Below are 57,671 nucleotides of genomic sequence, written 5' to 3'. Positions count from 1 at the left end.
CGATTACGTCAGGATAAATAGTTCCCTGCGCCAGCCATTTTACATCTTCTATTAAATGTGATTCATCATCAAAAACTTCGATAAATACACGTCCGATGGTTTTACGTTTGGTTTCAGGATCACTAATTCCAGCCAATTCACCTAAGAAACGGTCTCCGGCATCTACTCCTTTGACGTTCAGTCCCATTCCTTTGTACTGATCCAGTACATTTTGGAATTCGTTTTTACGAAGCAATCCGTTATTTACAAATATACAATATAGGTTTTTACCGATAGCCTGGTGTAATAAAACTGCCGCTACGGTAGAATCTACTCCGCCTGACAATCCTAAAACCACTTTATCATTCCCTAATTTCTCTTTCAATTCTCCCACCATCTCCTCTACGAAAGCATTTGGTGTAAAGTTTTGAGGAACTTCAGCAATATCTACTAAAAAGTTTTTAAGCATTTTTGATCCATCTGTAGAATGGAAAACTTCAGGATGATACTGAATGGCATAAGTCGTTTCACCTTCAATTTTATAAGCTGCGTATTCTACGTCATGCGTGCTTGCTAATTTGACAGCATTGGTTGGAAGCGCTTTGATGCTATCGCTATGGCTCATCCAGACCTGGCTGTTTTCTGAAACGTCGTTAAAGAAAACTTCGTCTTCCTTAATATACGATAAATTAGCCCTGCCGTATTCTCTGGTGTTTGAAGCCGCTACTTCTCCGCCACTAAAGTGTGCTAAATATTGTGCTCCGTAACAAACTGCCAACATAGGAAGCTTGCCCCGAATTTGAGATAAATCAGGATGTGGCGCATCTTCTGCACGAACAGAAAAAGGGCTTCCTCCTAATATTACGGCTTTATAAGGTGATAAATCACTAGGAAAGTGATTGTAAGGGAAAATTTCGCAGAATATATTTAATTCGCGAACTCTACGCGCAATAAGCTGTGTATATTGCGATCCGAAATCTAAAATAAGTACGTTGTGTTGCATGCGCAAAAATACTTTTTATATTCGAATTTGAAAAATGGAATTTTGATTTTTTTCTAAAAAAGGTTCTAAGGTACTGAGTTTCTAAGGTTCTGAGATTTTGGTTGCTGAAAAAAGAAAAAACTTAGCTCCTTAGGGCCTTAGAAACTCAGTACCTGTATAACTGCACCTTTAAAAGAAAAACAGTTTACAATAACGGCAATATTCTTTTTCGTATCATTTCTGAGTCATCCCTCCAGTCATTCCCATTGTTATCTTTCCAATTTGTCACTATTACCACTTCTCCTTTATTATTAAGCAGTATGTATTTTGAATAATCATCTACATTTTCAAATTCTTTTGGTGTAATTTCTTTGACAAATTTTTTATTTTTTTCACTTCTTTTCACGCCATACGATTCATCTTTGAGAATGACGATTTTAATATCGTCTTTTATTGCTTTAAGATAATCAATCGCTTCTTTAGTTTTTTCATTTTCTTCTGCTTCAACTAACAAGACATAAAAATTTACATTATTTTCAGTAGAAAATTGAATCGCATTTGGTAAATGTAACCGACAAGGTTTACACCAGACTCCAAAAGTAAAAAACAAGGTGTTTTTTTTATCTGAATTTTCTGCAATACATTTTATATCCTTAATATCTATTGCATAAATTTTCTCTTTTTTAGAAAAACTTAAATTACATTTTTCCTGTGCTGCAGAAAAAAAAGTGATTATTAAACAACAAATTAGAATTCCTGTTCTCATGGTTTCATTGTATTTTTTATAAAAAAATAGTTGGTGAAAATTTTAAAATGTATCCTCTTTCGAATATGATTTTAAAAAAAACACCAACTATTCCTGAATCTGTTATGCTTAATCTAAGTAAATTCTATAACCTCCAAAATCTCCTAAAGACTTGTCGTATGTATAATTTCCGCTATGGAAAACCAGATTTTTACCAGATTTTAAATTTAAGCTAAAATCCTTATCAATCTTAAAAGTGATCGCGCTGCCGGGAATGTCTGACGGAACACTTTCAGCTAAAAGAATATCTATATAATGTTTATTCGTTTTTGCATCAAACTCTAATATAGTAGAACCTCCATTTTGAGGTACTGAATATTGTTTTGAAGATTTTCCTTCTAATTCCGGAACTTCTATAATTGGCGGATCTATTGGAGCTTCTTCAATAGGAAACCATTCTGCATTACAAAGTCCCCATCCTCCACAATTTTTACTGGCTCTGCCCCATTCGTCCCATTGAACAATGATGATATCTCCTTCTGCTTTTTTTCCTGCTAAACTGGTACTAATCCTGTCATTTGCATTTAAAAATTTTAATCGGCCTGCAATTGAATTTTCATCAATACTCGTAGCGGAATCACTGTCTTTTGAACAGGAAATAAATGCGATTGTCACGATAAAAAGGGTTACTAAACCTAATTTTATTTTGCTCATAGTGGTATTTTTTTGAGAATAAGTTTGTTTTTTAACGTTTTTACTTATTCAGATTAATAATTATTTTGTTTTTGGTTAACCGCTACAAATCTTAACATAAAAAATAAATTTATAAGAATTAACTTTAAAAGTTAACAAAAATTTAACAAGTTGTGTTTGTCAGATAAATTACTGAAAAAATGTTTTTTAGCTGTGTAGAGCATTTATAAATTTTTACAGCTCTGAAATAAAAAAAAGTGAAATCATAACACCTCAGAAACTTAGTACCTTCACCAAAAACCAAATCCCTCAAAAAATCGTATTTAGAAAAAACTATACTCATGAAATCCAAATCAACTGCTCTTTCTCTTTTCCTGTTCTTATTCTTAAATTCTTGTAATGCTGTTGATGATTTACTGACTTTTACCATTTCAAATACCGCATCCATTCAGATCAAAAGCACTGCGCCGATTAATTTGCCTTCGGAGATTTTAACTCCGGACGTGACGACAAACTCCTCCGCTGAATTTAAAAACAATAATACAAAAGCAAGTCTGGTAAAAGATGTAAAGCTGAAATCACTTCAATTAACCATTACAGATCCGGACGGAGAAAGATTTAAGTTTTTAAAATCGATTCATTTATACATCTCAACAACTAATTCTGATGAAATAGAACTGGCCTATCAGGATAACATCAATTCGACAGCCAATACGATTGATCTGATTAGTACAGATGCACGATTAGATCAGTACATTAAAGCGGATCAATATAAAATCAGGACAAAAGTTACGTTAAAAGAAACCCTTACAAAAGATGTGACACTGAAAGCAGATATGAAGTTTAGGGTCACTGCGGATCCTTTTTGATTTTTTTCTAAAAAAGGTTCTGAGATTTTAGTTCATTAAAAAAAGAAAAAAGCTTAGTAACTTAGGGCCTTAGAAGCTTAGCATCTCACTAAAAAAACTACTCTCTGGTCACTACAATTGAAGCTTTGAAACCGGCTGCAAGATTGTTCCAGTAATCATTTGTGATTAATACGCCTTTGTCATCATATACGCGGATTTCGGCGGTATTGCCACCTAGTGCTCCTATATTTAAGGCTTCGAAGTCCAGTTTATTAAAGCCGGGTGTCAGATTAATTTTTACTTCCTGAAACTCGGAATCTAACAATACCTGGCTTTTAACCACCTGATCATTGTTGGAAACCTTTACCAAATCGCCATCGATAGCACCAAAATCACGGAATTTCACTATAAAAAAACCGGCCTTCGTTTTGAAATCACCCAGAGAGATATTTTTCTTAACCAATTCTCCCCTGCCTTCTCTGAGCCCTTCCGCTTTCAACGCCTTATCAAGGTCTTTCTCCATTTTGGCCACATAACGATCTCCGGGATTAGCAAAATCAGTTTCGGTTGACATGGTAAATTTGCTTTTCTCCTCTCCTATCTGAAGTTTGGATTTTTGGGTTATTGTGGTATTGTCAAAGACATTGGGCGTCTTGATACTTGGAATATCTGAGTTTTCTCCCTTAGGATCTTTAACTTCCGGAAGTTTTTTTGGTTTTGCACTAAATTTCGGAGCAGGAATACTCTTGAATTTGGTACTGAATTCAGTTTGGGCTGATACTGTTATAGCAGTAAAGAATAATATGAAAAATAAAATGTGCTTCATTGAAAAAAGTATTATCGAATAAGCTTTTATGATTATTATAGAATTAAAGTATAGCTTCACAAAAATAGCATAATTTAAACAGGCGCTACAACTTTAAGAGTTTTATAACAATATATTAGGCTAATTTTTGGAAAACAAAAAACCTGCCAGAAATAAATACCAGCTTTTATTTTTTTTTTACAGTTCCTTATTTCAAAAATATAGCATTTTGATAATTAGCAACTTATTCCTAACTTCAATGTTTTAATTTTCATTTAGCAAAAACCTATCAAAATGGATTATATAGACTATTATAAAACATTAGAAATTACAAAATCTGCCACTGAAGCCGAAATAAAAAAAGCCTACCGAAAAGCTGCCAGAAAATACCATCCCGATCTGAATCCGAATGATAAGGAAGCAGAGAAAAAGTTCAAGGAAATAAACGAGGCCAATGAAGTTTTAAGCAATCCTGAAAATCGAAAAAAATACGATAAATACGGAAAAGACTGGAAACACGCCGATGAGTTCGAAAAAGCAGGATACGATCCTAACCAGCAACAATATTCCAGACAGCAACAGGGAGGCAATCAAGGGTATACTGACTTTGGCGGCGATTTTTCAGGCAGTGATTTTTCCGATTTCTTTAATTCCATGTACGGATCTTCAGAAAGAAGTTCCAGAGGGCAGGCAAAGTACAGAGGACAGGATTTCAATGCCGAATTACAACTGGATCTCGCCTCTGCTTACACTACGCACAAACAAAATCTTACCGTTAACGGTAAAAATATCCGGATTACCATTCCGGCCGGAGTCGAAAACGGACAGATTATCAAAATTCCGAATCATGGTGCACCCGGCGCCAATGGCGGACCAAATGGCGATTTGTACATTACGTTTTTAATCGATAATGATTCTGAATTCAAGCGGGAAGGAAACAATTTATATGCTAATGCCGACCTGGATTTATACACCGCTATTTTAGGCGGAGAAATCTATGTGAATACTTTTGATGGAAAAGTAAAAATAAAAGTTCCTGCCGAAACCCAGCCCGGCACCAAAGTAAAACTAAAAGGAAAAGGATTTCCGGTGTATAAAACAGACAATCAGTTTGGGGATCTGTACATTACGTATACCTTAAAAATTCCGGCGAAATTGTCTGCAAAAGAAAAAGAATTATTCGAAGAATTAGCTAAATTAAGAAATCATGAATAGTAAAGACTTAATTCAAATAAAACAGTTTTGTGTCTATCACGAGATTGAAAATACCTTTATAACCGAACTGCACAATTATGGTCTGGTAAAAATTATAATTCTGGAAGAAGATGAATATTTACATCCGGAACAACTGCCTTCTGTCGAAAAAATGATTCGCCTGCATTATGATCTTAAAATCAACTTAGAAGGTATCGATGTTATTGCCAACCTGTTAGACAAAATTGAAATATTACAGCAAAACCTGACGGCTACCCAAAATAAACTTCGACTTTACGAACAGCATCAAATCGAAGAATAAAGGAAAACCTGTGAGTCAGAATATCACAAAAAAGAATCATTTACGAAGGGATTTCAAGAGAATAACACTCTTTATCAACGGCATATTTTCTAAATTGCACCAAAATTAACTAACCCGGATTTTGACTTAAAAAAATAAGAAAATTCGATAAAACAGAAGAAATGAAAAGAGAAAACATCTTAACAGGATCTCCCTGGGAGGACAAAATGGGATATTGCCGTGCGGTACGAATTGGCAATATCATTGAAGTTTCAGGAACTGTGGCGATTGTTGACGGTGATAAGGTAAAAGCCAACGATGCTTATGCTCAAACCTTTAATATCCTGGAACGTGTTGAAAAAGTGCTGGAAGATTTGAATGTCGGAATGAAAGATGTCATCAGAACCCGAATTTTTACCACTGATATTACGACTTTTGAAGACGTAGCACGAGCACATTCTTCTTTTTTTAAAGATGTAAAACCTACAACTGGTTTTTATGAAATCAGCAAACTGGTGGCTCCTGAATATTTAGTAGAAATTGAATTTACAGCTGTTGTGCAGTAAGTTTCTTTCTTTTGCCTCTAATCACACGAATTTTCGCTAATTTTTTTTGCCACTGATTAAAGGATTAAAATGATTATTCCATTTTTTTCGTGATTATTAATACTCTAATTCGTGGAAATTCGTGAAATTCGTGGCTAAAACTTTTTGAAATACTTAGTATTTTTTCTTTTGCCACTAATCACACGAATTTTCGCTAATTTTATTTGCCACTGATTAAAGGATTAAAATGATTATTCCATTTTTTCGTAATTATTAATACTCTAATTCGTGAAAATTTGTGCAATTCGTGGCTAAAAAAACTTTTTGAAATACTTAGTATTTTTTCTTTTGCCTCTAATCACACGAATTTTCGCTATTTTTTTTGCCACTGATTAAAAATATTATTTAATTTCTTTAATTAATAATACTTTAATTAGTGAAAATTAGTGAAATTCGTGGCTAAAAAACTTTCCGAACTGATTAATGAACTTTCAAAACTCAAAACAAATACTTTTTACAACAGTCAAATGGTTTTTCATTTGCCTTTTAATTGGTATTTTGTCCGGATCTGCCTCAGCTTTTTTTCTTGTTACGCTGGAATGGGTGACGCACTTTAGAATTCAGCATAACTGGATTATCTGGCTTTTACCTCTCGGCGGATTACTGGTTGGATTGACTTATTACTATTGGGGAGAATCGGTCGCAAAAGGCAATAATTTATTGTTGGAAGAATACGAAAGTCCCAAAAAAACAATTCCTTTTAAAATGGCTCCTTTAGTGCTGCTGGGAACTTTACTTACGCATTTATTTGGAGGCTCAGCAGGTCGTGAAGGTACCGCAGTACAAATGGGAGGCGCTATTGCCGACCAGTTCACCAAGCTTTTTAAACTCGATATTTCCGAGCGAAAAATTTTAATCATCCTCGGAATCAGCGCAGGTTTTGCCTCTGTCTTCGGAACACCTCTGGCAGGTGCCATTTTTGCTTTAGAAGTGGTCTATTTTAGTAAAATCAACTTAAAAAGTATTTTTCTGTCTTTTCTGGTGGCGTACGCGGCTTATTTCACGGTTGAATTCTGGCAGGTTAAACACACGCATTACAACATTCCTGAGGTTCCTGAAATCAGTCTGACCACTCTTTCTTATACCATCATCATTAGTATAGTATTCGGATTTGCGGCCTTATTATTTTCGAGAACGACTCATCTTTGGGGTTCTCTTTTTTCAAAATACATCAAATATCCTCCGCTGCGTCCGTTTGTGGGAGGAATCTTTTTAGCCATCGCCATAGCGGGTTTCGGCTTTACAAAATTTTCCGGATTGGGTGTTCCGGTAATTGTCGATTCTTTTTCGACTGCCAATCCGTGGTATGATTTTTTACTTAAAATTTTATTTACCGGTTTTACATTGGGCGCCGGTTTTAAAGGCGGTGAAGTGACTCCGTTATTCTTTGTCGGTGCTACTTTAGGAAGTGCCTTATCACTTGTTGTGCCCATGCCGATTGCACTTTTGGCCGGAATGGGTTTTGTAGCAGTTTTTTCGGGCGCCACCCACACTCCTATTGCCTGCACGATTATGGGATTAGAATTATTCGGACTTCAACCCGGACTTTTTATCGCTATTGCCTGTACCGTTGCTTACTTTTCTTCAGGCCCTGTAGGGATTTATAAGTCTCAAATTGTAAGGGGGGCTAAGTATAAATTGTATCGAAAATTAAATTCCAATTTTTAAAATCCAAATTCCAAACCTAAATCTATATCTCATAACCCAAAACTCATAACTCACAACTCATAACTCCTAACTTTATAAAAGTGTGTTAATCTCGAAAATGTTTTCAGCATTACATTAAAAAAATGTAAATTCGCACACTATGAAAATACAAGATATTCAGGCGATCCAATTGTTGCTCGCAACCCCAAAGAAAATCGCTATAATTCCGCATAGAGGTCCCGATGGTGATGCCATGGGTTCTACACTGGCTTTATACCACTTTTTATTGAAAAACAATCATCATCCAACGGTGATTGCTCCAAACGATTTCCCTGATTTCTTAGCCTGGTTACCGGGTTCTGAAACGGTAAAAATATTTGAAAAAGATACCGAAAACTGTACTAAAATATTAGAAGAAGCTGAAATCGTTTTTACACTTGATTTTAATGCTTTTCACCGTACAGGTGAAATGGAACATACTTTAGCAAAGCTAAAAGCGCCTTTTATAATGATCGATCATCATCAGAAACCGGATGATTATGCGACTTATATGTACTCCGACACTTCGTTTGGTTCTACCTGTGAAATGATCTATAACTTTATTTCGTTTTTAGGCAAAAAAGAAGACTTGGACAAAACCATCGCTACCTGTATTTACACCGGAATACTGACCGATTCAGGTTCTTTCCGTTTTCCGAAAACTACCGGAAATACGCATCGGATTGTGGCTGATCTAATTGATTTAGGTGCCGAAAATACCGAAATTCCGGTTTTATTATTTGATAACAGCTCGTACAGCCGCTTACAATTATTAGGTCGTGCTTTACAGAATATGAAAGTATTTGAAGAACACAAAACCACTTATACGACGCTGGCTCAGAGCGAACTGGACGCCTTTAATTACATAAAAGGCGATACAGAAGGAATTGTGAATTACGGATTAAGCATAAAAGGAATTAATTTTACGGCTATTTTTATAGAAAATAAAGACGAGAAAATCATCAAAATTTCCTTTCGTTCGCAGGGGGGATTTGATGTAAATCAGTTTGCAAGAGATCATTTCAACGGTGGAGGACATACCAATGCTGCCGGCGGAAGATCGGAAGTTTCGATGGAAGAGACCGTTAAAAAGTTTGAAGATTTAGTAACTAAACTAAAAATATAACCTACTATGAACTACTTAAAACTAAGCATTTCTGCGTTGCTTTTTGCCGTTTTATGTGTTGGCTGCAAACAGCATGAAGAAGCCAGAAGACCTATTTCAAGAGCTTCGGGCAGTTTCATGAAAAAATCGGCCGACCGGAATAAAAAATTAGTGGCCAGTGAAGAAGATGTGATTAAAAACATCATCAAAAGCAATCCAAAAGTAAAGTATTTTGCTTCCCGAAAAGGATACTGGTATTCTTATGAAGAACAAAATACCGCTGATACTTTAAAACCAAAAAGAGGAGATATCGCTTACTATAATTTAGAAGTAAAAGATATAAAAGGCAAAGTGATTTATGCCGAATCAGAATTGGGCCCGCAAACCTATTATGTTGACAAACAGGAAATCATGATGGGATTACGTGACGGCATTAAACTGATGCACAAAAACGAAACTGTCAACTTTTTATTTCCATCCCACATGGCGTATGGCTATCACGGAGACAACAAAAAAATCGGAACCAATCAATCCCTGATTTGCACAGTTACCCTTCGTAATTTTGTTCCTGAAGAAGCACCTGCGACAACCGTTCCGGGAACACAAACGCCAAAACCGGCAGCTACAAAACCTGCAGCTGCAAAGCCGGAAGTTCAAACTAAAAAAGACACTGTAAACCCATAAAACAACATTTAAAAAATGAAAAAGAGTATTTTAATATTACTATTAGCCGCTACCTCGTTTTATTCCTGTAAAGACAAACACAGTGACCTTCCGGATGGTTTGTACGCTGAAATTGAAACAAACAAAGGAAGTATTATTGTAGAACTGGATTATAAAAAAGCACCTGTTACCGTGGCCAATTTTGTAACACTGGCTGAAGGTAAAAATGAATTTGTAACGAAGGAAGATCTTAAAAACAAGCCTTTCTACAACGGACTAAAATTCCACAGAGTTATTGAAGATTTTATGATTCAGAGCGGTGATCCGTTAGGAACAGGTTCTGGTGACACCGGATATAAATTTAAAGATGAAATCAGTGATTTAAGATTTGATAAAGGCGGTGTATTAGCGATGGCCAATAACGGTCCCGGAACAAACAGCAGCCAGTTTTTCATTACTCATGTTGAAACACCCTGGTTAGACGGCAAACATACTATTTTCGGTCATGTAGTTGATAAAGGAATGGAAGTGGTCAATAAAGTGGTACAAGGTGATAACATTGTCGCAGTAACGATTATCAGAAATGGTGAAGCCGCTAAAAAGTTTGATGCTGTAAAAGTATTTCACGACTATTTTTCTGAAATCGCAAAAGAAAAAGGAAAATTTGCAGGAGTTCAAAAAGATAAAGTAGCTTACTACGCTTCCTTAAAACCAAAAGCGACCAAAACAAGTACTGGTTTAGAATATGTTATTACTGAAAAAGGTGCAGGCAAAAAACCGGCAACGGGAACTCAAATATACATTCATTATGCAGGATTCCTGGAAGACGGAACTTTATTTGATACGAGTATTGAAGATGTTGCTAAAACCTACGGGAAATTCGACCAGGCAAGAGCTGAGGCTAAAGCCTACCAGCCACTTCCTTTTCAGGCAGGTCGCAAAGACGGTATGATCCCGGGATTTATTGAAGGAATCGAAAAACTTTCTTTTGGTGACAAAGCGGTTCTTTTCATTCCATCGCATTTAGCATATGGACAAACAGGTGCCGGAGGAGTTATTCCGCCAAACGCGAATATCATTTTCGAAATCCAATTATTAGAGAAACCACAATAATTAATATAGACTTAAATTCGAAACGCAATGAAATTTAAATTTCTATTCTTATTCTGCCTTGCAGTAGTAAATATTCAGGCACAAACGACAAAGAAAACCACTGCAAAAAAAACGGCCGGAAAAACAACAACAGCCAAAGCAGTTACTAAAACTGTAAATCCGGCAGAAGGGATTTTTGCAACCATTTCTACGACTAAAGGCGATATCGTTTTATCATTGGAATATGTAAAAGCTCCTGTAACGGTGGCTAACTTTATCTCTTTGGCAGAAGGTAAAAATCCGAATGTAAAAGTGGAGAAACTGAAAGGAAAACCATTTTATGACGGACTGAAATTTCACAGAGTGATCAATGACTTTATGATACAGGGTGGTGATCCTGACGGAAACGGTTCAGGAGGTCCGGGTTATTCTTTTAAAGATGAATTCGTACCGGAATTAAAATTCGAAAAAGGCGGTGTTCTGGCCATGGCCAATTCAGGTCCGGCTACAAACGGAAGTCAGTTTTTCATCACACATAAAGATACACCGTGGTTAAACGGAAAACATACTATTTTTGGCCATGTTGTTTCAGGAATGGACGTGGTAAATAAAATAGTTCAGGATGATATCATGACAAAAATTACGATCACCCGCAAAGGTGCGGCAGCAAAGAAATTTGATGCTGTAAAAGTAATCATTGATGATGCCAAAAAAGGAGAAGCTAAAAAAGCGGAAAACCAAAAAGTAGTAACAGAGAAAGCCGCTTATTTTGCCGCTACTAAAGCCACTGCCACTACAACGGCTTCAGGCTTAAAATACACAATTACACAAAAAGGATCCGGTGTAAAATTACCGGAAGGATCTAACATTTACTTTCACTATGCCGGTTATTTCGAAGATGGAAATCTTTTTGACAGCAGCATTGCCAATGTAGCAAAAGCGTATGGTAAATACGATGCCAACAGAGATGCCCAAAAAGGATATCAGGCTTTTCCTTTTGTAGTAGGTAAAAAAGACGGAATGATTCCTGGTTTCATTGAAGCCCTTGACATGATGACCGATGGCGAAAAAGCCATATTCTTTCTTCCCGCACCTTTAGCGTACGGAGAAAAAGGTGCAGGAGGTGTAATTCCGCCAAACGCTACTTTGGTTTTCGAAATCGAAACGTATAACGCTCAGCCTGTAAAGTAATTTCTTCGGATTGCTTTTCAGTATAAACTAAACCATCAGAATTTATTTTTTGATGGTTTTTTATTGCTGTGGCTGTCGTTTTGTTTTATATTTTAATCACAAAGGAAACTCCATCCTCACAACCACAAAGCTTTGCGAACTTCTCCCCATTTGCCAATAATCATTATTAATTTACTTGCGTTCCTTGCGGTCAAAAAAAACAGCCATTTTCTGCCAAATCAATAATTTAAACCTCAAATCACACCTTCACATTATCACTACTACAAGGTTTTTACAGATTTTATACCAAATCCTAAACAAAATACCTTACCTTTGCCGGCTTGAATTTTTAAAACAAAAGAGTTAGGATGTCACAAAATAATGTATTAAAAGGAGTATTTTTTGTTGCTTTAGGAGCTACAACTTACGGAATGTTAGCCACTTTTGTAAAAATGGCGTATTCAGAAGGATATACAACTGCCGAAGTAACAACCTCTCAATTTATACTTGGAATTATTGGTATTTTGCTGATCAATACCTTTCAGAAAATAAAACACAAAGACAACGTAGTAAAGGCTACACCCAAAAATATTTTCAGCCTGATGCTGGCCGGTACTTCATTGGGAATGACGAGTTTATTCTATTATCTAGCTGTAAAATTCATTCCCGTTTCCATTGGTATTGTATTATTGATGCAGACCGTCTGGATGGGTGTTTTACTGGAAATGATTTTAGAAAAAAAATTACCGTCGAAACAAAAGGTTTTCGCGGTATGTATTGTACTGATTGGAACTGTTCTGGCTACCAACATTATTCATAACGATATCGCCCTGGACTGGAGAGGCCTTGTATGGGGCATTATGGCGGCGGCTTCTTTTACTACTACCATGTTTACCGCCAATCGTGTAGCCACCGAAATTTCATCGGCACAACGCAGCCTGTACATGCTTTTGGGCGGGGCAGTGATTGTATTTACTTTTGCTTTTTTCACTCAGGTGACTCCTTTCAATCTGGCTATTTTCCTGAAATGGGGAATTGTATTATCCCTTTTCGGAACTATCATACCACCGATGCTGATGAATATTGGTTTTCCGCTCACAGGAATTGGTTTGGGAAGCATTGTTTCAGCACTGGAACTTCCTGTTTCGGTAATGATGGCGTATGTTTTATTGGATGAAAAAGTAATTTTCCTTCAATGGGTCGGTATTCTGCTGATCATTCTGGCAATCATTATAATGAACGTAAATTTTAAGCGTAAAAAGTAACTTATATTGTATAGTTCTAAAAAGATGAACTTAATAATATAATATTTGTTAATTTTTTTATAAATTCGTGGTAAAACAATATTTACCATGAATCTACCCTGGCATTTGTACGTAATGGCTTTTCTTTATATAATTGCCGGAATCAATCATTTTAAAAATCCGGGAATGTACATCAGGATCATTCCCCCCTTTTTTCCAAATCCCAAGTTATTAAATCTTTTAAGCGGAGCTGCCGAAATTATTCTGGGCATACTGCTCACGCTTCCTGTTGCTACGCCTTATGCAGCCTGGGGAATCATAGCCCTGCTAGTGGCTGTTTTTCCTGCTAATCTGTATATGTTTCAAAAGAAAAAAGGAAGTTATTCTATCGTGAAATTTATTTTATTAATACGTTTGCCCTTACAGATTGTATTGATTTTATGGGCATACCAATACACCCTTTAACAATCAACTATTAATTAAAATTATTTTATCATGAAAAAATTATTTGCCGAGTTCTTCGGAACGTACTGGCTGGTTTTTGGAGGCTGCGGAAGCGCCATTTTTGCTGCCGGATTTCCAGAATTGGGGATTGGATTTGCAGGTGTCGCACTCGCATTTGGACTGACCGTACTGGCAATGGCGTATGCAGTCGGACATATCTCCGGAGGGCATCTTAATCCTGCCGTTTCCTTAGGCCTTTGGGCCGGAGGTAAATTCCCTGCCAAAGATCTTATTCCCTATATCATAGCACAATGTGTGGGAGCCATAGCCGCAGCAGGAACACTTTATACCATAGCATCCGGAAAAGCCGGCTTTGCCATTGACAGTACCAAAGCGGGGGCTTTTGCCTCAAACGGATTTGGCGCATTTTCTCCTGATGGATATTCTTTACAAGCTGCTTTTATAGCCGAATTTGTACTGACTTTATTTTTTATCCTTATAATCATGGGGGCGACAGACAAATTTGCCAACAGTAATTTTTGCGGAATTGTCATCGGTCTTACCTTAACTGTTATTCACTTGATTAGTATTCCGATTACCAACACTTCCGTAAATCCTGCCAGATCGCTTTCTCAGGCGCTTTTTGTGGGCGGCGGCCCCTTATCTCAGGTTTGGCTGTTTTGGGCCGCTCCTGTTTCAGGTGCCCTCCTGGGTGGTTTTATCTATAAAAACCTGTTACAAAAGCATTCTGAAGAAGCACAAATAAACAAATCAACTATTACATAACCCTTAAAACAGTAAACTATGGAGTTTTATTTCTTACTTATAGAAGCAATCTCAGGCGGCGGTTTCGGGCCTTCCTGGTAATATCGCCTTTGGTATCATTCCGAAAAGCACAAATAATCAAATCAACTATTACATAACCCTTAAAACAGTAAACTATGGAGTTTTATTTCTTACTTATAGAAGCAATCTCAGGCGGCGGTTTCGGGCCTTCCTGGTAATATCGCTGTCGGTATCATTCCGAAAAGCACAAATAATCAAATCAACTATTACATAACCCTTAAAACATAAATTATGGAGTTTTTATATTTCTTACTTATCGGAGCAATTTCAGGCTGGTTAGCCGGTCAATTATGGAAAGGCGCAGGGTTTGGCCTTCTGGGTAACATTGTTGTGGGTATTATTGGCGGAATCTTCGGAGGATGGCTGGCTGCCAGACTCGGTATTGGCGGAGGCGGATTGCTTTCGCAGATTATTATAGCCGCCGGAGGTGCATGGGTTTTGTTGTTTATTATCAGCCTGATCAAAAGGTAAATATTAATAAATCATAATTACGATGATATGATGCAGTATAAAGAGAAAAGTAAAGTCCCATTTTTACTTTTCTCTTTTTTTTTTAAACACAACAAAGCTAAGGATCTATTAAACAAACATATATCTATTAAAATCTATATTATTATTTCATTAAATTACTTAAATTTGACATTATACTCTCCACTGTTATGAATGAAATAATTGCATACTTTAGTACGATTCCTTCCTCACACAGAAGTTTAATTCTGGTGGGAGGCATCACTATTTTTTGGTTAATTGAAAATACCTTTCCGCTGTTTCAGATGCAATACAAAAAGTGGAATCATGCGGGTATCAATTTCTTTTTCACCTTTACGACCATTATTGTCAATTTCATACTGGCCTTTATTTTAATCAGAACAGCCGCATGGACCACTCAAAATCATTTTGGAATTTTAAACTGGCTGCCCGAAATCCCAATCTGGCTGTATACGATTACCGGATTGTTGCTCTTAGATCTAATTGGCGCCTATTTAGCACATCTTACCCAACATAAAGTGAAGGTGCTATGGCGTTTTCATCTTATTCACCATACCGATACCTGGATCGATACCACAACGGCCAACAGGCATCATCCGGGCGAAAGTGTGATCCGTTTTTTATTTACTGCTTTTGGAGTCCTACTAGTCGGAAGTCCGATGTGGATGGTGTTTTTGTACCAGTCCCTTTCAGTCGTGGCCTCGCAGTTCAATCACGCCAATATTTCGATGCCTGTCAGGCTGGATAAAGTTTTGAGCTATTTTATCGTTTCCCCCAATATGCATAAGGTACACCATCATTATGTCCTGCCTTATACAGACAGTAATTATGGCAATATCTTTTCGATTTGGGACCGCCTTTTCGGAACTTTTACAACCTTACCGAAAGAAGATTTAATCTATGGCGTAGACACTCATATGCTGCCGGAGGAAAATAACAAATTAAAAAAATTACTTCATATTCCCTTTCAAAAATCAAGATCTGCAAAAAACAGTTAAAATCATAAAAAAAACAGCATTGATCGAACCAACTAATTATTTTTTTTATTAATATTGATATATAAATTGAAAATCAATCTACTAATCATTAACCCTATTTTTGAATTAATTTTCACGTGATGAAAAAGAGTAACCGCAAAGAATTGAATTGGGAACAAACGGAAAAACTTGTTTCGTTAGCCTTGGAAGAAAAGAATCCATTTGAAATTATAAAAAAAGAATTTGGATTGGCAGAAAAAGAAGTACTGGAAATCCTGAAGAAGAAGATGCCTCTTGAAAAATTCGAGATGTGGAAAAAGAAGGCCTTAGCAAATAAACCGAAACCGAAACCCGTTAAAATTGATGATTTTGATGAAGATTTGGATGGAAAATATTATATAAAGAATAAACTAGACTAAAAAAAGCTCCTGGAATTCAGGAGTTTTTTTTTTATTTTTATAAGTTTTATAACAATTCTGTAACAATTTTACGTTTTGTAAGTCAAACACGAATAACTAAACTCAAGCAAATGAAAAAAATAATTTACACGTTAGCGCTCGCAGTAACATTGTGGAGTTGTAAAACCGGTTCTGCCGGAGCTGCGAAAAAAAATACTGTAGATGTTAACATTAATCTTACTGACGTAAAAGACGATAAAGTTCTGGTAACAGTTACAGCACCGGAAATCAAAACAGATGAAATAACATACAGCATTCCAAAAACAGTACCGGGAACCTACTCTACCGATAACTACGGTAAATACTCAGGCGATTTTAAAGCGTATGATGCCAAGGGAACTGAATTGGCCGTTAAAAGAATTGACGATAATTCATGGTCGATTTCAAATGCAAAAACATTACAAAAAGTAACCTACCTGGTTGGGGATACCTTTGACACTGAAAAAGGAACAGGATTTGGTAATGATGACGTTTTCTCGCCTGCAGGAACCAACATTAACGCAGGAGTTAACTTCATGGTAAACACACACGGTTTTGTAGGTTATTTTCAGGACAAACTAGATGTACCTTACAAAGTGACTATTACGCATCCTGAAACACTTTGGGGAGCGACTTCAATGACAGACGAGGATGCAAGTAAAACAAGCGATGTTTTTACAACGCCACGTTATGCTCTTTTGGTCGAAAATCCAATTATGTATTCTAAACCGGATTACACGACTTTTAATGTAAACGGAATGGATATCCTGATTGCGGTTTATTCTCCAACAGGAAAATTTACGGCAGAAAGCATCACTCCGGAAATGAAAACAATGATGACCGCTCAGAAAAACTTTTTAGGAAAGGTAAACGCCACTAAAAAATATACTGTTTTGTTGTATTTGTCAAGCATGGCCAAAGACGATGCACACGGTTTCGGAGCTTTGGAGCACCCAACAGCTACAACGGTTGTGTTACCGGAGTCTATGCCTAAAGAAAAACTGGTAGAATCTATGAAAGACGTCGTTTCTCATGAGTTTTTCCATATTGTGACACCGTTGACCGTTCACTCCAAAGAAATTCAGTATTTCGATTACAATGCGCCAAAAATGTCTGAGCATTTATGGATGTACGAAGGGGTGACAGAATATTTTGCCAATCTTTTCCAAATCAATCAGGGATTAATTACTGAAGCGGAATTCTATACGCGTATTGCAGATAAAATCCAACAGTCAAAAAGCCTGAACGATACGATGTCCTTTACAGTAATGAGTGCCAATGTTTTAGAGCAGCCTTATAAAGACCAATACTTAAACGTATACCAAAAAGGTGCTTTAATCGGAATGTGTATCGATATTATCATCAGAGAAAAAAGCAACGGAGAAAGAGGTATTCTGGACTTAATGCACAAATTGTCTAATGAATATGGTATCGAAAAACCATTCAATGACAATGAGCTTTTTGCTAAAATCACACAACTGACATATCCTGAAGTGGGAGAATTTTTGAAAACCTATGTACAGGGAACCACTCCAATTCCTTACGATGTTTATTTGGCTAAAGTGGGGGTAACAAAATCAATGGAGAAAAAAGCAGGACCTGTTTTCCTAAAAGGACAAACACCTTATATCAGTATTGATAAACAAACCAAAGAAATCATAGTTCGTCCTGATATTGAGCAAAATGAGTTTTTCAGGAATTTAAACTTAAAAGGCGGTGACATCATTGTATCTGTCAATAGCAAACCCTATTCTTTAACCAATATCTATGATTTAATCACGGAAAGTGAAAACTGGAAAGAAAACGATCCGATCACACTGGAAATCAAACGTGCCGGTGCAGCGCAGACTATAAAAGGAACCATAAAATTACCATCTGAAGAAACAGAAACTTTTAAAGGTACTGATGCTTCAAAAGACAAACTTAGAAATGCATGGTTAAAAGGATAATCTTTTAATCTCAAACATAAAAAAACCGACAAGTGATTGTCGGTTTTTTTTATGTCTTGTATTTTTTTACAATGTTTTCTTGTCGTCTGACTGAGCGAAGTCGAAGTCCCCGTAAGCCGAATCACTTTGCGCGACTTCGACTTCGCTCAGTCTGACAGTAATATTATTTCTTAACCGGGAACTTCCAGTCAAATTCATCTTTGTCATTGATTATCGCTCCGATTTCAAACTTTACCACTTCATCGAATTCCGTCTGAAGAATAAACCAGTTGTCTTCGTTGAAATAATTCTCGAACGTATCAAAAGTCTCCTGATTGTACTTTGTGATTCCTTTTGTTGCCAGATCTTTTTTTACATCCGCAATTTTTCTTCCGATCAGTTTGTATCCGAAAACTTCCAAATCATTACTGGAAGCTACCAAATACCCTAATTTCAGCTCTTCTTCCTGATAAAATGTCAGTCTGATTTTTTGGGCATTGTATACGAAAATAACATTATCGTCTTCGTCTGTATAATTTTTATCCGGTTTTCCCAAAGCAGCTGTTACATCATTTTGCTTCATTCCGAAAAGCAATTTATCAATTCCCGATTTTAGATTTATTTTCATATGGATTGTCATTTTATTTGAAGTGCAAATTTCGTGAAGTTTTTGGAAACTCTGTTATGTTTAATCTTTTTGTTTGCCACGAATTACACAAATTTTCACGAATTTTATCAGGCTGAGCGAAGTTGAAGCCCTACCCTTTTCAAAAGCCTTCGACTTCGCTCAGGGTGACATCAAACTGAGTGAAGTAAAATAATCTGTCAGGCTGAGCGGAGTCGAAGCTTCTGTATCCAGAAACCTGACAGGTTTTAAAAACCTGTCAGGTTTAGCTGGCGCAACCTAATATTTCTTTTTATTCGGTTTAGCACTCATATAAAAAGTGATTTTACCACCATTTAATACATCTGAATGTTTCAGGAAAGGTTTGTCTAGCTGTTTTCCATTTAGAAGCACTTTACTCACAAACACATTCTTATCCGATTGATTTACCGTCTCCACTTCGAAATTTTTGCCGTTCTCTAAGTTAAAGATTGCATTTTTAACCAGCGGGCTTCCCAAAGCATATTCGTCAGAGCCCGGAGCTACCGGGTAAAAACCTAAACTGCTGAAAATGTACCAGGCACTCATTTGTCCGAAATCGTCATTACCGCCTAAACCGTCGGCTCCGTTTCGGTACATTTTCTTCAGGATCATTCGGATCTTATCCTGTGCCTTCCACGGCGAATTGGTCCAGTTGTATAAATACACGACATGGTGTGAAGGCTCATTGCCATGAACGTAGTTTCCGATGATTCCGTCTCTGGTGATATCTTCGGTGTTTTCGAAATATTTATCCGGAAGATGCATGTTGAACAACGAATCGAGTCTTACATTGAATTTGTCATTTCCACCCATCATTTTAATCATTTCTGCTGGATCCTGCGGTACATACAAGCTGTAATTCCACGAATTTCCTTCAATAAAACCCTGCCCGTGCGTGTCTAACGGATCAAATTCTTTCTTAAACGTTCCGTCGTTTAATTTCGGACGCATGAAACCTGTTTTGGCATCATACACGTTTTTATAGTTTTTAGATCTTTCTATGAATTCATTGTAAATTTCAGTTTTCCCTAATTTTTTGGCAGCCTGAGCAATCGCCCAGTCATCATAAGCATATTCTAAGGTTTTGGAAACCGATGCCCCGTTTTTGTCTTCCGGAACATAACCCATTTTCATATAATAGTCCAGACCATCGTAATATCCCACTTTGGCAGTATTCACACACGCCTGTAGCGCTTTTTCCCGGTCAAAATCTCCATTTCCTTTTACAATCGCATCGGCCACTACAGAAACGGAATGATATCCGATCATACACCAGTTTTCATTGGCATAATGCGACCAGATCGGCAGCATTTTATGTACACTCTGATTCGAATGCGCCAACATCGAACTAATCATATCTGAATTTCGGCTCGGCTGAACAATATTAAATAAAGGATGCAAAGCCCTGTACGTATCCCATAACGAATAGCTGGTATAGTTTTTAAAGTTTTCGGCTTTGTGAACATTCATATCCAGCCCTTTATAGTTTCCGTCGAGGTCCATATATTCTGTCGGACCTAAAAAGGCGTGATACATGGCCGTATAAAAGTTCACCAGGTCTTCTTTCTGAAGTGTTTCGATCTGAATTTTATTCAATTCTTTATTCCAGACTTCCTGACTTTGTTTTTTAACACGTTCAAAATCCCAGTCCGGAATTTCTTTTTTCATATTTTCAAGCGCTCCGGCAGAACTTACCGGAGACAGGGCCATTTTTATTTTGATCTTCTCGCCTTCATCTGTATTGAAATCAAAGAACAATTTCAGGTTTTGACCTGCCATTTCCGGAAAGTTTTTCGTTTGATCAAATCTGCCCCAAAAGCCTCTGTAAACACTTTTTTCCAAAGCCGCCTGTCCGTAACTTTTAATGGGTTTACTGAAAGACATCGCAAAATAAACCGTTCTGGTTCTCGCCCAGCCGTTGGTCTGGCGGTATCCGGTAATTAAAGTATCGTTTTCTACACGGACAAAAGTCCAGACATTCTTTTTATCATAGTTATAAATCCCCGAAGTTAAGTCCAGGATAATATGGGCTTCGTCTGACTTCGGAAAAGTATATTGATGCATTCCAACGCGCGTTGTAGCCGTCAGTTCCGCTTTGATGTTGTGATCTTCCAGCAAAACACTATAATACGCCGGCGCTGCCTTTTCTGTTGCATGGGAAAATGCGGATCGATATCCGGATAGCGGTTTTGCTGCGGTTCCGGGATTCAGTTGTAATTTTCCGGTGGTTGGCATAATTAAAAAATCACCCAGATCCGAATGGCCCGTCCCGCTGAAATGCGTGTGACTGAAACCGACGATGGTTTTGTCTTCATATTGGTATCCTGCACAATATTTATAAACCTCACCATTGTATTTGCCGTTTAAGCCGTACGCGATGGTATCGGTTTCAGGACTTAATTGTACACTTCCAAACGGAACGGTTGCTCCAGGATAGGTATGCCCCATTTTTGCCGTACCGATCATGGGATCGACGTACTGAATTAAATCCTTAAGTGTATTGGCTTTTTTCTGCGCGTGGATTGTAGTCAGACCACCAAACATTACGATTAATGATCCGAAAAGGAAACTTTTACTGTTCACCATATTCATTATTTTTATTTTAAATTTAAATTTAGTAAGATCAATATCTTACTAAAACGATTTAATACAATCTTCAGGTTTGAAAATTACAATAAATTATGTCTTTTAAAAAATATAAATACGCTTCAATCTCCATTACTTTTAAATATCTTTGATTTGTTAAAAGACAATTTCATTCATGAAAAATTATATTTTAGTTTTATTTCTTTCGATTTCTACTTTCGCTTTCTCGCAAAAAACAGACAGTTTCATATTAAACAAAGAGCAGATCATTCAAAGAGAAGTTAATGGCTTAAGTGATTTTCCTATTTACAGGGCCTACGAGTTTCAGGACAAAAGCGGTGTTTGTGAATTGGTTCTATTCGAAAACAGAAAGATTGTTTCGAAAAAAGACACTTTAAACACTAAAATTCAGGCCATTTGCGCGATGAATGATCACGGTGGTTTTCGGGAGCGATGGACGATTAACGATTTAGTGGATAATGAAGAAGCAGAAACAAATATTTGGTTCTGGACGAAATACTGCTCTGTCAAAGACCTGGACGGAGACGGTTACATTGATCCTGTAATTGTGTATGGAACAAGGGATGAAAACGAGTACATCAAACGCGTTAAAATTATTACGGTTTATAAGGATAAAAAGTACGCCATACGTGCAGTGGAATCTGAACTTGATTTGGGCAGAAGTTTTAAGAAAGATGCCAACTGGAAATTACTGCCTCAGAAAATAAAAACCTATATAGATCAATTGGTTATAAAACTACGAAAAGAGCAGGATTTACTTTTGAAAGACGGATAGGTTTTTAAATTCCAATTTTTAAAATTGCTTCGCCTGTTCGCTGGCGCTCGGGTGCTAATTCCAAACCGGGAACGAATATTCAACGGTAATACCAATGTAACTCGCTATCAGACTGATTCGGAAATAAAGTTTTAAAGTTTTCTTTTCAGGTTTTCTTTTACTTCATCGAACCATTCGTTTCTAAGAATACTCAGTACTATCGAATTGCGACGCACATCGCTGTTTGATGTTGGCATATGACTTCTAAGAACGCCTTCGACTTTGCAGCCGATGCTTTTCATGGCGGCAATACTGCGCTCGTTGTTATTATCGGCACGGAATTCTACACGTTCCATTCCGAGTGTTTCGAAAGCAAATTGCAATAACAGGAATTTACAGTGTTTGTTAAGTCCGGTTCCCCTGAATGCAGAGCCGTACCATGTATAGCCTAATTGTACCGTTTTGTAGTCCAGCTGGATGTCGTAAAAACGGGTTGAACCGGCGTATTTTTGAGATTTTTTATCGAAAACAATGAAGGGGAATTCTTTTTTATTTTCTCGTTCTTTTACAGCAGACTTAATATAATTAATCAGATTTTCTTTTCCGTCAGCACCAACCAATGAATATTTCCAGGTTTCCGGTTCGTTGATCGAGATTTCTACTAAATTATCGACGTCTGATTCCTGCAAAGGACGCAATAAAACGAAGTCATCTTCTAAAATGACGGGGTCTGAGAAATTGAAATTTGATGTTGTGCTCATACTTTTTTTGTTCGTAGTGCAGCGCTGTGAAATCTTTGCACGCCTTTTTTTTAAAGCCATTTCGCAGAGATTCACGAAGTTTCGCAAAGTTTAATTATTCACTCATTTCATCATAGCGTTCCGGCACCTGCGGATCGTACAACGGGCATTTGAATTCTTCCATCAGGCTTACCAGCTGATTCATGGTCTTGCCTTCGGTTCCGTAGCAGTCGATTCGTACGCTTTGTGGTGTTGTTATCACCTGAAAAGCACCTTTTCCTGCCGTGTTTTTCCAGCTGTTGTCATCTACTTTTTCCCATTGCGAAAATACCGATCTGATTCGGTTCATAATTACATCCACCGGAAGTTTCTCCAGGCCTTCTACTTCCTGTTCTTCCACAAGGGCTTCGTACACTTCGTGATGGTTCAGGTAAATTTCGTCTAAATATTTCCAAAAAAGTAATTCGTACATATGCTTGATTTTTTTACCATGTTAGTGATTATAAGATAATATAAGCCATTGGCATTCTAAATGAAGGCTATGTCTTGTAAATTAAGAAGAGGGCTTCGACTTCGCTCAGCCTGACAATTTGAATTTGTTTAGCCTTCCCGTTGACTTCGCTCAGCCTGACAATTGAATTCATTTAGCCTGATTTTGCCCAATCCAAATTAAACTTCCATCATTCTACATTTACTCCACTGAGCCTAATTCTTAAATGAACTTATAGTACTTATATGGTGAAATAAATTAATATATAAATATTTGGCAATTCTCCTATAATAGTTAGAAGCACTGCTGTGCGTCTCTACAACGCGCCTCTACAGCGATAACCTGTGTACCTTTGAACCTTTGCCCCTTTGCAACTCAAAAAAACTAATATTCAAATGTTCCGTATTCGCTGGTAATAGTAAGCTTTTTAGCATCAGCTGCTTCTACCCTGCCCACGATTTGCGCTTCAACATTAAATGATTTTGAAATCGCAATAATATCCTGTGCAATATTTTCCGGTACATAAATTTCCATACGGTGGCCGCAGTTGAAAACCTGATACATTTCTTTCCAGTCTGTTTTTGATTGTTCCTGAATCAATTTGAACAAGGGCGGAACAGCAAATAAATTGTCTTTTATTATATGTAAGTTCTGAACGAAATGTAAAATCTTAGTCTGTGCCCCACCACTGCAGTGCACCATTCCATGAATTTCGTTTGGAGTATAGGTGTCTAAAATTTTCTTGATAATCGGCGCATAGGTTCTGGTTGGAGAAAGTACCAGCTGACCTGCGTTTATCGGGCTGTTTTCTACAGCATCCGTTAAATTTACCTGACCTGAATAGATTAATTCTTCCGGCACCAGCGCATCGTAACTTTCAGGGTATTTTTTAGCTAAATATTTACCGAAAACGTCATGACGGGCAGATGTTAAACCATTGCTTCCCATTCCGCCATTATAGCTTTTTTCGTAAGTCGCCTGACCAAAAGAAGCCAGACCAACAATAACGTCACCAGCTTTAATATTGGCATTATCTACTACATCGCTGCGTTTCATGCGGGCTGTTACCGTAGAGTCTACAATTATGGTACGAACCACATCACCAACATCAGCTGTTTCTCCACCTGTGGAATGAATCGTTACGCCAAAAGATTTTAATTCGTTGATTAATTCCTCTGTTCCGTTGATAATAGCCGAAATCACTTCGGCAGGAATCAGGTTTTTATTTCTTCCTATTGTAGAAGAAAGCAAAATATTATCGGTAGCACCAACACATAATAAATCATCGATATTCATGATTAAAGCGTCCTGAGCGATTCCTTTCCAAACTGAAATATCACCGGTTTCTTTCCAGTACATATAGGCCAGGGAGGATTTTGTTCCTGCTCCGTCTGCATGCATAATCAGGCAGTGTTCTGAATCCTGAGTTAAATAATCAGGGACAATTTTACAGAATGCCTGTGGAAATAAACCTTTATCGATATTTTTTATGGCGTTGTGTACGTCTTCTTTTGATGCCGAAACACCTCTTTGTGCGTACCTTTTGCTAGAATCTGAACTCATGAAAATTAGTTTGTGTTGATGTGGTGCAAAGATAATCCCTTTTTTTAATTCTTCGAATGATTCGTAAGTGGATTGTAAAAAGTTTTGGCACGAATTACACGAATTTTCACTAATTTTTTTCTTTTGAAAAACAAAAATCATCCTTAGCGGATGATTTTTGAATGTTTAAACTTTTTAGAATTGTTTAAAAAGGTAGTTTACTTTAGATCGCACTATTTACAAAACAAAAAAACAGATTCGTGAAAATTCGTGCAATTAGTGGCTAAAAAAAAACTATTTTGTAAACAACAATTCTCTGTATTTGGTTAAGGTCCAGCTTTCGTCATCGACCAATAATTCTAATTTGTCGCAGTGATTGCGGATATCTTCAAAATACGGTTTTACTTTATTGCAATAGGTCTCTGCCATTTTTTGTGCGTCGGTCAGCTGATTGGCTGTTTTTCTTTCATTTGTCATGGCCAGAACTTTAGAATTGATTCCTTCAATATGACCTGAAATTTCTTTTATCAAAACAATCTGCTCTTTTGCAATGGTCTCAAACTCTTTTCCGAAGATTTCTTTTAATCCTTTTACGTTTTCAATTAACGTATTCTGATAACGGATTGCAGTCGGAATAACATGATTTCTGGCAATGTCGCCTAAAACTCGCCCTTCAATCTGGATTTTCTTGGTGTATTCTTCCAGTTCAATTTCGTAGCGGGCTTCCGCCTCCACATGGTTTAAAATTCCCAACTCGCCAAATAAATCCAAAGCTTGTTTTGAAACTTTTGCTTTAATCGCTTCCGGTGTGGTTTTAAAATTACTTAAACCTCTTTTTGCTGCTTCTTTTTCCCAGGCGTCGCTGTAACCGTCCCCTTCGAAAAGTATTTTTTTCGACTGTTTGATGTATTCTCTTAAAACATTAAAGATGGCGTCATCTTTTTTCATGTCTTTGGAATCAATCAAATGATCTACTTCTGTTTTGAAATCTTTCAGTTGTTTGGCTACAATGGCATTCAGCGTAGTCATAGCATTCGAACAGTTGGCGTTGGAACCCACAGCCCTGAACTCAAATTTATTTCCGGTAAAGGCAAAAGGCGATGTTCTGTTTCTATCGGTATTATCCAGAAGAACGTCCGGAATTTTACCCACTACATTCAGTTTCAAATCTGTTTTTTCTTCAGGAGATAATTTTCCTGTAGTCACACTTTCTAACTCTGATAATACTTTTGTCAACTGCGCCCCGATAAAAACCGAGATAATGGCCGGCGGTGCTTCATTAGCACCTAACCTGTGATCATTACTTGCCGTTGCGATAGAAGCTCTTAGCAATGTTTCGTAGTCATTTACCGCTTTAATCGTATTGATAAAGAAAGTCAAAAACTGCAAATTGCTCATCGGTGTCTTGCTCGGACTCAATAAGTTGACTCCCGTATCGGTTGCCAGCGACCAGTTGTTGTGTTTTCCGGAACCGTTTACGCCTTTAAAGGGCTTTTCGTGAAATAACACCTTGAAATCATGACGCTCTGCCACTCTTTGCATGACATCCATTAATAAAGAATTATGATCTACGGCAAGATTGGTTTCTTCAAAAATCGGAGCCAGCTCAAACTGATTCGGTGCTACTTCGTTATGACGCGTTTTTACCGGAATTCCCAATAACATACATTCCTGCTCTAAATCTCTCATATAGGTTAAGGCACGGGTCGGAATAGAACCAAAATAATGGTCGTCCAATTGCTGTCCTTTTGCTGATGTATGTCCAAGTAAAGTTCTTCCTGTCATTACTAAATCGGGACGGGAATTGGCCAGCGCTTTGTCAATTAGAAAATATTCCTGCTCCCAGCCTAAGGTCGCAGTTACCTTTTTTACGTTTTTATCAAAATATTTACATACTTCTGTAGCCGCTTCATCCATTGCAGATAAAGCTCTCAATAACGGAATTTTATTATCTAATGCTTCTCCTGTGTAAGCAATAAATACGGTTGGTATACATAATGTGGTTCCGTAGATAAATGCCGGTGAAGTCGGATCCCAGGCCGTGTATCCTCTGGCTTCGAATGTATTTCTGATTCCCCCGTTCGGAAAACTGGACGCATCCGGCTCCTGTTGTACCAATTGTGCTCCGCCAAATTTTTCTACAGGATCACTGCCGTCATAAGAAGTTTCAAAAAAAGCATCATGTTTTTCTGCAGTGGTTCCGGTTAATGGCTGAAACCAGTGGGTGTAATGGGTAACCCCTTTGGCAAGAGCCCACTCCTTCATTCCCATGGCAATATAATCGGCCAGTTTTCTGTCTATTTTAGTTCCGTGCTGAATAGCATCCCGTACTCCTTTTAAAGCATCTGAAGTCAGGTATTGCTTCATTGCTTTTTCATTAAACACATTTAAGCCGAAAATATTTGACTTTCTGTCAATTTCTTCAAAATGTACTGGCTTTCTGGTAGAAGCTTCTTTTAAAGCTTGGAAACGTAATGTTGACATGTATATAATTTTAAATATTGGTACTAATTTTTACTAAAAAAAGAGGAACAAATATAAGCAATAAAACGCCCTGTTTTAAACATAAATCACAGATTTTTATGCGAAGATTTTTCAACAGAAGAGGCTTTTTACCAAGAATAATGAATTTGATTTGAAGAAATATAACAAATTATGTTACTATTCCTGATTAAATAAACAATTTTTCGCAATCGATTGGGCATGAAATTCAAAAAACACGCCTAATTATTACGAATTTATTTTTTATAGGTGTTAAAAATTGCTTTTTTAAAAATATACCCCTCTCAAAATTGCGCTTATGCAAAAAATTATAGTCCGCTAAACAAAATAGCCCCCTAATTTTTAGGACTAAAAAAATAAATCTATATTTGACCCAGCGAAAAAACAAAAAAAAATAAATTTATATTATTATGGCTAAAATTAAGTTAGAGTACATTTGGTTAGATGGATATGAACCAACTCAAAATCTTAGAAGTAAAACTAAAGTTGAAGAACACGAAAATTTCAAAGGAACATTAGAAGAACTTGGAAACTGGTCATTTGATGGTTCATCAACAAAACAAGCTGAAGGTGGATCTTCTGACTGTTTATTAGTCCCTGTTGCAATTTACCCGGATCCAACCCGTATTAATGGTTGGCTGGTAATGACAGAAGTAATGTATGCTGATGGTACTCCACACTCTTCTAACGGTAGAGCTACTATTGATGACGATGGTGATTTCTGGTTCGGATTTGAACAGGAATATTTCATCATGGACACTAAAACTTTATTGCCATTAGGTTTCCCTGTTGGAGGATATCCTGCTCCACAAGGTATGTACTACTGTTCTGTAGGTGGAAAAAACACACACGGAAGAAAATTAGTAGAAGAGCATGCTGATTTATGTATTGCTGCAGGAATCAACTTTGAAGGAATCAACCAGGAGGTTGCATGCGGACAATGGGAATTCCAATTATTTGCTAAAGGTGCTAAAAAAGCCGGAGATGAAATCTGGGTTGCAAGATACTTATTAGATCGTTTGACTGAAAAATATGGTTACTATATCGAATATCACCCAAAACCACTTGGAGATACAGACTGGAATGGTTCAGGTATGCACGCTAACTTCTCTAACGAGGTGTTAAGAACATGTGGAGACCAGGCTACTTACGAAAGAATCTGTGAGGCTTTCAGACCTGTTACTGCTGAGCACATCGCGGTTTACGGAGCTTACAACGACCAACGTTTAACCGGTAAACACGAAACTGCTTCTATTCACGATTTCTCTTATGGAGTTTCTGACAGAGGTTGTTCAATCAGAATTCCTTTAATGACTGTTCAAAAAGGATGGAAAGGTTGGTTGGAAGACAGAAGACCAGCTTCAAACGGTGATCCATACAAAATTGCTGCAAGAATTATCAAAACTGTTAAGTCAGCGCTATAATTCATCGCTTACATTATATCCGAAAGTGCCATCATAACTGATGGCACTTTTTTTATCCCTATATGTCACATTGAGCGAAAAGGTTCTCGACTTCACCCGAACTGACAAAACAAATGGTAAATGTTTTTAAAACCTCCCCTATTTATAGAATTTCGAAGTAAGTTTCTTAATATTTAATTTTTAAGTTAAAATTCAAAAACTATCTTTGTAAATCATTAAAAAAAAATACCATGATAGTCTGGATTCTGTTTTTGTTAGCCGTTGTTTTTATTCTTGCTTTAGACTTGGGAGTTTTCAATAAGACACCCCATATTATCAGCACTAAAGAAGCCAGCAAATGGACGCTGATCTGGGTAACACTTTCTTTTCTGTTCTCGGGCGTAATTTACTGGTTGTACACCACCGATTATATTGCAAATCCTGATAACCTGAAACCGTCGGTCGCTTCCATGAAATTTATCACGGGTTACCTGATTGAACTTTCTTTGAGCGTTGATAATATTTTTGTGATCGCCATTATTTTTGCTTCCTTCAAGATACCTCAGAAATACCAGCATCGTGTTTTGTTCTGGGGAATTCTGGGCGCTGTTATTTTCCGTGGATTAATGATTTTCTTTGGTGTAATGCTGATCAACAAATTTACCTGGACAACCTATGTATTTGGTTTATTCCTGGTTTTTACAGCTGTAAAAATGTTATTCTCGGGAGAAGAAGAGGATTTCCACCCAAAAGATTCTTTTATTTACAAAGCACTTGGAAAAATTATTCCGATCACCTCAGAAATGGATCATCAGAAATTTTTCATTTTAACCGAAAGAGGAAAAAAAGCAGCTACTCCGTTATTTGTAGCTTTGATTGTGATTGAAGTGATGGACGTACTTTTTGCTGTAGACAGTGTTCCGGCTATCCTTGCCATTACATCAGATCCGTTTTTAGTTTTCAGTTCTAATATATTTGCGATCCTAGGATTGCGTTCTATGTATTTCTTCCTGGCAAATATGCTGGCAAAATTCAGTTATTTAGAATACAGTCTTGTGGCCATACTAGCCTTTGTAGGATTAAAAATGCTCTTACATGATTTTATTCAGGTTCCGGAATGGGCTTCTTTGGCGTTTATTGCCTTGTCACTTTTGGTAGGGATTTTGGTTTCTTTAAAATTTGGAAAAGAAAAAGAACTTACGGATTTAGATATCGAATAGTTTCTTCAAACATAAATACATAAAAAAAGGAAATCGTAATGATTTCCTTTTTTGTACTTGTAAAATAAATAAAGTAATACAATTCTTATATTTTAACACTTAAAAGTAAGATTACATCTAATTAAATATTATTTTTGTGTCATTATAATTAAAAATTTTATCATGAGAAAAATTTATTTTTACTTTATGTTAACCTTTATTATCATTAGCTGTGACAATAAAGAAGATGTTAATTCGAAAACCCAAGCTCTTAATAATCCTACACAAACCTATATTATTAATGGAGACATTGAATATATCTCCGAAATAACTGATGGCTCAAAGCCAAAAAAGCCAATACTTGTATATGACATTCCAAACTATTCAGATAATAATAATACAGCATATAAATCGTCCGAACAATCAACTTTCTTAAATTTTCATTATGGCTTATACAATCCTACAAAAAGCGGCTGTACTATAACAAGATATTTGGATTCAGGTAAAAGTTTTGAAACGGATCTGGGAGTATATGGACCAAATCCTTATCCTCAAATTAATGGCTATCTTGTAAGGGGATTTGGAGTACCTCATCAAAATCCTTATTATGGAGCATTAGTTTTAATAGCAAGTAATAAAGGAAGAAAAGTTAACACCAGAAGAGGAGTCATGGAAGAAAATCAAAAGAGAGGGTCTGCAATTTCAATTGAATTCCCCTTTGCGAAAAATGTATCTTATGAAATAACGATTAGAACTAAATTTCACGACAATCGATATTTAATTGACAAAAAATACAGTGATGGATATCCAACAGTATATGTACAACTAAAAGATGATGGAATTATTACATTACCTAATCTTAGGGATCAAAATCAAGATCCTTGTGAAAGAAAAGATTTAAATGAGATTGGTAGATATGGGATTGATAATTACAAAAGATCCTATACCCCAGATAATGGCGTCGAAGCGATAAAAGATATATCTTTTAAATTTTCACCAATAATTGAAAAAAAAGCGTTACTAGTCTCACTACATCCAAAAATGAGGACTGAAGGTTATGGGGCAATACCAATAAACGGCCATACAATGATTATACTATCTATAACGATAACTGAAAAACCCTTTGACCCTTCTATCAATGTAAATATTCCTGAACCTGTTAGACGACGCTATACTATAGATTAATTAAACTTTAATAACCAAAAAACAAAAAGGAGATCCATAGATCTCCTTTTTGTTTTTTGGTCTAACAATTAGTTTAAGCTCTTAACATTACTATCATCAATATTATATTTTGCAATAACCGCATTATAATCTGAATAATCTGCTTTTACCTTTTTTGCATTTACTCCATCATCTCCTGGAATAATAACAACCCTGAATGTTTTTCCTAACCTAAAAGTAGATGGTAACTGAGATAAATCACTTAGACTTCCATCAATAAAAACCGTAACTCTGTTTTTAGAAAAGTTAAAGTTATATTGAGCAGTTTCTAAACCATCATTAAAGTAATATATCTGAGGCAACAATGCCCAGCTGTCTACTCCCGTTGTGCTAACTAGCTCATATACCAAAACATTATCTCCCGACAACATTCCTGTCGGTGTGCTAGTCACAGCATAATTGGGTCCAGCAAAGTTAACATTATTCATTTCATAAACATAAGGGAGTAAAATTCCGCCATCTTGTCCCGGAGGCCCTTCTGGTCCTTCACAGCTTGAAAACGCTATCAATCCAACAACTGCGAAAAGGGTAAGTATCTTTTTCATAATTTATATATATTTTAAGGTTTATATATAAAGGTATTCCAAAAATCAAACCAAAAAAAGCAAATGCAGTTAATTTGTTATAAATTTTATTACTTTTTACTATTTCTTATTATGTCCTTTAATGTTATTTCTTTACAACTATCTGATTTCTAAGCAGTATTTTATTAAAGAACAACAGATGATACGGAAGTGAATTTTCCCAATAGTCCCAGGTATGTGCTCCCGGACGTTCGGTGTAATCGTGATCTACCTTATTATAGACTAATCTTCGGTGTAGTTCTCTGTTGGGTTCTATCAAAAAATCATCCACACCACAATCTATAATTAAAGGCAATTTGTTTGCTTTTATTTTATCGAGCATTCCCAATACAGAATTCTGCTCGTACAATTCAGAGTTACTGCTTTTATCGCCAAAAACAGGCTGCATCAATTTAATCACCTGAGCCGACGAATCCCGGTTGAGCATCGCGCTCATGTCTACTGCCCCGCTCATGCTTCCGGCAGCACAAAACAAATCAGGATGCCTGGCCGACAAGTACAAAGCGCCATGACCGCCCATTGAAAGTCCGGTAATCACACGTCCGTTTCTGTTACTAATGGTTCTGTACGTTTTATCTACTTTCTGAATGACTTCCTGGGTGATAAAAGTCTCAAACTGACTTTCCTTGTTTACCGGACTGTCCAGATAAAAACTAAAGGTCTCTCCTTCGGGCATCACAATAATGATATTGTATTGGTCGGATAAGCCCTGGACTAATTTTTTGTTTGGCGTGTTTTTTAACCAATCGCCAAAATGCCCGTAAGCACCATGCAACAAATACAGCACCGGAAAGGTCGATTTGCTTTTCAAATAAGAACCCGGAAGTACAACTGCGGCTTTGTAGGTTTTGCCCATAGCTGTACTTGCAATTTGTAAAGTATCCACTTTTGCAGCATAACTCATTGAGGAAATGCACAACAAAAATGCAAACGCTAAAAATTTAAAGTTTTTCATATTGATATTTTTTCTGATTAGGGATTGTAAATATAACTTTTTAGAATATAGTATATGAAAAATCTGAGGCCTTTTTTAGTAAGGAATGAGTAGGTTTAATCGCAACGGTCGCAAGGCTGGATTTTAAAAAACTTTTCGAACCTTGCGGTTAAAAAAAAGCCCTGTAGTTAAACATGGCTTTACTTAATAATGATCTTATGTTCATTACGGTACTGCGAGGCGCTTTTACCGGTATACTGTTTAAAGGACTTACTAAAGTGGCTGAAATTATTAAAACCACTTTCGTAGCAAACTTCATTTATAGTAATAGGTTTCTCTGCCAGAAGTTTGGAGGCGTGCACCAGGCGATATTCGTTTACAAACTCCGTAAAGGTTTTGTTGGATATTTTTTTGAAATAGCGGCAAAAGGACGGTGTGGTCATACTTACCAGACTCGAAACTTCGTCTATGGCAATCGATTCCTGAAAATGGTCTTTTACGTAATTGAAAACCACATTGATCCGGTCACTGTCCTGTGCATTCAGCTCAAGGGAAAAACCATCGGCGTTGAGTACTGTATATTCGTCTGAAGATTCCAATTCGTCCAGAATACTCAGAAGTGTCATCAGACGTTCTAACGGAGGTTGTTTTTCCATCATTTCGATCTTCTTGCCTATTTTCTTTTTGGTTTCCCCGCCAAAAGCGATTCCGGCTTTAGACTGGCTCAGGATATTCTGAACCTTTTTCATTTCCGGTATTCCAAAAAAGTCATTCCCTAAAAATTCAGGTTTAATGTGAATTACAATTTCGTTAATATTTCCGGTTTGTTCATTGGTGAAACCACAATGTGGCAGATTAGAACCTATCAGAATCAGACTTCCGTTGGTATAATAGGAAACATGGCTTCCTATTTGTCTTTTTCCCGCGCCACCATTGATGTAAACCAATTCAATTTCGGGATGATAATGCCATAAATGGGCTTTACTATTGGTTTTTTGAGCATGCTTCGTATAAGCAAAAGAGCTTCCGTAGGTATTAGAGATGACTTCAAGAGCCGGGGCGATAGTCTTCATGATCAAATCTTTAAAAAATAATAGCAAATTTAACAAAAATACCTAAAATAATTCAAATTTTAACCTATAACGGTTTCGCAACTGAGAATAAAGCACGATATTTCAAAAATCAGCATTTGAGAATAATCGATCAAATGGCCGATTTTTTTGTGTCTCATTTTTTTTCGCGCTTATTTTTTTATTAATCTTATTTAATTGGGTGTTTTTATACATATATCTCATTTTTGTAAGAAATACGGAAAATTTAAGAACTGCTGATTTTTTAAAAAACATTGAAAAATAACAACTGAATTAACAAAAACGCCTCAAATAATTCAAATTTTAACCTATAACGGTTTCGTAAATGAGAATATAGCACATAAATTGGCAAATAGAGTTGTGATAAAAAATGTATTACTGAACTAATTTAGCATCAACAAATAAGAACAACAATTTAAAAAAATAAAGCCATGAAAAAGATTTTAAAACTTAGTATAGTATGTGCAGTGCTTTTTACAGGAATGAGTACTTACGCAATTGACGGGAATGATGATTTCAACCTTCATGTATTAAAAGGAAATGGTAAACTAATAACATTCGCTCTTAATCAGGTTAAAAAAGCAAACCTTTCTATATATGATACAACCGGAACTTTACTTTATTCTGAAAGTGCTTCAGGAAAAGATGGTATCCTTAGAACTTTCAGCTTAGAAGAATTTCCTGCAGGAACGTACTTCTTAGAAGTGGAAGACAGTGCAAAAAAAGTAAGACATGAAATTATTGTGACTGATGAAACATCTGTTTTATCTACAAAAGCAGTTTCATCTACATATAAAGCAGATTCAACTGCTAAAAATACAAGCGTAGCAACACGCTAGAAAAGTTTATACTCGCATACAGTATAAAAATGAGGTTAGATAGTTAGTAAAGTTTAAAAACATTCAATTGTTTTTTAAAACAGCTCTTTGTGGTTATTGAGCTGTTTTTTTTATGCCTTTTTTTAACCGCAAGGGCGCTAAAGTTTACGCGAAGTTCGCAAAGTTTACGAATGATAAGCTTTGCGAACTTTGCGTTTTTTATTTCATCGCGCTCCTTGCGGTTAAATTTTTCACATATGATATTTTTTGTAAGAACATAAGATTAATTTACATTCTCTTAATTCAAACGAAACATTGAAAAATAATAACCTAATTAACTAAAACGATAAATATAATTCAAATTTTAACCTACAACGGTTTCGTAAATGAGAATATAGCATCGAAATAAGCCAATAGAGTTGTGTACGATTCTGTAAGATATAAGTAATTTAGCATCAGAGAATTAGAACTATTAATTTAAAAACGAAAATCATGAAAACAAGTTTAAAATTAAGTTTAGTATGTGCAGTGCTTTTTGCAGGAACAAGCTCTTATGCAATTGACGGAAATGAAGATTTTAATCTTCATGTATTGAAAGCGAATGGAAAACTAATTACGTTTGCACTTAACCAGGTTAAAAAAGCAAGCTTAGCGATCTATGACAACGAAGGAAATCTAATTTATTCTGAGAATGCATCAGGTAAAGATGGAATTTTAAGAACTTTTAGCTTAGAAGAATTTCCGGAAGGAACATACTTCTTAGAAGTAGAAGATAATGTAAAAAAAGTGAGACACGAAATTACCATCACTGACGAAACAACTGTTTTATCAAAAAAGGCATTTTCATCTGTTTACAAAGCTGGTTTTGATAAAAACAGTAACGTAGCAGCACGTTAATTTTTTTATACCCGCATAGTATAAAAAATGAGGCTAAAAAAAGTTTAGTACAGTAAAAACTGATGGTTTAAGAACAGCTCTTTGTGGTTATCGAGCTGTTTTTTTATGCCCTATTTTTACTAAACCAGCATCATTTTTTTTTTCAATTGAAAAATTATTCTTAATAATTTTAAAAGACTGTTTTTTAAGGCATTAAAAAAAATCACTTTTAAAACATCCAGAAGCCCAGTAATTGCGTACATAGCTCAGACAAAGCTCCGAAAGAGTTTTAATTCAGCAACTTATGTCCTTAAAAAAGATCGTTTTTTGCATTAAATTCAAATTTCTATTTGTAGTTTTGCCACACCACGATTAAAACTAAAATTTTTAAAAAACATGACAAAATTTACTAAACTGGGCTTAGTTGTAGCCGTATTTTTAACAACTGTTTTCACTTACGCAATTGATGGAAAAGGGGATTATATCTTGTATATAAAAACCGGAAACGGAAAAGTAATTAGCTTTACTTTAAACTCTGTTGAAAAATCAAGCTTTTCAATCTTCGATGCAAACAATAATTTATTGTACACAGGAGCATCTGCGGATGAATTAGAAATTTCAAAAACATTAAGTTTAGAGGCGTATCCAGCCGGAACTTACACTTTGGAAGTAAATGAGAATGGCAAAATTGTAAAACATGCGATTACAGTTTCAGCTAAGAAATCAAAAACAGTTAAACTTGACGAATCTGTAAACGAAAGTCCAGCATTCCGTCGTTAATTTTTGGTTTTAATTAAAATGCGAAAGACAGCTTTTCCAGAGCTGTCTTTTTTTATGCAATAAAAAAGCTGTGGCAAAAAATTAATTTATTTTTATTTGCCACACAAATTGTTGCAAAAATTAATTCTGTTTTATTTTGCCACATAAATCGTGGCAAATTTAATTTCTTTTTTATTTTGCCACGGCCTGACTTTTTTCTTTAATTGGTTTCCGTAATCATTTTGTACAATTCCTGACAATACGCAAACTTGTCATTTTGCTGATTTCGTTTATATTCCTGTCCGGTTTCATAAACCGAAACCTGAAACCAATTTAATATCCGGACAGCCATATTTTGGGTTAATGGATTGTTATCGTCTGCCTTCATCACATTGAGATCGTTAATTTCAGATTTCCAAAACTTAAAATTAGTCACAGGTTTAGCCGATTTTAATTCCTGGTCGAAGCGATGCCAGAGTTTATCTAAAATTTCGTTTTCCAAAACCTTTATCTTCTCCGTTTTTGCTGTTTCCTCTTTGTACGGTTTGGACTTTTTGATTTCGGAAATTTTAGCTCTTATAAAATTATCATCTGTTGTATTCAAAAAAGTAATTCCTCTTTCATAGGCATTCACCGAAAGGATCATTTCATTATTCGCCTTTAGGCTATCGGCTATTCTCATATTGGAATCATAAATTCTTTTCAGAACGGTGTCGTTTTTGGGTCTTATATTTTTCCTGTAGGCCTGAAGTTCCAGCCAGTCAAAGGCGCGGAGCATTTGAGACGGTTTAGGCCAGGCATGTTCGTAATGCGCAATAAAAAGCGTGTTTACAATCTTTGCGTTGTCCAGCCACGTTTTGTTTTCTGTCATTTCCAGATAATTCATATCCCGGTCTCCCACCATGCCGACATAGGAAAAATTATTAGAAGGCGGTATAAACTTATCCATATCATTAAAAGAAGCGCCACAAGCAATTACGCCCTGAAAAACGCCCGTGGAGATCCCGAAATAACTGGCCAATCGCGCACCACCCGAAAAACCGGCTATATACAGTTGTGAAGTATCAATCGTATAGTTTTCCAATACAGCATCAAACAATCGATTGGCGATACCAATATTGTTTTGGGTGGATCCATTTTTTAATGTATTTGAGCATACCAAAATATATTGGTACGTTTCTGCAGCCGGAATAAAGGGCGCAATGCCTTCTCTGCCTCTTGCAGCCGGTTCGAAAATAAAAACCACTGCCAATGGTGTTTTTCCATCGTATTTTTTAGGGAAATAAATGGCGTAAGATTCTGTTGGGGCAGCTGCCACTTTTACCGAATCGATAATAACTCCTGTTGGTAGCAATGGCTTATCCTGAGTATACCCAAATACCGTAACCAAAAGAAATAGAAGAGAATAGACCGCGTTTTTCATAACACTAAAATAAAAAAAATACATATTCCTTCTACACTTCCCTCCCACTTGAAGAAATGCAAGATACTCTCCTACTATTTTTCTATAAGTTAAATTTAAATTCTTTTACAGGTGGTAACTTATCCTTATTCCATTCTAACTGAATGTATTTTGATGCATGTTCTTTCATATCAGGAAAATTATCAAGTAAAATCGCCGAACCCCCATTTTTTACTGCTTCTTTTACCAATTTAAATGTAAGCTCAGCTCCTTGAGCATCCAGTCCTGCTAAATCAAATATTATATCTTTTGTTTTTGAAAAAGCTACATATAAACTTAATAGCTTTCGTTGGGTTCCTCCCAGATTATTCATCTTAGTTTCCCTTGTAACATATTTATCTTCAAACAGTTTTACAAGAAAAGGATTGGTTAGATCTGCGTCTTTTTTAACGTATCTGTTAACTTTTGAAGGAAAAAAAAATCTCTGAAATTCGACTCTCTAAAATAATCAACAAACATCATTCTTTTATTTGTAGTAACATTTTCATGTTTTATATTGCCACAAAAAATATCCTTTAGAAACATCTCAGTATCATAGTAGTAGCCTCCTCCAAATAAATACAAAACAACCACTTAGCTTTCTAGCAAAACAAAAGCCGGCACATAAAAAGAATCTGTTTTTATTCCTTTATTTTCTATTACAATATTCATTATAACTTCAAGATTTGATTTTAAATATACAATAAAAAATACTACGAAAGATTTACATTAAAACAGAAAAGCACCAATCGTGGCTGATGCTTTTTTTATGAATAAACGTATTCATGTGCGAAGTCCCCGACTTCGTACCCGTCACTATATTCCGTTCCAATTATTTTTTTATTCTCTTTGTGTATTATTGGAGTGGGTACGAAGTCGGTAGACTTCGCAGAGCCGAGCTCACGAGCGGGACGCTCGCGCTAGCGAGGGAATGATTTTCTTTTTTTGCTATTTCAAAGCGGTGTAAACATAGCCCGTGGTTTCAACCATGGGAACGTAATATTGTCTTTCTCATATTGTATATCCGTGGTTGAAACCACGGGCTATATTTGATAATAGATTTTTGTAGTTTTGCTGGCGCTGATGAATTTCAATTGCGAATTTCTTTGTCATGGACGGATTAAAATCCGTCCCTACAATATGTTTTGTTCCTTCGGAACTCTTTTTAAACTTCATTAAAAATAGTCACAATATTGTCATTTCGACGAAGGAGAAATCTCCGCGTGTTGATCACGTCCTGTTGCGGAGTTTCTTACGAAGATTTCTCCTTCGTCGAAATGACAAACTGTGTGGGATTTTATTGTTTACAATCACTGCTCGACTAAGTGGTGCCCGGAATTGCCGGGCGAAATCTCCCAACTTCGTAACCTAAACTATATTCCATTCAATTATTTCTTTTCATAAAAACAAAAAAACCTCCCATTATCTGAGAGGTTTTTCCATAAATATAAAACACTAAAATTCTACATATTCCTTCTATACTGCCCGCCCACTTCAAACAAAGCCGAAGTAATCTGACCCAGTGAACAAACCTTTGTAGCTTCCATTAAATGGGCGAATAGATTTTCGTTTTTAATGGCGGCTTCCTGCAGTTTGTTTAAGTGTTCGTTTACTTTTGCTTCGTGAAACTGGTGCAGGTTATCGAGCATGGTAATCTGATATTGTTTTTCTTCTTCGGTGGCGCGAATTACTTCTGCCGGAATTACCGTTGGAGAACCTTTGGAACTCAGGAAGGTATTGACACCCACAATCGGGAAATCTCCGTTGTGTTTCAGGGTTTCGTAATACAAACTTTCTTCCTGGATTTTAGAACGCTGGTACATGGTTTCCATGGCCCCAAGAACTCCGCCACGTTCTGTGATTCGGTCGAATTCCTGAAGAACGGCTGCTTCTACCAAATCGGTTAATTCTTCGATGATAAACGATCCCTGAATCGGGTTTTCGTTTTTCGCCAGTCCTAATTCTTTATTGATAATCAACTGAATCGCCATCGCTCTGCGCACTGATTCTTCGGTTGGTGTGGTAATCGCTTCGTCGTAGGCATTGGTATGCAGGGAATTACAGTTGTCGTAAATCGCATACAAAGCCTGCAAAGTCGTTCTGATGTCATTAAAATCAATTTCCTGCGCGTGCAATGAACGTCCGGAAGTCTGAATATGGTATTTCAGCATTTGTGCTCTTTCGTTGGCATCGTATTTGTTTTTCATGGCTTTCGCCCAGATTTTACGTGCCACACGACCAATTACCGAATATTCAGGATCTACTCCGTTCGAGAAGAAGAATGATAAGTTTGGTCCGAAATCGTTGATGCTCATGCCACGGCTCAGATAATATTCCACGTAAGTGAAACCATTCGAAAGCGTGAACGCCAATTGCGTAATCGGGTTGGCTCCTGCTTCGGCAATATGGTACCCTGAAATCGAAACCGAATAAAAGTTACGAACGTTTTGGGTAATAAAATATTCCTGAACGTCACCCATCAATCGCAAAGCGAATTCGGTCGAGAAAATACAGGTATTTTGCGCCTGATCTTCTTTCAGGATATCAGCCTGGACCGTTCCACGAACTTGTGACAGGGTTCTGACTTTGATTTCGTTATATACTTCCGAAGGCAAAACCTCATCTCCGGTAACACCCAGAAGCATTAATCCTAAACCATTATTCCCTTCCGGTAAATCGCCCTGATATCTTGGGCGCTCCAGACCTTTGGCTTTGTAGATCTGGTTGATTTTAGCATCAACTTCTTTTTCTAATTCGTTCTCCTTAATATAGTACTCACATTGCTGATCGATGGCGGCATTCATAAAGAAACCTAACAGCATCGGTGCCGGCCCGTTGATGGTCATACTTACCGAAGTCATGGCATGTACCAGATCGAAACCGGAATACAGTTTCTTGGCATCGTCAAGACAACAGATGGAAACTCCGGCATTCCCGATTTTCCCGTAAATATCAGGACGGATATCGGGATCATTTCCATATAAAGTCACACTGTCAAAAGCGGTTGAAAGTCTTTTTGCCGGCAATCCCGCACTTACGTAGTGAAAACGTTTGTTGGTTCTTTCCGGTCCGCCTTCTCCAGCAAACATTCGGGACGGATCTTCGCCTTCACGCTTAAAGGGATACAATCCTGAGGCAAAAGGAAATTCACCCGGTACATTTTCCTGTAAATTCCAACGCAGGATATCGCCCCACGCCTCGTATTTAGGTAAAGCAATTTTTGGAATCTGTAAATGTGATAAACTTTCGGTATGGGTCGCGATTTTGATTTCCTTATCACGAACCTTAAACGAGTATACCGGATTTTTATATTTGTTTACTTTCTCCTCCCAATTCAGGATAATTTCCCAATTGTACGGATCTAAATCCATTTTTACTTTGTCGAACTGATTCAGTAAAAGGTTTAGGAAGATTCTGTTTTCGTCATGCCCTTCGGCTGCTCTCAGGATGACAGTGGTGTCGTCGATTCCGGCTTTGGTAATTTGCGGTACTTTTCCGGAAACGGATTCAATCGTTTTAAAAATTCCGTAGAGTTTCTGTGCGACTTTTTGTTGCGAAAGGGCCGTTTCATCATATCCTCTGTTGCTTTCGGCAATTTCAGATAAATAACGGGTACGGTGTGGTGGAATCACGAAGATTTTCTCGCTCATTTCACGCGTAATTTCAAAAGTCGAATGCAGGTTAGATTCTGTCTTTTCGACAATCTTATCCATAATCGCTTTGTACAGCGTGTTCATTCCCGGATCGTTAAACTGCGATGCAATGGTTCCGAAAACCGGCATATCGTCCGGATTTTTATCCCAAAGGTTGTGATTGCGCTGGTATTGTTTTTTGACATCACGAATGGCGTCTAAAGCACCTCTTTTATCGAATTTATTCAAGGCTACGAGATCAGCAAAATCAAGCATGTCGATTTTCTCCAATTGGGTGGCGGCACCAAACTCCGGTGTCATTACATATAAGGACACATCAGAATGGTCCATAATTTCGGTATCCGATTGTCCGATTCCGGATGTTTCCAGAATAATCAGATCGTATTTGGCGGCTTTCAAAACCTGAATCGCCTCAGCTACATATTTGGACAAAGCCAGATTGGACTGACGTGTGGCCAGTGAACGCATATAAACTCTTGGGTTATTGATCGCGTTCATTCGGATTCGGTCTCCTAAAAGAGCCCCTCCTGTTTTTCTTTTCGACGGATCGACAGAAATTAAACCGATTGTTTTTTCTGGGAAATCAATTAGAAAACGACGTACCAGTTCATCAACCAAAGAGGACTTTCCGGCGCCACCTGTTCCGGTGATTCCTAAAACCGGAATTTTAGAATCGGCGTTGTTCGTGTGAATCTGATCGAAAATCGGTTTGGCAATTTCAGGAAAATTCTCAGCTGCCGAAATCAAACGGGCGATTGCCGTTGGAATTTTATTTTCGATATGATCGATTTCTCCGTTTAATTTGTCTCCAATCGGATAATCGGAACGCTCTACCAGATCGTTAATCATTCCCTGCAATCCTAATGAACGGCCATCATCCGGAGAATAAATTCTGGTAATGCCATATTCATGCAATTCTGAAATTTCGCTTGGCAGGATTACACCGCCTCCGCCACCAAAAATCTTAATATGTCCGGCTCCTTTTTCCTGAAGCAGGTCGTACATATATTTAAAGTATTCATTATGTCCACCTTGGTACGATGTCATGGCAATAGCATTGGCATCTTCCTGAATGGCGGTATTGACCACTTCTTCAACACTACGGTCGTGACCCAGGTGTATTACCTCTACACCGGTTGACTGAATAATACGTCTCATGATATTGATCGCAGCGTCATGTCCGTCAAACAGTGAGGCAGCAGTGACAATTCTTACTTTATTTTTAGGATTATATGGTTTTTGTTGTTCCATTTTATGAATATGATAATTTTAAGGGAGCAATTTACAAAATATTATAATATTTGATCCGCCTTATATCTTTTTGTTAACAAAAAAAAGAAACTTTTTTTTAATGCCCGGGGTAACAATTTAAACACTTATCTGATTTATCTTATATAAGTCTTATAAAAATGTTAACGACATGGCAATTTCGAAACATTTAAAGAAAATACAACAACTTGTTTTCCAGCCATGTAAGTAATTTAGCAGTGTAGAAATGCCCCCAAATTTTTACTCGATACTTCACCTACGTCAACTTAAGTAGAACGTAAAATTTAATACAATGAAAACTTTATATCCACTCGCCATAATTCTATTTGTAGGATTCATAACTTCATCTTTTGAGTCGAACAAAAATGACTTTACAGAAAGTAAAAAATCATATGATTTTTATTTTGATTTCGTAAATGATTCTGATCTAGTGATAGATAATGACGTGCTGAATGATTTTTTTAAACGCTATGCCGATTTAAAAAAATACCAAAGCAAAGTTTCTGCCTTATACCAAAACAGAGCTTATGAATCAATTTGGTATGAAGACAACAAAATAACTGAATTTGGTAAATTACTGCACCAAAAACTTAAAGTAACACATGAGGAAGGACTGGAAATCGAAATTCCTTATGAAAATGAAATCGACAAAATCTTTAACAGCAAAAGTAAAGAAAGACCATCAAAATTAGATTCAGACCTTTTATTAAGCAGCGCCTACATTATCTATATGAGCCAGGTATACGAAGGACTGGATGCCGAAACCGTTAAAAAAACAGGCTGGATGCTTCCTAAAAAACAATTGTCGTATGAAACTTTATTAGATTCTCTTATTGTAAACCCTGCTTTATTAGAGAAAAATGACGAATTGCTTTTTGATCAGTATTACAAATTGCAAGGCGCACTTGAAAAATACAGACAAATTGAAAAAGACGGTACCTGGACGCCTATCGAAACGGCAACTCCTTATAAAGACTTACGTCCTGATGCTGTTTCGAAAACAATTGCTCAGGTAAGAAACCGATTGTTTGTAATGGGCGATCTGCAAAACGATTCCAAAAGCGATGTCTACGATCGTGAAATGATGGATGCCGTGATGAAATACAAATTGAGAAATGGTTTTAAACCTAACTATATCTTAGCCGAAGAGCATATTAAGGATATGAATACACCAATAGCCGATAAAATCACAACACTGGCTGTTAATATGGAACGTTGCCGCTGGATTTCTCCAAAACTGGTGAAAGACAAAGAATATATTATGGTGAATGTGCCTTCTTTTGAATTAGTATATGTGAAAAATGGAAAAACAGAACTGGCATCACGCGTTTTTGTGGGGTCTTCCTTAACCAAAACATCGATCTTTAGCGGAAATATTGATAAAGTCGTTTTCAGCCCTTACTGGACTGTTCCGCAAAGTATTGTGGATAACGAACTGAAATCAAAAATTGCATCCAATCCAAATTATCTGGCAGAACATAATATGGAAATGAAAAATGGTATGGTGCGACAAAAACCGGGTCCTGAAAACTCCCTTGGGTTAGTGAAATTTATTTTCCCGAATCCCGAAGATATTTATATGCACGATACACCGGCAAAAACACTGTTTGATTTTGAAAAAAGAACCTTCAGCCACGGCTGTATTAATGTAAAAGAAGCGAAAAATTTAGCCATTGCCATGCTGAAAGATTATCCGGAATGGACCGCTGACAGAATCAATAAAGCAATGGACGGTAAAGAAGAAACTACTTTTAAATTACCAAACAAAGTACCAATCTATATTTGTTATTTTACTTCATGGGTAAATGAATCAGGCGAAATTAGCTTTTTTCAGGATGTCTATGAGAAAGATAACGATCTGAACAAAATCATGTTTCAGGAATCTATGGCATTTAACAATTAAAATAAGATTCTAAAAACAGATATTTAAGTTTTTTACCGGGTAATTTTAGGTTTGATTTAGGATTTGAAAGAAAAAAGAATATCTTTCAGGTAGTAAATTCAAATTTAAAATTACCCTTTTTTATATGGAAGAAAATTATACCGAAGTAAAGAAAAACTGGTGGGACAGAAACTGGAAATGGTTTGTACCCACGGGATGTTTAAGCCTTATCGTTCTTTTCGGTTTGTTTATTGCCGGGATTTTTTTCGGAGTCACTTCATTAATGAAAGATTCTGATGTGTATAAAGATGCTATCTATCAGGTAAAACAAAACAAAGAAGTGGTACAGCAATTGGGAAGTCCTGTTGAAACAGACGGAATGCCTTCGGGAAGCATTAATGTTAGCAATAATACAGGCGAATGTGATTTGGAAATTCCGATAAAAGGTTCAAAAGGAACGGGGATTTTATTCGTTACAGCCCATAAAAGAGTAAAATGGACGTATGACGAATTAACCGTTTATGTTAATGCAACCGAGAAAGAAATTAATTTACTGGAGAAATAGAAACAGTCTCTGAAAATAACATCCTATGAAATCATTATTTTTTTTATGTGCTGCCCTACTCAGCACTATTTTCGGATCAGCACAATCTGATGCAAGATACCATACCCATACCGAACGAATTGCACAATTTTCAAAACCCAATAAACTTTTATCCAGTACCATCGATGCGGAAGGAAATGGTTCGCTGGAATATACGAATCCTAAAAATCAGGTGCTTCGTTTTCGATTATTGAATCATAGACTTCAAATACAACATGGCGGCATTGCTTTCCAGTTGTTTTCGTACCAGAATAATGAACTGCAAAAAATAGAAAATTTTGATCTGCAGGGGAAATTAGCCGGGGAAAGGGTCTCGCAAAATGAAGCCGTAACAGAATTTATAATAGAGAAAAAAGACGAATACCTGAAGAAAAAGAAATTGATTGATGCTGCTGAAGGAAATATCGACCTCGCAGACGATAGTCAGGAAAAAATCATCAGAGTAAAATTATTCGACAGCAAAAGAAAACCCATATCCGAAAAAGAACCATCTTATATCTCCAGCAAAACGTATTGGAATTACTCTGTCAGGATGTACTGGCCTTAACAAAATTAAATTCGTTGTACTGACATTTTAAATTAAAAACAGGAATATAAGCCGTAATGTTAATTCTAAAACAAATTGTTTCTGCTGCTGAAATAAAATTGTGGCGTTGTTTTTGAATAAATAGTATTTTTGAAACTTAATAAATCCCCAATAAATGAAAAAGATTATCATTCTGGCACTTGCATTTTCCCTTACTTCCTGTGCCCAGGTACAACAGACATTAAACCAGTTACCGCAATTATCTTCACAGTTTCCAGGAGTTGGAGGTGTTGACATTGCTTCCGGTCTAAAAGAAGCTTTAAATAAAGGAATTACACAACAGGTAAGTAAGCTAACGGCCGTTGACGGTTTTTACAGAAATGAAGCCGTGAAAATCTTAATGCCGGAAGAACTTCAGAAAGTAGATGCTACCTTACGAAAAATAGGATTAAGCTCTCTTGCCGATGAAGGAATCAAAGTCTTGAACCGCGCTGCAGAAGATGCCGTAAAAGAAGCAACACCGATATTTGTTTCGGCAGTAAAAAATATGTCTTTTACCGATGCTAAAAATATTTTATTAGGAAATGACAGCGCTGCCACCAGCTATCTGCAAAACAGTACGACAACGGCTTTGTACGGGAAATTTAATCCGGTAATCAAAAGCTCGTTCGAAAAAGTTGGTGCCGATGTGGTTTGGACTAAAATCATCAATAAATACAATACCATCCCTTTGGTTAAGAAAGTAAACCCGGATCTGACCGACTACACCACCAACAAGGCTTTGCTAGGTGTCTTTAAAATGATTGCCGTGGAAGAAAAAGAAATCCGTAACAACATCAGCGCGAGAACAACACCTTTGTTAAAAAGTGTTTTTGCCATGCAGGACGGAAAATAATTTTTACTGTTTAACCGTTAAATCGGTTATTTGTTAAATAGGGATGACCGGCATAACAATTTAACAAGCAACCAGTAAGCGATTAACCAGATAAACGATTAACCGATTAACCATATAACCGAAATGCAAAAAATAACGATTCTGATTCACTGCAAAGACCAAAAGGGAATTATAGCTGCAGTTACTACTTTTATCGCCAAAGTCGAAGGAAATATTATTTATATCGACCAGCATGTTGATGTGGAGCAAAATGTTTTTTTCATGCGTCTCGAATGTGAACTGACCCACTACAACAGCAGCATTGAAGCCATAAAAGAAGAGTTCAGGCAAACCATTGCCACGGATTTTAATATGTCCTGGGACTTGTACAATCAGGAACAAAAGCCGAAAATGGCTTTGTTTGTATCCAAGTACGATCATTGTTTGTTTGACATTTTGGGGCGTTACAGTGCTGATGAGCTAAATGTGGAAATTCCGGTGATCATCAGCAATCATAACGATTTGCGATCCATTGCAGAGCGTTTTGATATTCCGTTTCACTGTGTGCCTTTTACAAAAGACAATAAGGAAGAAGGGGAAGCCAAACAAATTGAATTACTCAACCGGTATCAGATTAATTTTATCGTTCTGGCGCGTTATATGCAGATTATTACTCCAAAACTGATTTCGCTTTACGAGAATAAAATCATAAATATCCATCATTCGTTTTTACCTGCTTTTCCGGGGGCAAAACCGTATCACTCGGCTTTTAAACGCGGTGTGAAGATTATTGGGGCAACGAGTCATTACGTGACCGAAGAATTAGATGAAGGCCCGATTATCGAACAGGATATTGCGAGAGTTTCGCATATTCACTCCGTAGAAGATTTTATTATGAAAGGTCGCGACCTCGAACGAATTGTGCTCGCGCGTGCGATCAAACTGCATGCGGAACGCAAAACGATGGTTTACAGCAATAAAACGGTAGTTTTCTCTTAGAGATTTAACAGACCACTTTAACAAAAACAAACCCGACAGGTTTTAAAAACCTGTCGGGTTTTATCTTTTTGAACGGTTTTCCTCATTCAATTGTTAATTTTTATAATGACCTATATTTTTGACATTTAGCATTTTAGCATACATAATGAGAAAACTTTTAGATATTCATAAATAAAACTATTTGTTGTTATATTATAATAATTAAATTTTATAAAGAACTTGATAATCTTTATAAATAAATATTCAAAAATCTTAACTTATGTCCAACAAAGTAATAACAAAACCTTAACAGCATAAGATTCATATATGTCTGATCTTTGTAATGTAATAAACTGGTTATTTATTATTTTGGTTTTGGTTAGTTAAATGATGCCGGCGTCTTCGAGATGCCGGCATTCTTTTTTTGGGTGAGTTTTTGTTTTTTTGTTTCAGGTTTAAAGTTTCAGGTTGATTTACTTTGCGATTTTTAACCGCAAGGTTCGCAAGGTTTTCGCAAAGTTCGCAAGGTTTACGTTATATAGCTTTGCGAACTTTGCGTCTTTAATAAAACGTCCGATATAGAAAAACCTTTGCGTGCCTTGCGGTTAAACAACTACACGAGATTTAACCGCGAAGAACGCAATGCTTTTTCGCAAAGTTCGCAAGGTTATCACATAGCTTTGCGAACTTTGCGTTTTATAAAACGTCCCATTTATAAAAAACCTTTGCGTGCCTTGCGGTAAAATCATTTTTGTTTTTTTTTGTTTCAGGTTTAAAGTTTCAGGTTGATTTACTTTGCGATATTTAAACGCAACGCACGCAAGGTTTTCGCAAAGTTCGCAAGGTTATCACATAGCTTTGCGAACTTTGCGTTTTAATAAAACGTCCGATATAGAAAAACCTTTGCGTGCCTTGCGGTTAAACAACTACACGAGATTTAACCGCGAAGAACGCAATGCTTTTTCGCAAAGTTCCCAAGGTTATCACATAGCTTTGCGAACTTTGCGTTTTATAAAACGTCCAATATATAAAAAAACCTTTGCGTGCCTTGCGGTTAAATTGCTTTGCGGTTAAATTGCTTTGCGTTAAAATTCATTTCGGATACAACTAAACGAGATTTAGATACTTCCTTAAACTATTGTTGTCAGATCTTTGCTGTATCAATTTTTGAGCTAAAATTTAAAACCGCAATTATGAGTACAATACAAAAATTTAAATTAGGAAATCAGGGACTTATTGTTCCGAATATTGGTTTGGGCTGCATGGGAATGACACAGATTGCCGGAATGGATATTTACGGAAAAGCCGATGAAACCGAAGCAATAGCCACAATCCACCGTTCGCTTGAATTAGGAGGTAATTTTTTGGATACAGCCGATTTATACGGCCCTTTATTTAACGAAAGACTGATTGCCAAAGCTATAAAAGGCAATCGAAACGCTTACACTATCGCTACAAAATTTGGTTATGAGATTGATGATAACGAACAGCTAACCTGGCAATTTAACGGAAAAAAGGAATATGTTAAAAAAGCCGTAGAACGTTCCCTGAAAAACTTAGGAACCGACTACATCGATTTGTACTATTTACACCGCCTTGATCCTAATACGCCAATTGAAGAAACGGTACAAGCGATGTCGGATTTGGTAAAAGAAGGCAAAATAGGCTATATCGGATTGTCTGAAGTGTCATCGGAAACAATTCGCAAGGCACATCAGGTTCATCCTTTAACAGCCGTACAAACCGAATATTCTTTATTTGAAAGAACGGTTGAAGAATCCGGTATTCTGGATACATTAAAAGAACTGGGAATTGGTTTTGTCGCTTACTCACCGCTGGGTCGAGGTTTTATTTCCGGAGACATCAAAAGTCCGGATGATTTTCCTGACAATGATTTCCGAAAAAGCATTCCGCGTTTTCAGGGAGAACAATTTCAGAAAAATATTGAATTGGTAAAGGAAATCGAAAAATTAGCAGAAGAAAAACAAATTACCGCCTCTCAGCTTGCGCTTTCCTGGATTGCCACTAAAAATATCGTAGCCATTCCGGGAACGAAACGCGTAAAATACGTGGAGCAAAACATTGCGGCCGCCCAGATGGTGCTCACGGAAGACGAAATGAAACGTTTAGAAAATATTATTCCGCTTGGTACCATAACCGGCGCCCGATATGATGAAGCCAATATGGCCGGAATTGATCAATAAAAAATCAACAGGAAAGGTTATCTTTACGATAGCTTTTCCTGTACTTTTCCTTTAACTATTTTGCTATGAAAAAAGAAGTCCACACGCCCTACACCATTCATTCGATTTCAGAAATGCATTCGTTACTAAAAATTCCAAAGCCGGAACACCCTTTAGTGAGTTTTGTCGATCTGAGCCAGATTACGTGTCACTTTGATGATAATTTAAAAAGTGTGGTCTATTCTTTCTACACCGTTTGTATCAAAAAAGGCTTTACGGGAAAAATGAAATACGGCCAAAATTTTTATGATTTTGACGAAGGGGTCATGACTTTTATGTCTCCGGGACAGGTGATTTCAACCGAAGTGAGTGTTGACAGTGCCGTCTATGGCGCCATGCTGGTCATACATCCTGATTTTATTCAGAATTATGCTTTGGCGAAAAAGATAAAAGAATACAGCTATTTTTCGTATGATGTGAGTGAAGCGCTCCATCTTTCTGAAAAAGAACAAACCATGATTACCGGGATCATGAAAAATATCGAGCAGGAATATTGTTCTTCTATCGATGCTTTTAGCCAGGATGTGATGGTTTCGCATATCGAATTACTTCTTAATTACTGCAACCGGTTTTACAACCGACAATTTATTACGCGAAAAAGCGCCAATAACACGCTCTTAAGCCAATTGGAAAATCTCTTGTCCGATTATTTTGAAAGTGATAAAGTACAAAGACTAGGTTTACCAACTGTATCCTATATCTCTGATGCACTTCATGTTTCCCCTAATTATTTAAGCGATATGTTACGGTCCTTAACAGGCCAAAGTACACAGCATCATATTCACGATAAAATTATAGCCAAAGCAAAGGAGCTGCTCACCACCACTTCCTTAAGTGTCAGTGAAACCGCTTTCCAATTGGGTTTTGAATATCCGCAGTCCTTTAATAAATTATTCAAAAGCAAAACCAATCTTTCGCCATTAGAATTCAGGAGTTCGTTTAATTAGATTCATTGAACCGCAAAGTTTTTACATAAAGCTTTGCGGACTTTGCGGTTTTTACAAGCTCCTGAAATAAAAAACTTCGCGAACTTCGCGTTTAAATCACCACAATCAAAAAAATTGGAATTTAATCCCTTAGTCTTTCGTGCAGCAATTTAAAATACAGGAAAGCCTTTAGCAACCGGCTTCCATGCCAGGAGAACATTTCGCCGTCTACGAATACTGTTTTGACGTGATGCGTAAAACGCCCGATTTCAAAAGCATCTTCTTCCTTAAAAGGATAAGGTTCTGACGACAGTAAAACCAAATCGGGATCGCCTTCCAGACGCATTTTTTTAAGCTCTATTTCAGGATAGCGCCCTTTGTCTTCGTAAATGTTCTGAAAATGATTCAGTTTTAATAACTCATTGATATACGTATCATTTCCCGCCACCATAAAAGGATTTTTCCAGATAAAATAAGCGGCTTTTTTAACTGAAATATCCGTCATATATTTTTTGAAATCGCTCAAAGCGAAAGCCAGTTTGTCGTTCCACTTTTGGGCTTCGGTCCTGCAATTGAAAACCTGGCCAAAATCTGAAATCATCTGGAAATTATCTCCCAGCGTCACGATATTGGTGACCCAAACCGGACAAATGCTACTGAGTTGCGCTACAATCTCAGCGGTATTCTCTTCTTTATTGCAAATAATAATATCCGGCTGCAACAGTTTTATTTTTTCGAAGTGGATTTTCTTCGTGCCACCCACTACTTTCTTTGTTGACTTTAAATGATACGGATGCACGCAGAACTTGGTGATTCCGATGATTTTTTCTTCCAGACCTAAATCGTATAATAATTCGGTTTGGGAAGGCACAAGAGAGATAATGCGTTTTGGTGCCGTTTCAAAGGAATGTAAGGTGCCAAGCTGATCTGAGAATTGTTTCATTTAATTTTTTTGTTTCAGGTTTTCTTTGTTTCAGGTTTCATGTTATTTAACCGCGAAGTCCGCAAGCTTTTACGCTAAGAACGCAAAGCTTTTTCTTTGTAATTATGTTCAAAGTAAAGCAACCTGAAACTTGAAACTTGAAACCTCTTAACGCTATCTCGCACGAATAATCGATGCCATTTCCTGTTGCACTTTCAACGCTTCTTCTCTTGCTTTCTCAGCAAAATCAGTTCCGTTTGAAGCGTAAATAATCGCTCTGGCAGAATTGACCAGAAGACCGATTTTATCATTCATTCCGTATTTGCATACCTCAGACAAACTTCCGCCCTGAGCGCCGATTCCGGGAACCAGTAAAAAGCTGTCCGGAACAATTTTCCGGATGTCTGCAAAATATTCTGCTTTGGTAGCCCCTACCACATACATCAGGTTTTCGCTGTTTTTCCATGTTTTGGAAGTTTCGAGAACTTGCTTGTAGAGCTCCTTTCCGTTTGTTGTTAAAGTCTGGAAATCGAAAGCGCCTTCATTAGAAGTCAAAGCCAGCATGATCGTGTGTTTATTTTCGAAAGCCAGGAAAGGTTCCACAGAATCTTTTCCCATATAAGGAGCAACGGTTACACTGTCAAAATTTAAATCTTCGAAAAAAGCTTTGGCGTACATGCTGGAAGTGTTTCCGATATCGCCGCGTTTGGCATCGGCGATTGTAAAAATATCGGGGTGCTTTTCGTTGATGTAATTAATTGTTTTCTGAAGCGAAAGCCATCCTTTTATCCCATACGCTTCGAAAAAAGCCGTGTTGGGTTTGTATCCTACCGTTAAATCGTGTGTCGCATCGATTATGGCTTTATTGAATTCGAAAATAGGATCTTCGGTTTCTAATAAGTGAGGTGGAATCTTGGTTAAATCAGGATCTAATCCAACGCATAAAAATGATTTTTTCAGAAGAATTTGTTCGTGTAGTTGTTGTGTAGTCATTCTTGTTTTTTTAATTCTTCTACTTGAAAGAAGCCGTTCTTTTTTAGAAGTATGCAAAAATAAAAAAAGCCACTCAATTAAGAATGGCTTTTTGGTATTATATTCAGTAGTGTTTACAGATTCCCTAAATAAACAATTTCGGTTCTTCTGTTTTCCGCTCTTCCTGAAGCGGTTTTGTTTGACTTCACGGGTTTTGTAGCGCCAAATCCCTGAGAAGTTAAATTTGCAGGATTTACACCTTTTTCAATCAAAAGATCCATGATTACTTTTGCTCTGGCTTCAGATAATTTCTGATTGGCTTTTGCATTCCCTACATTATCGGTGTGACCGTTTATCGCAAATTTAGCATTTGGATAATTCTTCAATATTTCTTTGATAGCGTCCAGTCTTCCTGATGTTTCTTCTTTTCTCGCAACATTAAGCGTAGCTTTACCGGTTGTGAAAAAGATCGATTTTGCCTCTACACGCAATTGCTCCAAAGCTGCTTTCGAAACTTCCGGACAACCTTTGTTCGCTATAGGGCCTGCCAATAACGGACAATCATCTTCTTTATCATTAAGACCATCTTTGTCTGTATCTAAAATCGGGCAGCCTTTGTTTTCAACCAGACCCGGAACATCAATACACGCATCGTCTTTATCCAGAACGCCGTCTTTATCAGTATCCGGCCAAGGGCATCCTTTATTTTCAACCGGACCTGCCACTGCAGGACAGGCATCAACATTGTCTAATAAAGTATCTCCGTCACTATCTTTCCACGGACAACCTTTATTTTCTGCCGGGCCTTTGGTGTCCGGGCAGGCATCGTCTTTATCAAAAACTTTATCGCCATCTGTATCCGGCCACGGGCAACCGTTATTTTCTGCCGGTCCCGCTACTTTTCTACAGGCATCCTCTTTGTCGATAACGCCGTCTTCGTCTGTATCTTTAAATTTCTTTTCATACACCGGAATCTTCATTCCTACATGAAAATCGGCTCCTTTAGATTCTTTCGAAACTACATTACTAAGGATAGAACCAGAACCAATAAAGAATACTCCCGCACGAATTCCGGAACCCACCTGCATTCCGCTATATTCCATCCAGGTTACCGGTACGTAAAAACTAAACCATCTGCTTTCGTAACGCGGTGTCAGGCTTACACGGTCTGCAATACCATAACTGTTAACTTTATTGGCCGAAACCATATTGATATCCCCGTTAAGATTCAGATAGAATTTTTTGTACATATTCCAGTCCACATCGGCGTGAAGTGCGGTTGGCAAATTGGTCTTTGCTGCTTTTGAAGTAGACGTTTTAGTGTAATTATCGTTTAAAAAGTCATATATATTATCGATATCATCTATCATTTGCTGTGTTACCACACCGGTTACATTATAGGTATCCTGTTTGGCATTTCTGTAATCGATAGATCCGATGTCTGTAACAGACAATCCGAAACGAACTTTGTATTTGTTTAAGTCCCTGAAATTATTGTCGGCCGGTGTTGCTCTGCTTAAATCGTATTGATCATAATCAGGTCTCCATTCGTACACCAGTCCGAAATCAAAACCAAATCCTCTTGAACCGGAGTCAAAATCATAATCTTCGTTGGCTTCAAAATCCTGGCTTGCTCCTATTGTAATTTCTCCGCTGGAGGCCAGAACACCAGCCTGAGGATTAACTGTATTTTCAACGTAGGTTAGCTTCACATCTTTTCCCTGCACATATCCGTTTACGCCACCTTGTAAATACTTGGCGGTTAAACCTCCTTTCAGGAAATGCTGGTCTTTCTGGTACAGTACAGCAGCATACGAAATTCCAAGTTCACCCCAGGTGTTTGAAGCCCCGTTTACGTTTCCGGCATTGTAGTTAAAATTACCGGATTGATCCAGTCCGTCTTTTACCTGATCGATAAGATATCCGTTTACATTTCTCACATTGCTTACAGATCTGGCTCTAGTAAATACCGCCAGCGTATGTTTTGGCGCAATGTTGAACATAAAAGAAGGTCCCATAATATCAAAATTGGCACGGCCGTTATTTGCATTAGAAGGAGTTCTTTTAGCATCGCGGTCCAGATCATAACCGTCTTTATACACATCAAAAATATTAACACCGTACAAATCATTCTGTACCGATCCGCTTACGGAAAAGATATTGACATCTGTTTTAAAGCGAGAGTCGGCAATGGAAGCCGGATTAAAAAGAACACTTTGCACACCTGCATAGTTGTCCTGAAAATATCCCAGATAAGATTGGGCTTCTACAGTAAATGAGGCGGTAAAAAGTAATAAAATGAGTAATTGTTTTTTCATTCAAAAAGGGGGTTTTAGTTTGATTTGCGGCAAAACTACAATAAATGATTCATTAAGATGTTACCGCAACATTGAATTCATGTAACATCTTCTATAAATTATGTAAGATATAAAATGGACTCCTGCTTTATTTTTGTAAAAAACCGCAAATCAAACAACTATGAGCCCAAACATCGGAATTTCAACGAAAAACCTAAAGAAGAGTGCCACTATATTAGCCACGATTTTATCAAACGAAATGACCTTATATGTAAAAACCAGAAAGTTTCACTGGAATATTTCAGGAAACAGTTTCATGGAATTGCATAAATTGTTTGAGGACCAATACAGAATTTTAGAAAACAACATCGATGAAGTAGCCGAACGCATCAGTCAGTTAGGTGAAAAAACGATCGGAACAATGAAAGAGTTTATCGAAAACTCTACCCTGAAAGAATCACCAAAAGAATATGCGTCGCAAAAACATATGCTTCAGGAACTTCTGGAAAACCACGAACAACTGGTAACGGAATTCAGAGATTATATTCCTGCATTTGAGAACGACAATCACGATATAGGCTCTGCCGATTTTATTACCGGTCTATTACAGCAACACGAAAAAATGGCCTGGATCCTGAGACGTTATCAGGTTTAAAGGTACAAATGTGAATTATAAAACATTCTGAAGAATTGATATAAGAGCTAATCAATGATTAATTTGCAATTTTACAATACTATTAATCATTAAAGAAAAATATCATGAATTCTACAGAAATAAAAGGAAACTGGAACGAACTAAAAGGGAAACTGAAACAAAAATATGCTGACCTTACTGACGATGATCTATTGCACGAAGAAGGAAAAGAAGACGAAATGTACGGAAAAATCCAGCAAAAATTAGGTAAGACTAAAGAAGAATTTAAGCAAATGTTATCAGAATTGTAAAACCTTTTTTGACCCAGAGAAAATACCGTCTAAACTTTAAGCTAGACGGTATTTTTTTGGTTAAGTCAAATAACAACTCCGGACCCTATAAATATTAATTAAATCTATAAGCCGCAAAAACCAAGAAAAAATTAATTATCTTTAACCCTATTTTAATCCCTATGAAACTATTTATAAAGTTCGACATCAACACAATTTGTACTCTTTTTTTGAAAGAAAAATTAGAACAGGAAAATATGAATTTTAGCACATTAGGTTTTGGCGAAATTGAATTGGACGAAAACCTTGATGTTGAAGGTCTTGACAATTTAAAAAGTAAACTGGCGCCTTTTGGTTTTGAAGTTGTTGAGAACCAGAAAAGCGTTTTGGTCCAAAAAATTAAGGACGCTATTATCGAACTTGTTTATATGGATGATAACAATAATTTTAAAAGTTCGGTTTTTTTAGCAGAGAAATTAAATCATAGTTATGGGTATTTATCGAATGTTTTTTCGGAAGTAACCTATTCTTCTATTGAAAATTTCATCATTTTGCAGAAAATAGAAAGAGCCAAACAATTGATGTTAGTCAATGAGATGAGCCTGACCGAAATTGCGTTTTTACTGAACTATTCGAGTGTAGCCCATTTGAGTACGCAGTTTAAAAACACCACCGGGATAACGCCGTCGGCTTTCCAGAGGATTATAAAAAAGAGAAGAGAAAATTTAAAATAAAACCTAAATACCACTAAAATCAATGCAAAAAAACGCATTACACATTTTACTCGCTGATGACGATGAGGATGACAGACTTTTTTTTAAAGATGCCTTTGAAGAAGTAAGAGTTCAAACCAAAGTTACATTTGTCCATGATGGTCTTCAACTGATGGAACACCTGATGACCCCGGATATCAAATTACCGGATATTTTATTCCTGGATTTGAATATGCCGAAAAAAACAGGAAAAGAATGTTTGATCGAAATCAAAAAAACCGAGCATCTTAAAAATATAATCATTGCCATCTATTCTACTTCGTCTTCAGAAGAAGATATAGAAGACACCTTTATTGAAGGTGCCAATATTTATATCAAAAAACCAAGTGATTTTAATACCTTGAAAAAAATTATTAATGAAGTCGTTACCTTAAATTGGCACTATCACACATCTGGTCTGAACCGTGATAATTTTTTGTTGCGCCTAAAATAATAACATTGCATGAAATGGGTACCCAGGTTTAATGCTTCAAACTCATTGAGAGTTATTTTCATTATTGCAGTTTTTATTCTGTTGTTTCTTTCCTCAATTGCATACAAACACAATCAGGATCTTAACGAATCCAGTAAGCTTGCCATGCATACGTATGAGATAAATATTCAGCTGGAAAGACTGATGTCTGCAATAAAAGATGCCGAAACAGGACAAAGAGGGTATATTATAACGCGCAACAATCGTTTTTTGGCACCTTATACGTATTCACGCGACAAGGTCAACACTTCATTTATTACCTTAAAAAAACTTACGGCAGATAATCCGGTACAACAGGAAAACCTTCGAAGATTATTCAAATTAATCATTCAGCGTTTTACCTCTTTTGAAAACTGCTTTAAATACAGCGATCCCAAAACATATGATAAGCGAAAACTCGACAATCATATGTTTGGTGGTCGGATCCTGATGGAAAACATCCGTTTTCAGGTCGACAAGATGAATGATATTGAAAAAAAATATCTCGACAGAAGACTTAAAATTTACGATCAG

The 57,671-nt window shown here is 36.8% G+C and carries 54 protein-coding genes (2 of these 54 only partly in view); 35 read left to right on the top strand and 19 right to left on the bottom strand.

Annotation, left to right across the window (positions count from 1 at the left end; translation table 11 throughout):
- The 3 genes from guaA to D0817_RS03615 form a co-directional block, all read right to left on the bottom strand.
- Positions 1–982 carry the 5' portion of a glutamine-hydrolyzing GMP synthase gene (gene guaA / locus D0817_RS03625; protein ID WP_127337041.1) on the bottom strand. 548 nt of this gene lie to the left of the window's left edge, so the window shows 982 of its 1,530 coding nt (coding positions 1–982); the start codon lies at positions 980–982; the stop codon falls past the left edge of the window.
- A gap of 184 nt (positions 983–1,166) precedes the next feature.
- A complete protein-coding gene (locus D0817_RS03620; RefSeq protein ID WP_127337040.1) occupies positions 1,167–1,727 on the bottom strand; it encodes a thioredoxin family protein in 561 nt (186 codons plus the stop codon).
- Between the two features lie 108 nt (positions 1,728–1,835).
- Positions 1,836–2,420 carry a hypothetical protein gene (locus tag D0817_RS03615; protein WP_127337039.1) on the bottom strand — a complete coding sequence of 195 codons (585 nt, stop codon included), beginning with the start codon at positions 2,418–2,420 and terminating at the stop codon, positions 1,836–1,838.
- 320 nt (positions 2,421–2,740) lie between these two features.
- Here D0817_RS03615 and D0817_RS03610 point away from each other — a divergent pair, with 320 nt between their 5' ends.
- Entirely contained in the window at positions 2,741–3,268 is a 528-nt protein-coding gene (locus tag D0817_RS03610) for a hypothetical protein (protein ID WP_127337038.1), read from the top strand.
- Positions 3,269–3,365: 97 nt separating this feature from the next.
- On the opposite strand, the gene D0817_RS03605 is transcribed toward D0817_RS03610, so the two are convergent.
- A complete protein-coding gene (locus D0817_RS03605) occupies positions 3,366–4,073 on the bottom strand; it encodes a hypothetical protein (RefSeq protein WP_127337037.1) in 708 nt (235 codons plus the stop codon).
- 273 nt (positions 4,074–4,346) lie between these two features.
- On the opposite strand from D0817_RS03605, the gene D0817_RS03600 reads away from it, so the two are divergent.
- The 15 genes from D0817_RS03600 to D0817_RS03530 all read left to right on the top strand — a co-directional run bounded on the left by D0817_RS03600 (position 4,347) and on the right by D0817_RS03530 (position 18,254).
- Positions 4,347–5,267 (top strand): DnaJ C-terminal domain-containing protein, encoded by a 921-nt coding sequence (locus tag D0817_RS03600; protein WP_127337036.1) that lies wholly within the window; start codon positions 4,347–4,349, stop codon positions 5,265–5,267.
- Positions 5,260–5,568 (top strand): chaperone modulator CbpM, encoded by a 309-nt coding sequence (locus D0817_RS03595; RefSeq protein WP_127337035.1) that lies wholly within the window; start codon positions 5,260–5,262, stop codon positions 5,566–5,568. Before D0817_RS03600 ends, D0817_RS03595 begins: the two co-directional genes overlap by 8 nt.
- A 161-nt stretch (positions 5,569–5,729) precedes the next feature.
- Positions 5,730–6,113, top strand: coding sequence for a RidA family protein (locus D0817_RS03590; RefSeq protein ID WP_127337034.1), 384 nt, complete (start codon positions 5,730–5,732; stop codon positions 6,111–6,113).
- A gap of 462 nt (positions 6,114–6,575) precedes the next feature.
- Positions 6,576–7,820: a chloride channel protein gene (locus D0817_RS03585; RefSeq protein ID WP_127337033.1), complete on the top strand. Its 1,245-nt coding sequence runs from the start codon at positions 6,576–6,578 to the stop codon at positions 7,818–7,820.
- A 139-nt stretch (positions 7,821–7,959) separates the two neighbouring features.
- Positions 7,960–8,964: a DHH family phosphoesterase gene (locus tag D0817_RS03580; RefSeq protein ID WP_127337032.1), complete on the top strand. Its 1,005-nt coding sequence runs from the start codon at positions 7,960–7,962 to the stop codon at positions 8,962–8,964.
- A 6-nt stretch (positions 8,965–8,970) separates the two neighbouring features.
- Complete coding sequence (gldI, locus tag D0817_RS03575; protein ID WP_127337031.1) at positions 8,971–9,627, top strand: gliding motility-associated peptidyl-prolyl isomerase GldI; 657 nt, start codon at positions 8,971–8,973, stop codon at positions 9,625–9,627.
- A 15-nt stretch (positions 9,628–9,642) separates the two neighbouring features.
- On the top strand, positions 9,643–10,719 hold the full coding sequence (locus D0817_RS03570) for a peptidylprolyl isomerase (protein WP_127337030.1): 1,077 nt from the start codon (positions 9,643–9,645) through the stop codon (positions 10,717–10,719).
- 27 nt (positions 10,720–10,746) lie between these two features.
- Entirely contained in the window at positions 10,747–11,889 is a 1,143-nt protein-coding gene (locus tag D0817_RS03565) for a peptidylprolyl isomerase (RefSeq protein WP_127337029.1), read from the top strand.
- Between the two features lie 347 nt (positions 11,890–12,236).
- A complete protein-coding gene (locus D0817_RS03560) occupies positions 12,237–13,133 on the top strand; it encodes an EamA family transporter (RefSeq protein ID WP_127337028.1) in 897 nt (298 codons plus the stop codon).
- Positions 13,134–13,220: 87 nt separating this feature from the next.
- Entirely contained in the window at positions 13,221–13,577 is a 357-nt protein-coding gene (locus D0817_RS03555; RefSeq protein ID WP_127337027.1) for a DoxX family protein, read from the top strand.
- Between the two features lie 30 nt (positions 13,578–13,607).
- Positions 13,608–14,342: an aquaporin Z gene (aqpZ, locus tag D0817_RS03550; RefSeq protein WP_127337026.1), complete on the top strand. Its 735-nt coding sequence runs from the start codon at positions 13,608–13,610 to the stop codon at positions 14,340–14,342.
- Positions 14,343–14,633: 291 nt separating this feature from the next.
- A complete protein-coding gene (locus D0817_RS03545; RefSeq protein ID WP_127337025.1) occupies positions 14,634–14,873 on the top strand; it encodes a GlsB/YeaQ/YmgE family stress response membrane protein in 240 nt (79 codons plus the stop codon).
- 188 nt (positions 14,874–15,061) lie between these two features.
- Positions 15,062–15,889 (top strand): sterol desaturase family protein, encoded by an 828-nt coding sequence (locus D0817_RS03540; protein ID WP_127337024.1) that lies wholly within the window; start codon positions 15,062–15,064, stop codon positions 15,887–15,889.
- A 119-nt stretch (positions 15,890–16,008) separates the two neighbouring features.
- Positions 16,009–16,287 (top strand): DUF2805 domain-containing protein, encoded by a 279-nt coding sequence (locus D0817_RS03535; protein WP_047775685.1) that lies wholly within the window; start codon positions 16,009–16,011, stop codon positions 16,285–16,287.
- A 110-nt stretch (positions 16,288–16,397) separates the two neighbouring features.
- Positions 16,398–18,254: a M61 family metallopeptidase gene (locus D0817_RS03530; protein WP_127337023.1), complete on the top strand. Its 1,857-nt coding sequence runs from the start codon at positions 16,398–16,400 to the stop codon at positions 18,252–18,254.
- 163 nt (positions 18,255–18,417) lie between these two features.
- On the opposite strand, the gene D0817_RS03525 is transcribed toward D0817_RS03530, so the two are convergent.
- Positions 18,418–18,861: a hypothetical protein gene (locus D0817_RS03525; RefSeq protein WP_127337022.1), complete on the bottom strand. Its 444-nt coding sequence runs from the start codon at positions 18,859–18,861 to the stop codon at positions 18,418–18,420.
- A gap of 276 nt (positions 18,862–19,137) precedes the next feature.
- Positions 19,138–21,423: a GH92 family glycosyl hydrolase gene (locus tag D0817_RS03520; RefSeq protein WP_438590670.1), complete on the bottom strand. Its 2,286-nt coding sequence runs from the start codon at positions 21,421–21,423 to the stop codon at positions 19,138–19,140.
- Between the two features lie 217 nt (positions 21,424–21,640).
- Between D0817_RS03520 and D0817_RS03515 the strand changes: the two genes are divergently transcribed.
- Positions 21,641–22,261 (top strand): M949_RS01915 family surface polysaccharide biosynthesis protein, encoded by a 621-nt coding sequence (locus tag D0817_RS03515; RefSeq protein ID WP_127337020.1) that lies wholly within the window; start codon positions 21,641–21,643, stop codon positions 22,259–22,261.
- A gap of 131 nt (positions 22,262–22,392) precedes the next feature.
- Here D0817_RS03515 and D0817_RS03510 read toward each other — a convergent pair whose 3' ends face one another.
- The 4 genes from D0817_RS03510 to D0817_RS03495 all read right to left on the bottom strand — a co-directional run bounded on the left by D0817_RS03510 (position 22,393) and on the right by D0817_RS03495 (position 27,496).
- Positions 22,393–23,001: a GNAT family N-acetyltransferase gene (locus tag D0817_RS03510; RefSeq protein WP_127337019.1), complete on the bottom strand. Its 609-nt coding sequence runs from the start codon at positions 22,999–23,001 to the stop codon at positions 22,393–22,395.
- 94 nt (positions 23,002–23,095) lie between these two features.
- Positions 23,096–23,452 carry a hypothetical protein gene (locus tag D0817_RS03505; protein ID WP_127337018.1) on the bottom strand — a complete coding sequence of 119 codons (357 nt, stop codon included), beginning with the start codon at positions 23,450–23,452 and terminating at the stop codon, positions 23,096–23,098.
- Between the two features lie 402 nt (positions 23,453–23,854).
- A complete protein-coding gene (locus tag D0817_RS03500; RefSeq protein WP_127337017.1) occupies positions 23,855–25,033 on the bottom strand; it encodes an AIR synthase related protein in 1,179 nt (392 codons plus the stop codon).
- Positions 25,034–25,306: 273 nt separating this feature from the next.
- The gene (locus tag D0817_RS03495) at positions 25,307–27,496 is read right to left on the bottom strand and encodes a glutamine synthetase III family protein (RefSeq protein WP_127337016.1); all 2,190 of its coding nucleotides are present in this window, start codon (positions 27,494–27,496) and stop codon (positions 25,307–25,309) included.
- Positions 27,497–27,924: 428 nt separating this feature from the next.
- Between D0817_RS03495 and D0817_RS03490 the strand changes: the two genes are divergently transcribed.
- From D0817_RS03490 to D0817_RS03480, 3 genes are all read left to right on the top strand, one after another.
- Positions 27,925–28,938, top strand: a complete 1,014-nt coding sequence (locus D0817_RS03490) for a glutamine synthetase beta-grasp domain-containing protein (RefSeq protein WP_042563234.1) — start codon at positions 27,925–27,927, stop codon at positions 28,936–28,938.
- 230 nt (positions 28,939–29,168) lie between these two features.
- Entirely contained in the window at positions 29,169–30,137 is a 969-nt protein-coding gene (locus D0817_RS03485; protein ID WP_127337015.1) for a TerC family protein, read from the top strand.
- 162 nt (positions 30,138–30,299) lie between these two features.
- The gene (locus tag D0817_RS03480; protein WP_127337014.1) at positions 30,300–31,301 is read left to right on the top strand and encodes a hypothetical protein; all 1,002 of its coding nucleotides are present in this window, start codon (positions 30,300–30,302) and stop codon (positions 31,299–31,301) included.
- Positions 31,302–31,369: 68 nt separating this feature from the next.
- On the opposite strand, the gene D0817_RS03475 is transcribed toward D0817_RS03480, so the two are convergent.
- The 3 genes from D0817_RS03475 to D0817_RS03465 all read right to left on the bottom strand — a co-directional run bounded on the left by D0817_RS03475 (position 31,370) and on the right by D0817_RS03465 (position 33,931).
- Complete coding sequence (locus D0817_RS03475) at positions 31,370–31,885, bottom strand: hypothetical protein (protein ID WP_127337013.1); 516 nt, start codon at positions 31,883–31,885, stop codon at positions 31,370–31,372.
- A gap of 124 nt (positions 31,886–32,009) precedes the next feature.
- Complete coding sequence (locus D0817_RS03470) at positions 32,010–32,879, bottom strand: alpha/beta hydrolase (RefSeq protein ID WP_127337012.1); 870 nt, start codon at positions 32,877–32,879, stop codon at positions 32,010–32,012.
- A 179-nt stretch (positions 32,880–33,058) separates the two neighbouring features.
- A complete protein-coding gene (locus D0817_RS03465; protein ID WP_127337011.1) occupies positions 33,059–33,931 on the bottom strand; it encodes an AraC family transcriptional regulator in 873 nt (290 codons plus the stop codon).
- A 449-nt stretch (positions 33,932–34,380) separates the two neighbouring features.
- Here D0817_RS03465 and D0817_RS03460 point away from each other — a divergent pair, with 449 nt between their 5' ends.
- The 3 genes from D0817_RS03460 (at position 34,381) to D0817_RS03450 (ending at position 36,423) form a co-directional block, all read left to right on the top strand.
- Entirely contained in the window at positions 34,381–34,788 is a 408-nt protein-coding gene (locus D0817_RS03460; protein ID WP_127337010.1) for a T9SS type A sorting domain-containing protein, read from the top strand.
- A 471-nt stretch (positions 34,789–35,259) separates the two neighbouring features.
- Positions 35,260–35,664: a T9SS type A sorting domain-containing protein gene (locus tag D0817_RS03455; RefSeq protein WP_127337009.1), complete on the top strand. Its 405-nt coding sequence runs from the start codon at positions 35,260–35,262 to the stop codon at positions 35,662–35,664.
- 375 nt (positions 35,665–36,039) lie between these two features.
- Positions 36,040–36,423 (top strand): T9SS type A sorting domain-containing protein, encoded by a 384-nt coding sequence (locus D0817_RS03450; protein ID WP_127337008.1) that lies wholly within the window; start codon positions 36,040–36,042, stop codon positions 36,421–36,423.
- A gap of 199 nt (positions 36,424–36,622) precedes the next feature.
- Here the strand turns inward: D0817_RS03450 and D0817_RS03445 are convergent, their stop codons facing one another.
- The 3 genes from D0817_RS03445 to D0817_RS03435 form a co-directional block, all read right to left on the bottom strand.
- Positions 36,623–37,825, bottom strand: coding sequence for an alpha/beta hydrolase family protein (locus tag D0817_RS03445; protein WP_127337007.1), 1,203 nt, complete (start codon positions 37,823–37,825; stop codon positions 36,623–36,625).
- An 82-nt stretch (positions 37,826–37,907) separates the two neighbouring features.
- On the bottom strand, positions 37,908–38,177 hold the full coding sequence (locus D0817_RS03440; RefSeq protein WP_127337006.1) for a hypothetical protein: 270 nt from the start codon (positions 38,175–38,177) through the stop codon (positions 37,908–37,910).
- Positions 38,178–39,306: 1,129 nt separating this feature from the next.
- On the bottom strand, positions 39,307–42,747 hold the full coding sequence (locus D0817_RS03435) for a methylmalonyl-CoA mutase family protein (RefSeq protein ID WP_127337005.1): 3,441 nt from the start codon (positions 42,745–42,747) through the stop codon (positions 39,307–39,309).
- Positions 42,748–43,057: 310 nt separating this feature from the next.
- On the opposite strand from D0817_RS03435, the gene D0817_RS03430 reads away from it, so the two are divergent.
- From D0817_RS03430 to D0817_RS03400, 7 genes are all read left to right on the top strand, one after another.
- Complete coding sequence (locus D0817_RS03430) at positions 43,058–44,668, top strand: L,D-transpeptidase family protein (protein WP_127337004.1); 1,611 nt, start codon at positions 43,058–43,060, stop codon at positions 44,666–44,668.
- 124 nt (positions 44,669–44,792) lie between these two features.
- Positions 44,793–45,212, top strand: a complete 420-nt coding sequence (locus tag D0817_RS03425) for a cytochrome c oxidase assembly factor Coa1 family protein (protein WP_127337003.1) — start codon at positions 44,793–44,795, stop codon at positions 45,210–45,212.
- A gap of 25 nt (positions 45,213–45,237) precedes the next feature.
- Positions 45,238–45,798, top strand: coding sequence for a hypothetical protein (locus tag D0817_RS03420; protein ID WP_127337002.1), 561 nt, complete (start codon positions 45,238–45,240; stop codon positions 45,796–45,798).
- Positions 45,799–45,952: 154 nt separating this feature from the next.
- Positions 45,953–46,672 (top strand): DUF4197 domain-containing protein, encoded by a 720-nt coding sequence (locus D0817_RS03415; RefSeq protein ID WP_127337001.1) that lies wholly within the window; start codon positions 45,953–45,955, stop codon positions 46,670–46,672.
- Between the two features lie 123 nt (positions 46,673–46,795).
- On the top strand, positions 46,796–47,650 hold the full coding sequence (gene purU, locus D0817_RS03410; RefSeq protein WP_127337000.1) for a formyltetrahydrofolate deformylase: 855 nt from the start codon (positions 46,796–46,798) through the stop codon (positions 47,648–47,650).
- Positions 47,651–48,822: 1,172 nt separating this feature from the next.
- Positions 48,823–49,833, top strand: coding sequence for an aldo/keto reductase (locus D0817_RS03405; protein ID WP_127336999.1), 1,011 nt, complete (start codon positions 48,823–48,825; stop codon positions 49,831–49,833).
- Between the two features lie 65 nt (positions 49,834–49,898).
- Positions 49,899–50,819: a helix-turn-helix domain-containing protein gene (locus D0817_RS03400; protein WP_127336998.1), complete on the top strand. Its 921-nt coding sequence runs from the start codon at positions 49,899–49,901 to the stop codon at positions 50,817–50,819.
- Positions 50,820–50,940: 121 nt separating this feature from the next.
- Here the strand turns inward: D0817_RS03400 and D0817_RS03395 are convergent, their stop codons facing one another.
- The 3 genes from D0817_RS03395 to D0817_RS03385 all read right to left on the bottom strand — a co-directional run bounded on the left by D0817_RS03395 (position 50,941) and on the right by D0817_RS03385 (position 55,010).
- The gene (locus tag D0817_RS03395) at positions 50,941–51,741 is read right to left on the bottom strand and encodes an ABC transporter substrate-binding protein (RefSeq protein ID WP_127336997.1); all 801 of its coding nucleotides are present in this window, start codon (positions 51,739–51,741) and stop codon (positions 50,941–50,943) included.
- 153 nt (positions 51,742–51,894) lie between these two features.
- Positions 51,895–52,713: an orotidine-5'-phosphate decarboxylase gene (gene pyrF, locus D0817_RS03390; RefSeq protein ID WP_127336996.1), complete on the bottom strand. Its 819-nt coding sequence runs from the start codon at positions 52,711–52,713 to the stop codon at positions 51,895–51,897.
- A gap of 113 nt (positions 52,714–52,826) precedes the next feature.
- Positions 52,827–55,010 carry a DUF5723 family protein gene (locus tag D0817_RS03385; RefSeq protein WP_127336995.1) on the bottom strand — a complete coding sequence of 728 codons (2,184 nt, stop codon included), beginning with the start codon at positions 55,008–55,010 and terminating at the stop codon, positions 52,827–52,829.
- Positions 55,011–55,170: 160 nt separating this feature from the next.
- On the opposite strand from D0817_RS03385, the gene D0817_RS03380 reads away from it, so the two are divergent.
- The 5 genes from D0817_RS03380 to D0817_RS03360 form a co-directional block, all read left to right on the top strand.
- Positions 55,171–55,644, top strand: coding sequence for a Dps family protein (locus tag D0817_RS03380; RefSeq protein WP_127336994.1), 474 nt, complete (start codon positions 55,171–55,173; stop codon positions 55,642–55,644).
- Positions 55,645–55,748: 104 nt separating this feature from the next.
- Positions 55,749–55,934 carry a CsbD family protein gene (locus D0817_RS03375; RefSeq protein ID WP_127336993.1) on the top strand — a complete coding sequence of 62 codons (186 nt, stop codon included), beginning with the start codon at positions 55,749–55,751 and terminating at the stop codon, positions 55,932–55,934.
- Between the two features lie 161 nt (positions 55,935–56,095).
- Entirely contained in the window at positions 56,096–56,647 is a 552-nt protein-coding gene (locus D0817_RS03370) for a helix-turn-helix domain-containing protein (RefSeq protein WP_127336992.1), read from the top strand.
- A gap of 22 nt (positions 56,648–56,669) precedes the next feature.
- Positions 56,670–57,119: a response regulator gene (locus tag D0817_RS03365; protein ID WP_127336991.1), complete on the top strand. Its 450-nt coding sequence runs from the start codon at positions 56,670–56,672 to the stop codon at positions 57,117–57,119.
- A 9-nt stretch (positions 57,120–57,128) separates the two neighbouring features.
- Positions 57,129–57,671, top strand: the 5' portion of a protein-coding gene (locus D0817_RS03360) for a sensor histidine kinase (RefSeq protein ID WP_127336990.1). It continues 1,242 nt past the right edge of the window; the window shows 543 of its 1,785 coding nt (coding positions 1–543); its start codon is at positions 57,129–57,131; its stop codon lies off the right edge, out of view.

Source organism: Flavobacterium cupreum, from assembly GCF_003996965.1.
In the GTDB taxonomy this organism is placed as follows: domain Bacteria; phylum Bacteroidota; class Bacteroidia; order Flavobacteriales; family Flavobacteriaceae; genus Flavobacterium; species Flavobacterium cupreum.
The sequence above is the reverse complement of the archived record's forward strand: the minus strand, read 5'-3'. Positions and strand labels throughout refer to the sequence as shown.

Excerpts from the sequence above, each read along its gene's own strand:
- D0817_RS03620 (WP_127337040.1), bottom strand. The coding sequence starts at position 1,727 with ATGAGAACAGGAATTCTAATTTGTTGTTTAATAATCACTTTTTTTTCT.
- D0817_RS03615 (WP_127337039.1), bottom strand. The coding sequence starts at position 2,420 with ATGAGCAAAATAAAATTAGGTTTAGTAACCCTTTTTATCGTGACAATC.
- D0817_RS03610 (WP_127337038.1), top strand. The coding sequence starts at position 2,741 with ATGAAATCCAAATCAACTGCTCTTTCTCTTTTCCTGTTCTTATTCTTA.
- D0817_RS03605 (WP_127337037.1), bottom strand. The coding sequence starts at position 4,073 with ATGAAGCACATTTTATTTTTCATATTATTCTTTACTGCTATAACAGTA.
- D0817_RS03600 (WP_127337036.1), top strand. The coding sequence starts at position 4,347 with ATGGATTATATAGACTATTATAAAACATTAGAAATTACAAAATCTGCC.
- D0817_RS03595 (WP_127337035.1), top strand. The coding sequence starts at position 5,260 with ATGAATAGTAAAGACTTAATTCAAATAAAACAGTTTTGTGTCTATCAC.
- D0817_RS03590 (WP_127337034.1), top strand. The coding sequence starts at position 5,730 with ATGAAAAGAGAAAACATCTTAACAGGATCTCCCTGGGAGGACAAAATG.
- D0817_RS03585 (WP_127337033.1), top strand. The coding sequence starts at position 6,576 with ATGAACTTTCAAAACTCAAAACAAATACTTTTTACAACAGTCAAATGG.
- D0817_RS03580 (WP_127337032.1), top strand. The coding sequence starts at position 7,960 with ATGAAAATACAAGATATTCAGGCGATCCAATTGTTGCTCGCAACCCCA.
- gldI (WP_127337031.1), top strand. The coding sequence starts at position 8,971 with ATGAACTACTTAAAACTAAGCATTTCTGCGTTGCTTTTTGCCGTTTTA.
- D0817_RS03570 (WP_127337030.1), top strand. The coding sequence starts at position 9,643 with ATGAAAAAGAGTATTTTAATATTACTATTAGCCGCTACCTCGTTTTAT.
- D0817_RS03565 (WP_127337029.1), top strand. The coding sequence starts at position 10,747 with ATGAAATTTAAATTTCTATTCTTATTCTGCCTTGCAGTAGTAAATATT.
- D0817_RS03560 (WP_127337028.1), top strand. The coding sequence starts at position 12,237 with ATGTCACAAAATAATGTATTAAAAGGAGTATTTTTTGTTGCTTTAGGA.
- D0817_RS03555 (WP_127337027.1), top strand. The coding sequence starts at position 13,221 with ATGAATCTACCCTGGCATTTGTACGTAATGGCTTTTCTTTATATAATT.
- aqpZ (WP_127337026.1), top strand. The coding sequence starts at position 13,608 with ATGAAAAAATTATTTGCCGAGTTCTTCGGAACGTACTGGCTGGTTTTT.
- D0817_RS03545 (WP_127337025.1), top strand. The coding sequence starts at position 14,634 with ATGGAGTTTTTATATTTCTTACTTATCGGAGCAATTTCAGGCTGGTTA.
- D0817_RS03540 (WP_127337024.1), top strand. The coding sequence starts at position 15,062 with ATGAATGAAATAATTGCATACTTTAGTACGATTCCTTCCTCACACAGA.
- D0817_RS03535 (WP_047775685.1), top strand. The coding sequence starts at position 16,009 with ATGAAAAAGAGTAACCGCAAAGAATTGAATTGGGAACAAACGGAAAAA.
- D0817_RS03530 (WP_127337023.1), top strand. The coding sequence starts at position 16,398 with ATGAAAAAAATAATTTACACGTTAGCGCTCGCAGTAACATTGTGGAGT.
- D0817_RS03525 (WP_127337022.1), bottom strand. The coding sequence starts at position 18,861 with ATGAAAATAAATCTAAAATCGGGAATTGATAAATTGCTTTTCGGAATG.
- D0817_RS03520 (WP_438590670.1), bottom strand. The coding sequence starts at position 21,423 with ATGTTTGGTGGTCTGACTACAATCCACGCGCAGAAAAAAGCCAATACA.
- D0817_RS03515 (WP_127337020.1), top strand. The coding sequence starts at position 21,641 with ATGAAAAATTATATTTTAGTTTTATTTCTTTCGATTTCTACTTTCGCT.
- D0817_RS03510 (WP_127337019.1), bottom strand. The coding sequence starts at position 23,001 with ATGAGCACAACATCAAATTTCAATTTCTCAGACCCCGTCATTTTAGAA.
- D0817_RS03505 (WP_127337018.1), bottom strand. The coding sequence starts at position 23,452 with ATGTACGAATTACTTTTTTGGAAATATTTAGACGAAATTTACCTGAAC.
- D0817_RS03500 (WP_127337017.1), bottom strand. The coding sequence starts at position 25,033 with ATGAGTTCAGATTCTAGCAAAAGGTACGCACAAAGAGGTGTTTCGGCA.
- D0817_RS03495 (WP_127337016.1), bottom strand. The coding sequence starts at position 27,496 with ATGTCAACATTACGTTTCCAAGCTTTAAAAGAAGCTTCTACCAGAAAG.
- D0817_RS03490 (WP_042563234.1), top strand. The coding sequence starts at position 27,925 with ATGGCTAAAATTAAGTTAGAGTACATTTGGTTAGATGGATATGAACCA.
- D0817_RS03485 (WP_127337015.1), top strand. The coding sequence starts at position 29,169 with ATGATAGTCTGGATTCTGTTTTTGTTAGCCGTTGTTTTTATTCTTGCT.
- D0817_RS03480 (WP_127337014.1), top strand. The coding sequence starts at position 30,300 with ATGAGAAAAATTTATTTTTACTTTATGTTAACCTTTATTATCATTAGC.
- D0817_RS03475 (WP_127337013.1), bottom strand. The coding sequence starts at position 31,885 with ATGAAAAAGATACTTACCCTTTTCGCAGTTGTTGGATTGATAGCGTTT.
- D0817_RS03470 (WP_127337012.1), bottom strand. The coding sequence starts at position 32,879 with ATGAAAAACTTTAAATTTTTAGCGTTTGCATTTTTGTTGTGCATTTCC.
- D0817_RS03465 (WP_127337011.1), bottom strand. The coding sequence starts at position 33,931 with ATGAAGACTATCGCCCCGGCTCTTGAAGTCATCTCTAATACCTACGGA.
- D0817_RS03460 (WP_127337010.1), top strand. The coding sequence starts at position 34,381 with ATGAAAAAGATTTTAAAACTTAGTATAGTATGTGCAGTGCTTTTTACA.
- D0817_RS03455 (WP_127337009.1), top strand. The coding sequence starts at position 35,260 with ATGAAAACAAGTTTAAAATTAAGTTTAGTATGTGCAGTGCTTTTTGCA.
- D0817_RS03450 (WP_127337008.1), top strand. The coding sequence starts at position 36,040 with ATGACAAAATTTACTAAACTGGGCTTAGTTGTAGCCGTATTTTTAACA.
- D0817_RS03445 (WP_127337007.1), bottom strand. The coding sequence starts at position 37,825 with ATGAAAAACGCGGTCTATTCTCTTCTATTTCTTTTGGTTACGGTATTT.
- D0817_RS03440 (WP_127337006.1), bottom strand. The coding sequence starts at position 38,177 with ATGAATAATCTGGGAGGAACCCAACGAAAGCTATTAAGTTTATATGTA.
- D0817_RS03435 (WP_127337005.1), bottom strand. The coding sequence starts at position 42,747 with ATGGAACAACAAAAACCATATAATCCTAAAAATAAAGTAAGAATTGTC.
- D0817_RS03430 (WP_127337004.1), top strand. The coding sequence starts at position 43,058 with ATGAAAACTTTATATCCACTCGCCATAATTCTATTTGTAGGATTCATA.
- D0817_RS03425 (WP_127337003.1), top strand. The coding sequence starts at position 44,793 with ATGGAAGAAAATTATACCGAAGTAAAGAAAAACTGGTGGGACAGAAAC.
- D0817_RS03420 (WP_127337002.1), top strand. The coding sequence starts at position 45,238 with ATGAAATCATTATTTTTTTTATGTGCTGCCCTACTCAGCACTATTTTC.
- D0817_RS03415 (WP_127337001.1), top strand. The coding sequence starts at position 45,953 with ATGAAAAAGATTATCATTCTGGCACTTGCATTTTCCCTTACTTCCTGT.
- purU (WP_127337000.1), top strand. The coding sequence starts at position 46,796 with ATGCAAAAAATAACGATTCTGATTCACTGCAAAGACCAAAAGGGAATT.
- D0817_RS03405 (WP_127336999.1), top strand. The coding sequence starts at position 48,823 with ATGAGTACAATACAAAAATTTAAATTAGGAAATCAGGGACTTATTGTT.
- D0817_RS03400 (WP_127336998.1), top strand. The coding sequence starts at position 49,899 with ATGAAAAAAGAAGTCCACACGCCCTACACCATTCATTCGATTTCAGAA.
- D0817_RS03395 (WP_127336997.1), bottom strand. The coding sequence starts at position 51,741 with ATGAAACAATTCTCAGATCAGCTTGGCACCTTACATTCCTTTGAAACG.
- pyrF (WP_127336996.1), bottom strand. The coding sequence starts at position 52,713 with ATGACTACACAACAACTACACGAACAAATTCTTCTGAAAAAATCATTT.
- D0817_RS03385 (WP_127336995.1), bottom strand. The coding sequence starts at position 55,010 with ATGAAAAAACAATTACTCATTTTATTACTTTTTACCGCCTCATTTACT.
- D0817_RS03380 (WP_127336994.1), top strand. The coding sequence starts at position 55,171 with ATGAGCCCAAACATCGGAATTTCAACGAAAAACCTAAAGAAGAGTGCC.
- D0817_RS03375 (WP_127336993.1), top strand. The coding sequence starts at position 55,749 with ATGAATTCTACAGAAATAAAAGGAAACTGGAACGAACTAAAAGGGAAA.
- D0817_RS03370 (WP_127336992.1), top strand. The coding sequence starts at position 56,096 with ATGAAACTATTTATAAAGTTCGACATCAACACAATTTGTACTCTTTTT.
- D0817_RS03365 (WP_127336991.1), top strand. The coding sequence starts at position 56,670 with ATGCAAAAAAACGCATTACACATTTTACTCGCTGATGACGATGAGGAT.